Annotated in this window: 43 protein-coding genes (1 of these 43 running past the window's edge); 17 read left to right on the forward strand and 26 right to left on the reverse strand. The window is 64.2% G+C overall.

From position 1 onward, the window contains the following. Nucleotides 1-270: 270 nt before the first annotated feature. Together I6F35_RS25805 and I6F35_RS25810 are read right to left on the reverse strand one after the other, a co-directional pair. A complete protein-coding gene (locus tag I6F35_RS25805; protein WP_225120474.1) occupies nucleotides 271-2,658 on the reverse strand; it encodes an MMPL family transporter in 2,388 nt (795 codons plus the stop codon). Nucleotides 2,659-3,135: 477 nt separating this feature from the next. Next, nucleotides 3,136-4,722 (reverse strand): B12-binding domain-containing radical SAM protein, encoded by a 1,587-nt coding sequence (locus I6F35_RS25810; protein ID WP_225120475.1) that lies wholly within the window; start codon nucleotides 4,720-4,722, stop codon nucleotides 3,136-3,138. 444 nt (nucleotides 4,723-5,166) lie between these two features. On the opposite strand from I6F35_RS25810, the gene I6F35_RS25815 reads away from it, so the two are divergent. Beyond that, a complete protein-coding gene (locus I6F35_RS25815; protein ID WP_225120476.1) occupies nucleotides 5,167-6,915 on the forward strand; it encodes a HAMP domain-containing methyl-accepting chemotaxis protein in 1,749 nt (582 codons plus the stop codon). 75 nt (nucleotides 6,916-6,990) lie between these two features. Here I6F35_RS25815 and I6F35_RS25820 read toward each other — a convergent pair whose 3' ends face one another. Then, nucleotides 6,991-7,974, reverse strand: coding sequence for a formylglycine-generating enzyme family protein (locus I6F35_RS25820; RefSeq protein ID WP_225120477.1), 984 nt, complete (start codon nucleotides 7,972-7,974; stop codon nucleotides 6,991-6,993). A gap of 430 nt (nucleotides 7,975-8,404) precedes the next feature. Here I6F35_RS25820 and I6F35_RS25825 point away from each other — a divergent pair, with 430 nt between their 5' ends. Next, nucleotides 8,405-9,394, forward strand: a complete 990-nt coding sequence (locus I6F35_RS25825) for a helix-turn-helix domain-containing protein (protein WP_225120478.1) — start codon at nucleotides 8,405-8,407, stop codon at nucleotides 9,392-9,394. Nucleotides 9,395-9,407: 13 nt separating this feature from the next. On the opposite strand, the gene I6F35_RS25830 is transcribed toward I6F35_RS25825, so the two are convergent. From I6F35_RS25830 to hpaR, 11 genes are all read right to left on the reverse strand, one after another. After that, nucleotides 9,408-10,286 (reverse strand): transglutaminase family protein, encoded by an 879-nt coding sequence (locus tag I6F35_RS25830; protein WP_225120479.1) that lies wholly within the window; start codon nucleotides 10,284-10,286, stop codon nucleotides 9,408-9,410. After that, the gene (locus tag I6F35_RS25835) at nucleotides 10,283-12,805 is read right to left on the reverse strand and encodes a circularly permuted type 2 ATP-grasp protein (protein WP_225120480.1); all 2,523 of its coding nucleotides are present in this window, start codon (nucleotides 12,803-12,805) and stop codon (nucleotides 10,283-10,285) included. The genes I6F35_RS25830 and I6F35_RS25835 overlap by 4 nt, the downstream gene beginning before the upstream one ends. A gap of 25 nt (nucleotides 12,806-12,830) precedes the next feature. Further along, on the reverse strand, nucleotides 12,831-16,094 hold the full coding sequence (locus I6F35_RS25840; RefSeq protein ID WP_225120481.1) for a transglutaminase family protein: 3,264 nt from the start codon (nucleotides 16,092-16,094) through the stop codon (nucleotides 12,831-12,833). 190 nt (nucleotides 16,095-16,284) lie between these two features. Continuing rightward, nucleotides 16,285-17,808: an altronate dehydratase family protein gene (locus I6F35_RS25845; protein ID WP_225120482.1), complete on the reverse strand. Its 1,524-nt coding sequence runs from the start codon at nucleotides 17,806-17,808 to the stop codon at nucleotides 16,285-16,287. 66 nt (nucleotides 17,809-17,874) lie between these two features. Next, nucleotides 17,875-18,654, reverse strand: coding sequence for an aldolase/citrate lyase family protein (locus tag I6F35_RS25850; RefSeq protein ID WP_225120483.1), 780 nt, complete (start codon nucleotides 18,652-18,654; stop codon nucleotides 17,875-17,877). A 130-nt stretch (nucleotides 18,655-18,784) separates the two neighbouring features. Further along, nucleotides 18,785-19,870, reverse strand: coding sequence for a malate/lactate/ureidoglycolate dehydrogenase (locus tag I6F35_RS25855; protein WP_225120484.1), 1,086 nt, complete (start codon nucleotides 19,868-19,870; stop codon nucleotides 18,785-18,787). A 55-nt stretch (nucleotides 19,871-19,925) separates the two neighbouring features. Further along, nucleotides 19,926-20,654, reverse strand: a complete 729-nt coding sequence (locus I6F35_RS25860) for an ABC transporter ATP-binding protein (RefSeq protein WP_225120485.1) — start codon at nucleotides 20,652-20,654, stop codon at nucleotides 19,926-19,928. Continuing rightward, entirely contained in the window at nucleotides 20,654-22,432 is a 1,779-nt protein-coding gene (locus tag I6F35_RS25865; RefSeq protein WP_225120486.1) for a branched-chain amino acid ABC transporter ATP-binding protein/permease, read from the reverse strand. Before I6F35_RS25865 ends, I6F35_RS25860 begins: the two co-directional genes overlap by 1 nt. Then, nucleotides 22,429-23,304 (reverse strand): branched-chain amino acid ABC transporter permease, encoded by an 876-nt coding sequence (locus I6F35_RS25870; protein ID WP_130224354.1) that lies wholly within the window; start codon nucleotides 23,302-23,304, stop codon nucleotides 22,429-22,431. Before I6F35_RS25870 ends, I6F35_RS25865 begins: the two co-directional genes overlap by 4 nt. An 84-nt stretch (nucleotides 23,305-23,388) precedes the next feature. Then, nucleotides 23,389-24,534, reverse strand: a complete 1,146-nt coding sequence (locus tag I6F35_RS25875; protein ID WP_225120487.1) for an ABC transporter substrate-binding protein — start codon at nucleotides 24,532-24,534, stop codon at nucleotides 23,389-23,391. Nucleotides 24,535-24,832: 298 nt separating this feature from the next. Further along, a complete protein-coding gene (hpaR, locus tag I6F35_RS25880) occupies nucleotides 24,833-25,315 on the reverse strand; it encodes a homoprotocatechuate degradation operon regulator HpaR (RefSeq protein ID WP_225120573.1) in 483 nt (160 codons plus the stop codon). A 163-nt stretch (nucleotides 25,316-25,478) separates the two neighbouring features. Between hpaR and I6F35_RS25885 the strand changes: the two genes are divergently transcribed. The 5 genes from I6F35_RS25885 (at nucleotide 25,479) to I6F35_RS25905 (ending at nucleotide 31,028) form a co-directional block, all read left to right on the forward strand. Continuing rightward, nucleotides 25,479-25,877 (forward strand): 5-carboxymethyl-2-hydroxymuconate Delta-isomerase, encoded by a 399-nt coding sequence (locus tag I6F35_RS25885; RefSeq protein ID WP_225120488.1) that lies wholly within the window; start codon nucleotides 25,479-25,481, stop codon nucleotides 25,875-25,877. Further along, nucleotides 25,870-27,408, forward strand: coding sequence for a 5-carboxymethyl-2-hydroxymuconate semialdehyde dehydrogenase (gene hpaE, locus I6F35_RS25890; protein WP_225120489.1), 1,539 nt, complete (start codon nucleotides 25,870-25,872; stop codon nucleotides 27,406-27,408). Before I6F35_RS25885 ends, hpaE begins: the two co-directional genes overlap by 8 nt. A 108-nt stretch (nucleotides 27,409-27,516) precedes the next feature. After that, nucleotides 27,517-28,500, forward strand: coding sequence for a 3,4-dihydroxyphenylacetate 2,3-dioxygenase (gene hpaD / locus I6F35_RS25895; protein WP_225120490.1), 984 nt, complete (start codon nucleotides 27,517-27,519; stop codon nucleotides 28,498-28,500). Between the two features lie 12 nt (nucleotides 28,501-28,512). Further along, the gene (locus I6F35_RS25900; protein WP_225120491.1) at nucleotides 28,513-29,382 is read left to right on the forward strand and encodes a fumarylacetoacetate hydrolase family protein; all 870 of its coding nucleotides are present in this window, start codon (nucleotides 28,513-28,515) and stop codon (nucleotides 29,380-29,382) included. A 17-nt stretch (nucleotides 29,383-29,399) separates the two neighbouring features. Beyond that, the gene (locus tag I6F35_RS25905; RefSeq protein ID WP_225120492.1) at nucleotides 29,400-31,028 is read left to right on the forward strand and encodes a thiamine pyrophosphate-dependent enzyme; all 1,629 of its coding nucleotides are present in this window, start codon (nucleotides 29,400-29,402) and stop codon (nucleotides 31,026-31,028) included. Between the two features lie 91 nt (nucleotides 31,029-31,119). Here the strand turns inward: I6F35_RS25905 and alkB are convergent, their stop codons facing one another. From alkB to I6F35_RS25920, 3 genes are all read right to left on the reverse strand, one after another. Beyond that, nucleotides 31,120-31,770, reverse strand: coding sequence for a DNA oxidative demethylase AlkB (alkB, locus tag I6F35_RS25910; RefSeq protein ID WP_225120493.1), 651 nt, complete (start codon nucleotides 31,768-31,770; stop codon nucleotides 31,120-31,122). Between the two features lie 164 nt (nucleotides 31,771-31,934). Beyond that, nucleotides 31,935-32,621 carry a DUF2848 domain-containing protein gene (locus tag I6F35_RS25915; RefSeq protein WP_225120494.1) on the reverse strand — a complete coding sequence of 229 codons (687 nt, stop codon included), beginning with the start codon at nucleotides 32,619-32,621 and terminating at the stop codon, nucleotides 31,935-31,937. Continuing rightward, nucleotides 32,614-33,963 carry an amidase gene (locus I6F35_RS25920; RefSeq protein WP_225120495.1) on the reverse strand — a complete coding sequence of 450 codons (1,350 nt, stop codon included), beginning with the start codon at nucleotides 33,961-33,963 and terminating at the stop codon, nucleotides 32,614-32,616. Before I6F35_RS25920 ends, I6F35_RS25915 begins: the two co-directional genes overlap by 8 nt. Nucleotides 33,964-34,191: 228 nt before the next feature. Here I6F35_RS25920 and I6F35_RS25925 point away from each other — a divergent pair, with 228 nt between their 5' ends. From I6F35_RS25925 to I6F35_RS25940, 4 genes are all read left to right on the forward strand, one after another. Beyond that, nucleotides 34,192-34,605, forward strand: a complete 414-nt coding sequence (locus I6F35_RS25925) for a Zn-ribbon domain-containing OB-fold protein (RefSeq protein ID WP_225120496.1) — start codon at nucleotides 34,192-34,194, stop codon at nucleotides 34,603-34,605. Between the two features lie 4 nt (nucleotides 34,606-34,609). Beyond that, nucleotides 34,610-35,749, forward strand: a complete 1,140-nt coding sequence (locus tag I6F35_RS25930) for a thiolase (RefSeq protein WP_225120497.1) — start codon at nucleotides 34,610-34,612, stop codon at nucleotides 35,747-35,749. 107 nt (nucleotides 35,750-35,856) lie between these two features. Next, nucleotides 35,857-36,771 carry an SDR family NAD(P)-dependent oxidoreductase gene (locus I6F35_RS25935; RefSeq protein ID WP_225120498.1) on the forward strand — a complete coding sequence of 305 codons (915 nt, stop codon included), beginning with the start codon at nucleotides 35,857-35,859 and terminating at the stop codon, nucleotides 36,769-36,771. A gap of 137 nt (nucleotides 36,772-36,908) precedes the next feature. Then, nucleotides 36,909-38,021: an SMP-30/gluconolactonase/LRE family protein gene (locus I6F35_RS25940; RefSeq protein ID WP_225120499.1), complete on the forward strand. Its 1,113-nt coding sequence runs from the start codon at nucleotides 36,909-36,911 to the stop codon at nucleotides 38,019-38,021. Between the two features lie 49 nt (nucleotides 38,022-38,070). On the opposite strand, the gene ppc is transcribed toward I6F35_RS25940, so the two are convergent. The 3 genes from ppc to I6F35_RS25955 all read right to left on the reverse strand — a co-directional run bounded on the left by ppc (nucleotide 38,071) and on the right by I6F35_RS25955 (nucleotide 43,597). Beyond that, nucleotides 38,071-40,860: a phosphoenolpyruvate carboxylase gene (gene ppc / locus I6F35_RS25945; RefSeq protein WP_225120500.1), complete on the reverse strand. Its 2,790-nt coding sequence runs from the start codon at nucleotides 40,858-40,860 to the stop codon at nucleotides 38,071-38,073. Nucleotides 40,861-41,110: 250 nt separating this feature from the next. Then, nucleotides 41,111-42,658: an acyl-CoA synthetase gene (locus tag I6F35_RS25950; RefSeq protein ID WP_225120574.1), complete on the reverse strand. Its 1,548-nt coding sequence runs from the start codon at nucleotides 42,656-42,658 to the stop codon at nucleotides 41,111-41,113. A gap of 123 nt (nucleotides 42,659-42,781) precedes the next feature. Next, nucleotides 42,782-43,597, reverse strand: a complete 816-nt coding sequence (locus tag I6F35_RS25955) for a crotonase/enoyl-CoA hydratase family protein (RefSeq protein WP_225120501.1) — start codon at nucleotides 43,595-43,597, stop codon at nucleotides 42,782-42,784. A gap of 100 nt (nucleotides 43,598-43,697) precedes the next feature. On the opposite strand from I6F35_RS25955, the gene I6F35_RS25960 reads away from it, so the two are divergent. Next, the gene (locus I6F35_RS25960; protein WP_225120502.1) at nucleotides 43,698-44,573 is read left to right on the forward strand and encodes an SDR family oxidoreductase; all 876 of its coding nucleotides are present in this window, start codon (nucleotides 43,698-43,700) and stop codon (nucleotides 44,571-44,573) included. A gap of 1,028 nt (nucleotides 44,574-45,601) precedes the next feature. Here I6F35_RS25960 and I6F35_RS25965 read toward each other — a convergent pair. Further along, nucleotides 45,602-46,876 (reverse strand): acyl-CoA dehydrogenase family protein, encoded by a 1,275-nt coding sequence (locus I6F35_RS25965; protein WP_225120503.1) that lies wholly within the window; start codon nucleotides 46,874-46,876, stop codon nucleotides 45,602-45,604. A gap of 218 nt (nucleotides 46,877-47,094) precedes the next feature. Here I6F35_RS25965 and I6F35_RS25970 point away from each other — a divergent pair, with 218 nt between their 5' ends. Then, nucleotides 47,095-47,874: an enoyl-CoA hydratase-related protein gene (locus I6F35_RS25970; RefSeq protein WP_225120504.1), complete on the forward strand. Its 780-nt coding sequence runs from the start codon at nucleotides 47,095-47,097 to the stop codon at nucleotides 47,872-47,874. Between the two features lie 111 nt (nucleotides 47,875-47,985). Here the strand turns inward: I6F35_RS25970 and I6F35_RS25975 are convergent, their stop codons facing one another. The 3 genes from I6F35_RS25975 to I6F35_RS25985 all read right to left on the reverse strand — a co-directional run bounded on the left by I6F35_RS25975 (nucleotide 47,986) and on the right by I6F35_RS25985 (nucleotide 50,202). Then, complete coding sequence (locus tag I6F35_RS25975; RefSeq protein WP_225120505.1) at nucleotides 47,986-48,369, reverse strand: DUF6285 domain-containing protein; 384 nt, start codon at nucleotides 48,367-48,369, stop codon at nucleotides 47,986-47,988. 61 nt (nucleotides 48,370-48,430) lie between these two features. Further along, the gene (locus I6F35_RS25980) at nucleotides 48,431-49,414 is read right to left on the reverse strand and encodes a phosphotransferase family protein (RefSeq protein WP_225120506.1); all 984 of its coding nucleotides are present in this window, start codon (nucleotides 49,412-49,414) and stop codon (nucleotides 48,431-48,433) included. Next, nucleotides 49,411-50,202, reverse strand: coding sequence for an enoyl-CoA hydratase/isomerase (locus I6F35_RS25985; protein ID WP_225120507.1), 792 nt, complete (start codon nucleotides 50,200-50,202; stop codon nucleotides 49,411-49,413). Before I6F35_RS25985 ends, I6F35_RS25980 begins: the two co-directional genes overlap by 4 nt. Before the next feature lie 183 nt (nucleotides 50,203-50,385). Between I6F35_RS25985 and I6F35_RS25990 the strand changes: the two genes are divergently transcribed. The 3 genes from I6F35_RS25990 to I6F35_RS26000 all read left to right on the forward strand — a co-directional run bounded on the left by I6F35_RS25990 (nucleotide 50,386) and on the right by I6F35_RS26000 (nucleotide 53,292). After that, the gene (locus tag I6F35_RS25990) at nucleotides 50,386-51,165 is read left to right on the forward strand and encodes an SDR family oxidoreductase (protein WP_225120508.1); all 780 of its coding nucleotides are present in this window, start codon (nucleotides 50,386-50,388) and stop codon (nucleotides 51,163-51,165) included. Nucleotides 51,166-51,302: 137 nt separating this feature from the next. After that, the gene (locus tag I6F35_RS25995; protein ID WP_225120509.1) at nucleotides 51,303-52,577 is read left to right on the forward strand and encodes an acyl-CoA dehydrogenase family protein; all 1,275 of its coding nucleotides are present in this window, start codon (nucleotides 51,303-51,305) and stop codon (nucleotides 52,575-52,577) included. Nucleotides 52,578-52,677: 100 nt separating this feature from the next. Then, on the forward strand, nucleotides 52,678-53,292 hold the full coding sequence (locus tag I6F35_RS26000) for a flavin reductase family protein (RefSeq protein ID WP_225120510.1): 615 nt from the start codon (nucleotides 52,678-52,680) through the stop codon (nucleotides 53,290-53,292). Between the two features lie 11 nt (nucleotides 53,293-53,303). Here I6F35_RS26000 and yghU read toward each other — a convergent pair whose 3' ends face one another. Together yghU and I6F35_RS26010 are read right to left on the reverse strand one after the other, a co-directional pair. Next, complete coding sequence (gene yghU / locus I6F35_RS26005) at nucleotides 53,304-54,179, reverse strand: glutathione-dependent disulfide-bond oxidoreductase (RefSeq protein WP_225120511.1); 876 nt, start codon at nucleotides 54,177-54,179, stop codon at nucleotides 53,304-53,306. 140 nt (nucleotides 54,180-54,319) lie between these two features. Next, the gene (locus tag I6F35_RS26010; RefSeq protein ID WP_225120512.1) at nucleotides 54,320-55,978 is read right to left on the reverse strand and encodes an NAD(P)/FAD-dependent oxidoreductase; all 1,659 of its coding nucleotides are present in this window, start codon (nucleotides 55,976-55,978) and stop codon (nucleotides 54,320-54,322) included. A gap of 557 nt (nucleotides 55,979-56,535) precedes the next feature. Between I6F35_RS26010 and I6F35_RS26015 the strand changes: the two genes are divergently transcribed. After that, nucleotides 56,536-57,671, forward strand: the 5' portion of a protein-coding gene (locus tag I6F35_RS26015) for an acetyl-CoA acetyltransferase (protein ID WP_225120513.1). Its footprint extends 385 nt past the window's final position; the window shows 1,136 of its 1,521 coding nt (coding positions 1-1,136); its start codon is at nucleotides 56,536-56,538; its stop codon lies off the right edge, out of view.

A 57,671-nucleotide genomic window follows, 5' to 3' on the forward strand; every position in this document is an offset into this window, starting at 1 on the left:
ACTTCGAAGGCTCTGCTGCCACTGAGCTCGCATGGCTGCTCATCGCCCATCTGAGGCTCCTAATTCGCCGCCTGGCCAGACCTTGAAGACGTCTTACGCTTTTTTGAGTCAGGCTCTCAGGATGAGGTCTGATTTCGCGGCGGAATTAGACCCTCAAGGTGAGGAGCGCCGCTTGCGGCGCGTCTCGAACCATGAGGCCCGCCTTCGTCCACAGCCACTAACGAGCTATATACGGTAGCCCTGCCTGCAAGCGGCAAAGGGAGTGCAAGCTCACTCCGCCGCTTTCGCCTGCGGCGGCGGCGTGGCCGTGCCGCGCAGTTTTTCCGACAGGTTGATCAGGAACATCGCGGTCGGCCGGAGGATGAAGAGGTCGGCGACGAGGGCTGCGATCATCGAGAAGGCGGAGAGCCAGCCGAACAGGCGCAGCGAGGGCAGGTCGGAGAACACGGTCACGACCAGGCCGCAGGCCAGAACCACCGTGGTCAGGATCAGCGCGGGTCCGACCAGCACGGTCGCGCGCTCCACCGCGAGCGCCGCACTGATGCCGGGCTTGCGCTCGAGCCGCAAGCGGTTGAGGAAGTGGATGGTCGCGGAGAGACCGAGGCCGAACGATACCGTCAGCGCCACGACACTCGCAAATTGCAGGCCTTCGCCGAGCAGCCACAACACCGTTCCCGACAGCACAACGGGGAAGATGCCCGGCAGGATGCAGGAGAACATCACGACGACGGAGCGGAAGGCGAGCCCGATGAAGATCGCGACCAGGGCGAACTCGATCGTCAGCCCGTGGTTGAGTTTCTCGATCATGCTGGCGCTGTTGCGCGCCGCGATCGCGGACAGGCCGGTGACGGCGATTTCGTAGCCGGGATGCTCGGCGCGCACCTTGTCAAGCGCATGGTCGAGCTTGTCGACCACCGGCAGGATCTCGCTTGAATCGAGATCGGGCACGCGGCCGGACACCACCACGGCATCCTGATTCGCCGAGATGAAGCGGCGCACCAGATGTTCGGGGATGACGCTGACATATTGTTTGAGCGTCGCGACGTCGGTTGAACCCGCCTTCTCGGCAAGCCAGCGGCGCAGCGTTTCCAGCGACCAGACATTGCCGACGCCGGCCGCGCCTTCGACCGTGGAGTGAACTTCCGCGATCACCTTCAAGGTCTCGGGCGAGTAGAGCGATGCGCCCTTCGGGAATTCGACCAGCACGTCGATCGGATTGGCGCCAGTCAGCTTGGCATCAAGCCGATTGCTGGCCTCGACCGCCTGCCGCTTGTCCGGCACCTGATCGGCAAGCCGATAGCGCGGCTCGAGACTGGCATAGACGATGCCAAGGCCGCCGACGAAGATCAGCGCGACCAAGCTGAACAGCCCCGGCCGGCTGACCATGCGCACCGCGATCCAGTAGCAGAAATTGCGCAGCGCCTGCACGCCGGCATCCGCGCTCTGGAACTTGACCGCGAAGATACGCTCGTTGCGCACGAACAGCACCCCGAATACCGGCACCAGCGACAACACCGCGAGCAGCGCGATGATGGTGGCGGCAAGGCCCGCCTCGCCGAATTTGCGGATCAGGTCGGAATCGGAGAACTGCAGCGCGATGAAGGAAATGCCGGCGGTCGCGTGCGTCAGCACGCAAGCCGGCCCCACCACCAGGACCGCATTGGTGAACGCGCTGAGCTTGTCCTGCCCCGCGATCAGCCGGTCGCGCGCCGCGAAAGTGAGCTGCATCGAGTCGGAGAAGCTGATCACCATGATGAGCGGCGTCATTACGTTGAGGAACATGTTGAGATTGAAATTGGCCCAGCCGAGACCGCCGAGCGCAAGCAGGATCGCGATCATCGGCGGGAACGCCGCCACCACCATGAAGGAGATCTTGCGGAAGAAGATGATCGCGATGATGCAGCCGGCGAGGATGCCGAGGACATTGTAGGTCAGCCCGTCGCGCTCGACCGCGTTGCGGATCTCGAGCTGCATGACCGGCACGCCAGAGAGCTGGGCGTCGAGGCCGCTGCCGGAGAGATCGTCGGCCATCACCTTGCGGATCTCGCCGATCACGGTGCTCAGCTTGTTGCTCGAGACCACTTCGGGATCGACCGACAGCACGATCAGCGCCAGCGTGCCGTCCTCCGACAACAATTTGCCGCGGATGATCTCGTTGGATTTTACCGTCTCGACGAACTTGTCGTAGGCCTCGCCTTCCGGCAGGTCGTTGGGGAATAGCGCCGCCGGCAGTTTGCCGGGCTCCGGCGCCTGCCGTGCCGAGAACAGCGAGACCAGGCCGCGCACGCCCTCGACGAGCTGCAGGTCGGTGACCATGTCGCGCAATTTCTCGAGGTTGTCGCGCGCCAGCAGCGTCTTGCCCTCGACCACGACCAGCACGTCGAACTCGGTCGCGGGGAAGCGCTTCGTCACCTCCTCGTACTGCTTGTAGTCCTTGGTGTCGGAGCGGAACAACTGCGACAGCGAATCATCGATCTTGATCCGCTGCACGCCGAACACGGCCGCGATCATCAGCGCGATCAGCACGATCAGCGAGACCACCGGCGCCTTGACCGCGATCAGCCCGATGCGCTCCAGCCCGAAAGCAATGCTGGGTCCTTGCGGCGGCTCCTCGACCTTTCCAACGTGGACCTGACTTTCGAAGTTCTTTTCGGGCATGCCCTGTCCAGTTCTGAAATCGGCGCGAATTGTCTAGCTTGGTTGCGGGCGCGAGGAACGCTCGACGGCCACTTCCATCGGCACTAGTCCTTGAAAACATGGAAGTATTGACCGGCGCCGGTTTTACAGGCCCCTCCCCCGCGCCGCAAGCTTGAGGGAGAGGTCAAATCCGCGTGTGCGGTACAAAAATCGCCATTAAGTATCGGATTTGTCACAGGGCGTGAGCGGATCTGGCCGAAGTAGATCCTGCTCTCATCTCCTTGTTCGAACGTGATCTTTTCGGAAGGCAAGTCCCGCCGTCCCGGATCATGAGTTCAGGGCGCGCCGAGCTGCGGCGGAATGCCTCCGCTCCGTCCTTCAACGCAACGTCGGTGAGCCCGCGGGTCAGCCCCTCGCGCGCCAGCCACGCGATTCGGTATGCCACCGACTTGTAGCCAGGGCCTGCGCGGGCAGTGAAAGGGACAGCGTCATTTCCGGCTACTCGGCGGGCACGGAGGCCTCGCGCAGCCGGATCGAATAGTTCGACGCGTTCTGCTGGCCGCTCGAGGCCGCGCGCGCGAACGTGATCAGGTGATGCGCGATCATCGAAGATGCGATCAATCCCTCGATGTCGCCGCGCCGGAGCCGCCCGAGCGCGAACTTCCAGAATGTCCGCTTGTAGTCGCCGAGCACGCCGACCTGCCAGAAGATGTTGCGCAGCATGATCAGCCCGCGCCGGATATTGGCCCAGCTCTTCCTTTCCGGGCTGACCGGAGCCTTCACGCGGTTGGCATAGGTGTAGTTGCACTGGTGCTCGTAGCGAGCGAACAGCTTTTCGGGCTCGTAGGCCACCTCCATGCACCGCTTCCAGGAATCGATGACCTGGTCGTAGGGCAAGAGGAACTCGACGTTGGAATCGCGGCTGTCGTCGTCGACCAGGCGTCCCTCGCGTTCGAGCCGGTCCCAGAGCGGCGTCTTCGGCAGCGCCTGCAGCAGGTTGATCGTCAATAGCGGAATCTGGGATTGATCGACGAAAGTGAGCAGCGCATCCGGGGTCTCCGGCTTGTCGGTGTCCAGCCCCATGATGATGCCGGAGACCACCTCCATGCCGTAGGAATTGATGGTCTGGATGCCTTCCAGGATCGGGACCATCATGTTGTGGTCCTTATGCATCGCCTTCAGCGCATCGGGATCGGGCGTCTCGATGCCGCAGAAGATGGTGACGAAGAAGGCTTCGCGCATCTTCTCGAGGATCTCGGGCCGCTTGGCGATGTTCAGCGTCGCCTCGCAGGCGAGCCGCACGACATAACCGGTCCTCTTCTGCCACTCGATCAGATGCGGCAACAGGTCCAGCGTCGCCTTGCGGTTGCCGATGAAATTGTCGTCGACGAAATAGATCGTGTCGGTCATGCCGCATTCGCGCAGCCGGTCGAGCTCGGCGACGATCTGCTGCGGCGTCTTCAGGCGAGGGTTGCGGCCGTAGAGGCCGGGTATATCGCAGAACTCGCACTGATAGGGGCATCCGCTGGAGAACTGGATGCTGCCGAGGAAATAGCGTTTTGTCTCGGCGAGTTCGTAGGCCGGGATCGGAAACTCCGTCATCGGCACACGATCTGCGGTCCTCAGAACCACCTGCTCGGCGGGACGCGACGGATCGCGCGCGAGCCGCGCTATCAGCTCATCGGTGGCGTCGCCGAGCTCGCCGACATGGAGATAATCGAAGGACGGATAATAGTCCGGGCAGGCGCTGACCGAAGGGCCGCCGAGGGCGACGGCGAGATCGAAGGCATGCGCACGGCGGCAGATGTCATTCATGTGATGGCGCTGGATGTGCATGCCGCTGACGAATACCGCCTCCGCCCATTCGAAATCTTCCTTGCGGGCCGGGCGGATGTTCTCGTCGACGAAGCGGACCTGCCAGTTTTCGGGCAGGTAGGCCGCAATCAGCAAAAGCCCCTGCGGCGGCATGAAGGCCTTGACGCCGTCGGTCAACGGATAGGCGTATTCGAACGTACCGAATGCCGATGTGTAGCGCGGGAAGACGCAAAGGATGCGTCGTGCCGTCTCGATGCCCTCAGCTCTCATCAAAACTTCCTTAAGACGAGCCCAAAACAAATATAAGCACGGCACCAGACGCTGGGCCAGAAATTGCTCAAGATTGTGGCGTGATGCCAACGCCGCAAGGGCATGACCGGTTGTCGACGGCAGCGACAGGACGGGAAGCGGATTCGGGCGATCAGGCGCGGGGCAGATTCGGGTAGCAGCCCTGCACGATCGGCAAGCGGGGCCGGCGCGGATGAACTAAGCCGGGCCGATGAAGCCGACCATGCTGTTGACCGGCAAAGGCTGGAAGCACGCATGGGCGCGGGCCTCGCAGGCCTGCTTCGACGCCGTGACGGGCATTGGCCGACAGCGCCGGGGTCACTTGGTTGCAATGCGGAAAACTTCGCGAATTAAGAATTTCTCCACTAAAATTCTACATCATTTTACCGGCCGTCGGTGCTCACCGGCCGATCTGGAGTGCCGCGAATGGCTGAAATCACGACATCCCCCCACCCGTCCCCTGTCCGCGCCATGGCGTCCCGGCTTTCGCTTGCCGCCAGGCTGTACGCGATCTTTGCGCTGTTTGCGGTGCTGACTGCGGCCATCACCTTCCTGTCCGACTACAACAGCCGCCGGAATGCCGAACTCACGGAAGCCGTGGAAACGGCGAGCCGCGCGGCGCTGAATGTCGAGCGGGTCAATTCGCTCGTCTATGCGGTGGTGATGGAATCCCGCGGCATCTACATGTCGACGGATCCGGCCGCGGTGAAGAAATACGGCGATGGGCTGCTCAAGTTCAACGAGCGTATCCTCGCCCTAGTCAAGAGCTGGGAGCAGATCGTCCAGGCCGACGATGCCGAGCAGTTCGCCGCCTTCAAGAAGCGCATCGAGCAGTTCGTCGAGTTCCGCAAGGAGCTGGTGCGCCGCGGCGTCGAGATCGGCGCCGCCGCCGGCCGCGAATGGGGCGACAATGACGCCAACCGCGAGGTGCGCACGGCTCTGAACAAGGACCTGGAGGCGCTGTCGAAGGTCTATGCCGAGCGCGGCAAGAAGCTGGCGCAGGAGACCGACACCAACCGCACCATGGCCCTCCTCCTGACCGGCCTTGGCGGCCTGGCGCTGGTTCTGGTGGTGCTCGGCGTGCTGATCATCGCGCGCTCGGTCGCCCGGCCGCTGTCGGCGATCACCACAACGATCAGACAGGTTGCGGAAGGCGAGGAGAATGTCGCGGTTCCCCACACGCGGCGCGGCGACGAGATCGGAGCGCTGGCGCGCGCGATCGAGATCTTCCGCGAGGCGATGCAGCGCAACCGCAACCTCAATTCGCAGGTGCTGCAGGAATCGAAGGCCCGCGACGAGCGCACCAGGCACATCGAAGCCTCGGTGGAAGCGTTCCGCGAGGCGATCGGCGCTGTGCTGCGCGCGGTCAACGACAATGCGGCCTCGATGCGCGACACGGCGCAGACCATTGCCAGCGTCGCATCTGACGCCAGCGATCGCGCGGTGACGGCTGCCGGCGCCACCACGCAGGCCCCAAACAATGTCTCCGCCGTCGCCAGCGCCGCCGAAGAACTCTCGGCGTCGGTGCAGGAGATCGGCCGCCAGGTGCGCCAGTCCGCCGGCGCGGTCGAGCAGGCCGGCCAGCGCACTGACAGGTCGGTCGCCGAGATCGAAGGGCTTGCCGCCGCGACCCAGCGCATCGACGGCGTGCTCACGCTGATCCAGGCGATCGCCGAGCAGACCAACCTGCTCGCGCTCAACGCCACCATCGAGGCTGCGCGCGCCGGCGATGCCGGCCGCGGCTTTGCCGTCGTCGCCCATGAGGTCAAGGCGCTGGCCGAACAGACGGCCAAGGCCACCGCCGATATCGGCGAGAATGTCGGCATGATCCAGGCCTCGACGCGCAATTCGGTCGAGGCGGTGCGCGAGATCGGCAACGCCGTGCGCGAAATCAACGCGGTGACATCGAATATCGCGAGCGCCGTCGGTGAGCAGGATGCCGCGACGCGCGAGATCTCGATCAATGCGCAGGCGGCCGCGCAGGGCAATGAGACGCTGGTGGTCAATATCGGCTCACTCAGCGAAGCCATGGGCAAGACATCGGTCGCAGCCGAATCCGTGCTGACCGCGTCCAGCAAGCTGACTGCGACGGCGGAGACGCTGTCGCGCGAGGTCGAGAGCTTCTTCCGCAACCTGCGCGCAGATCCGATCGAAGACACGCGGAAGAGCGCGTGATCAAGCGATCCAATTAGCTATTTGTTCGAGCATGATCTTTTCGGAAAACCTGTCTCCATTTTTCCGGATCATGCTCTAGCGAGACGCGGAAACGGGTGACCGCAGCACGCACCGGAAGCCGACATGGCTCGTGGAGGCGTCAACCGCCTCGGCATGTCGCGCGGCGGGACGATAGCGGCGGCTGTAGTTTGGCGCTGAGAGATGCGAGCCGCCCTTGAGCACCTTGCGCGGAATGCGCGCCCGCGGGCGCGCCGGATCGTAGCTCGCCTCCTTGCGGCCGCCGATAGGATTGTGCGGAACGCCGTGCTGCGCGTCAACTTCGTGGTGTGCCGACCACCAGTCGGTCGTCCACTCCCAGACATTGCCGATCATGTCATGGACGCCATAGCCGTTTGGCGGAAATGCCGTCACCGGCGAGGTGCGGTCATAGCCGTCCTCGCACAAATTCTGCACGGGGAAATTGCCCTGCCAGGTATTGGCCATGTGGATGCCGCCGGGCATCAGCGCATTGCCCCAGGCATATTCCTCATCCTCGAGCCCGCCACGCGCGGCGAATTCCCACTCCGCTTCCGTCGGCAATTCCTTTCCGACCCATTTCGCGTAAGCCAATGCGTCGGCGTAAGTGATGTGCACGACCGGATGACTGCCGAGCACGTTGATGTTGGTCTTGGGACCATAGGGATGCCGCCAGTTGGCACCGGGCACGAAGGTCCACCACTGGCTGATATCGCGCAAATCGCGCACGCGCCGCGGCGCGGTGAAGACGAGCGAGCCGGCCTGACGTATGTCCGGCGGCGCATCCGGATCGTTCGCCGGACCGGGCGGTATCTCCGCCGCGGTGATGTAGCCGGTCGCGAGCACGAACTCGCGGAATTGCCAATTGGTGACCGGCGTCCGGTCGATCCAGAATCCGTCCACCGACACGCGATGCGATGGCGCCTCCTCGGGGTAATGATGGTCCGATCCCATCCGGTACATGCCGCCGGGAATCCAGACCATGTCCTCGGTCCGGAGATCATCCGGCTGATGGTGACTGCACTCGGTCTCTGCCCGAAACATGGCGCCAACTCTGCGCGGTGCCGCGCCCCTTCCGGTTCAAGCGCCGCCAGCCCAGCGGCAGCAACAGGTGAGCCCCTTTTCTTGTCGTATGAGGCTGCCGTGAGCGCAGCCGTCCCCGTCGCGCGTGATGCGATCCACGCCGACCGGATCACGTGCCTGCTCTGGTTGAGGGTTGGACGATAAACCAACTCGGCAAGCCTGTGACGTGCAGATTGTGCCAATTTTCGGCAAGCAGGCTTACAGCCGCAACGCGATCCCCCTGCGGTTGCGAACGCTTTGGCTAAAATTCAGTGAAAATTGCTGCCGCACCCGCGCCATCACGAAACCCGAATCGCCGCGGCAAATCGGTGCCAGGGTGTGGCAGGAACTTCCCCGTTTCCGACTTGTTGTCGGGACCGGCACTGCCCCACCGCGCGTGGGGGGAAGCAACATGGCGCAACGTCTTTCGGTCAACATCTCCAATCTTGATGGCTTCGAGGGCATGCACCACGGCGTCAAGGGCAGCCATGTCGACGTCATGCAGATCGGACGTGGCAGGTTGCGCGGGACCCTGTCTCATGTCGGCATCGGAGATTTCTCGCTGAGCATCGGCTCGTTCAATCTCGGCCTGCGCACGCAGCGTATCTCGACCGATGACAGGCTGATTGTTGGAATGCTGCTTGATGCCGAAGACCGTGTCACGCACTGGTCGTTCGACATGCGTCCGTCCGACGTCCTGGTGATCCCGCCGCTGGTCGAGCATGATGGAATCTTCCACGGCGCATCCACCTATGCGGCGGTCCGCCTCGACCTTGCCAATCTCGGCGCCGTCTTCGGCGGCGACGCGCGGCTCAGCGATCCCGCCCATTGGCTGCAGAAGAGCCACTATCGCGCAAACGATGGGGTCGGCATGGCCGGAGCGCGCCGGCTGCCCCAGATCATCTCAAGTCTCACCCAACACCAGTCGGCGCTTTCGGACGATGCGGCCGAATTCTGGAAGCGCGCCATCGTCGACTGCATGACGGGCACCATCATCAATTCGCTGCCGCCGGACGATCGCGGATATTTGCCGTCAGCGATGAAGCTCGTTCGCCGCGTCGAAGACTATCTCGATACGGTGGGTCCGAGGCCGGTGCACATTTCCGAGATCTGCGCCGAATTCAGCCTGTCGCGGCGCGGACTTCACCGTGCCTTTCACGAGGTGTTCGGCATCGGCCCCGTGACATTCCTGCGCCACAAGCGCCTGTGCGCCATCCATTCCATGCTGAGGGAAAGCACGCCGGGAGAGGTCACGGTCGGCGAAGTCGCGATGCAGCAGGGCTTTGTCGAGCTCGGACGGTTCGCGCAATATTACAGAAACCTGTTCGGCGAGTACCCGTCCGAGACGCTGCGCGGCAAGCGCGCGGGCGGACTGCCATCGTCCGCCGCCGTATTTCGCTGAGCATGTGACGGCGTCACTCCACCAGCAGCACGTCGACGGCGACGTTCAGCTTCTGCTTGCGCGAGCCGGCGATGATGCCGTCGACCGGTGAGACGTCGGAGAAATCGCGCCCGACCGCGAGGATGATGTGATCGTTCTCGACCAGGAGGTCGTTGGTCGGATCAAAGCCGATCCATCCGAGTTCGTCGCCGCACCACACCGAGACCCAGGCATGGGTCGCGTCCGCTCCCTGCAGGCGCGGCTGTCCGGGTGGCGGGATGGTGCGCAAATAGCCGCTGACATAGGCCGCGGGCAGGCCGAGGCCGCGCAGGCCGGCGATCATCACATGGGCAAAGTCCTGGCAGACGCCGTGGCGCTTCTCGAACACTTCCGTCAACGGCGTCGAGATCACGGTGGCCTTGGAATCGTACCTGAAGTCACTGCGGATGCGGCGCATCAGGTCGGCGGCGCCGGCGAGGATGCCGCCTTCTGGCGGAAAGCTCGCGGACGCATAGGCGGTAAGCGGCCCGAGCACCGGCACCAGCGTGCTCGCAAAGACATATCCGACCGGCGAGGACGGCCCAAGGCTCGTCGCCTCGAACGCGATGTCGCGCACGCTCTCCCAGGATGGACTCGCCGCGGCGCGGCCGGGCACTTGGCGCGAGACCGAGACACGCGAGCGCGAGTCGATGCGCAAATTGCGGTGCGCGGTCTCGATCAAAATGCTTTCGGTATGCGTGCCGAAGAAGTCGCGCCGCGTCGCGCGCTCCGCTGGCCGCGGCCTGATCTCGACGCTGTGGGAAATCAACTTCTGCCCATTGCCGCTTTGCGGCTCGAGCCGCAGCGAGCATCGCGCAAAACTCACCGGGCTTTCGTAAGAATAGGTGGTGACGTGCCTGATGTCGTAGATCACGCGAGGCCCGTCAGCTTCTCCGGGCGGCTCGCATTCGGCCCGTGCGGGAAATAATGCAGCCCGATGGCGTCGGCGAGGTTGAGCAGATCCTGCTCCAGCGAGAACAGCGTCTTGACATCAAGCGTCTCCGCCTCGGCCGTCGCCAGCATCGCCTGCAGCGCGACCGCGAGCCGCTGCGGGCGCTCGATCATCCCGTATTCCTTCAGGCTCGGCAGCGCCGCAATATGTTCGTTGAGGCCGACGACCTGGAACGCGACAGAGCGCGGGTTGTAGGGATCGAGCACCGCGAGATCGCGCACCGGCGCCAGGATCGGCGTCACCAGATAGCGCGAGCGATAGGTGATCTGGCAATCGACCAGCGTCAGCAGAATGTCGAGGTCGTCGTCATCAGCCTCGTCATAGGCGAATTGCCGCGCGAAGCGCGTGGTGTTGATGGCTCGCTCGGCGCGGCGGCCCATGTCGAGGAAGCGCCAGCCCGCGGCACGGTTCATGTTCTCCTGCGCGAGTCCTGCAAAGCTCGCCAGTTCCTGCAGCGTCAGCTCCGCCGCGCTGATGACGCCATCGTCATCCTCGACCTCCTCGCCGAGCCGGTCCACCATCTCGGTGATGACCTGCCAGGCGTCCGGCGACAGCCGCTCGCGCAGCGAGGTGGCGGTACGCTGGGCGGCGCGCACCAGTGAGAGCGCCGAGCCGAAACGTTCCTCACTCTGCAGAGCTTCGGCGACGACTCTTGCCGGGTTGGCCCGCGCCGTCTGCGAGGTCGCGCCCCAGGCCACCAGCATGCGCTGGATACGCTCGACCGAATGCAGGTTCGACGTGCCGCTCGCATTCGATCTCGCGGGATCGCGCATCGGCGAGCCGAGCGCGCGGATCAACCGCAGCGTCGCTTCGGCGCGTTCGAGATAGCGGCCGAGCCAGAACAGATTGTCGGCGGCGCGGCTCGGCAACACGCCGGCGATGCGGCGGATGCGCACGGTATCACCGGCAGGCAACAGGCTCGCGGTCGAGACCGCCTTTTCCGACACCACCCAGACATCCGCGGCGCGTGCGCCGTCGCCCATCGACACCGCGCGGGCATCCGCCTGCTCTGCGATCCGGCAGAAGCCACCGGGCAGGATAGTCCAGCCATGCGGCGTCGCCGCAGCAAAGACGCGCAGCACGAACGGGCGCGGCGTGAGCTGACCGTTCTCCCACACCGGCGTGGTCGACAGACGCACGAGTTCCTGGCCGACGAAGTCGATGCCACGCTCGGCAATCGCATTCTTCAGCCGTTCGCGTTCGCTCGGCGACAACTCGCCCGCGAGCACGGGACCATGGCTGGCAAAACCCGGGACCCCCCTGCCATAGGCGCTTTCGATCGCGAAATCATCGAGCCGCGACAGCACCTGTTCGCGCGCCGCCTTCTGGCCGCACCACCAGGTCGCGATATGCGGCATCTCCAGCTCTTCGCCGAGCAGGCGACGGCAGAGGCTCGGCAGGAAGCCGAGCAGCGCCCGCGACTCGAGCACACCAGAACCGGGCATGTTGGCAACGACAACCCCACCCTTGCGCAACACCTCGATCAGCCCCGGCACGCCGAGATGCGAAGAGGCGTTGAGCTCGAGCGGATCGAGCCAGTTGGAATCGACCCGCCGCAGCAGCACGTCGAGCCGCTTCAGCCCCGCAACGGTGCGGATGTGGACACGGTCGCCGCTGACGGCGAGATCGTCGCCCTCGACCAGCAGGAAGCCGAGATAACGCGCCAGCGTCGCATGCTCGAAATAGGTCTCGTTGAACGAGCCGGGCGTCAACAGACCGATGCGCGGCTCGTCGCGATCGGCACTGGCGCGCAGCGCGTCGCGAAACGCTTCGAAGAACGGCGCGACGCGCTCGACATTCATCGACTTGTAAAGGCCGGAGAAAGCGCGCGACAGCACCAGGCGATTTTCCAGCGCATAACCCGCGCCCGACGGCGCCTGCGTGCGGTCGCCGAGCACCCACCAGCGCCCGTCAGGCCCGCGGCCGACATCGGCGGCATAGAGGTGGAGGTAGCGCGCGCCCGGCGGCTTGATGCCGCTCACGGCGCGCAGATATTCGCTGCTGCCGGCAATCGCGGCGGCCGGGATCGCGCCATCGGCGACCAGCCGCCCCTCGCCATAGATGTCGCGCAGGATCATTTCGAGCAGTTGCGCGCGCTGCATGATGCCGGAAGCCAATTGCTGCCAGTCGGCCTCATCGATGATCAGCGGCAGGTGGCTCAGCGGCCACAGCCGGTCAGAGGTTTCGCCTGGCGCGCGATAGGTGACACCGGCGTCGCGCAGATGGCGATCGGCGGCAGCGAAGCGGCGTTCGATCTCGGCCGGCGACAGCGCGGCGAAGGCATCGAAGAAGCGGCTCCAGACCGGGCGCGGCGTACCGTCCGGACCGATGTATTCGTCGGGAATGCCGGGCAGCCGCGCATAGTCGCGCGACCATTGCGCCATGCGGCGCTGGCCCGGACGGGGCTTGCTCTCCTGACTGTGTTCCTGGCCGGTCGCCATTCCGCTTCTCGACGCGCTATGCGTATCAATGCAGGAGCGGCGTCCGCAAGTCGAGGGTCAACGGGAATTCAATTGTGCGTTCTTCCGGCGGCGGCTCGATCCGGCCTGGGGTGTGGCCGTGGTCCTGGAAACGGGCCAGCCGCCGCGCCTCGGCCTCATAGGAATTGACCGGCTTGGTTTCGTAATTGCGGCCGCCGGGATGGGCGACATGATAGACGCAGCCGCCGAGCGAGCGGCCGTTCCAGGTGTCGATCAGGTCAAAGGTCAGCGGCGCGTGCACCGGGATGGTCGGATGCAGGCCGGACGCCGGCTGCCAGGCCTTGAAGCGGACGCCCGCGACCGCCTCTCCCGAGCGTCCGGTCCCCGTCATCGGCATGCGCCGGCCGTTGCAGGTGATGACGTGACGGCCCTCGACAAAGCCTGACGCCTTGACCTGCAGCCGCTCGACCGAGGAATCGACATAGCGGACGGTGCCTCCGGCCGACCCCTCCTCGCCCAGCACGTGCCACGGCTCGAGCGCCTGCCGCAATTCCAGCGCGACGCCGCCATGATGGACATGGCCGAACATGGGAAAGCGGAATTCGAGCTGCGCCGTGTACCATTCCGGGGAGAAATCGTAGCCCGATCGCCTGAGGTCGGCGAGGACGTCCAAAAAGTCTTCCCAGAGGAAATGCGGCAGCATGAAGCGATCATGCAGCGTCGTACCCCAGCGCACGAATTTGCCGTGCTGCGGCTCGCGCCACAGCTTTGCGATCAGCGCGCGGATCAGGAGCTGCTGCGCCAGCGACATCCTGGGATCGGGCGGCATTTCGAGCGCGCGGAATTCGACCAGGCCGAGCCGGCCGGTCGGACCATCGGGCGAATAGAGCTTGTCGATGCAGATCTCGGCGCGATGGGTGTTGCCGGTGATGTCGACCAGGATGTGCCGGAACAGCCGGTCCGCCAGCCACAGCGGCGCCTCGACGCCCGCCGGCGGCACATGGGCGAGTGCGATCTCGAGTTCATAGAGTCCGTCATGGCGCGCCTCGTCGATGCGTGGCGCCTGGCTGGTCGGACCGATGAACATGCCGGAGAACAGATAGGACAGCGACGGATGCCGCTGCCAATAGAGCACGAGGCTCTTCAGCAGGTCGGGGCGGCGCAGGAACGGCGAATCCTCCGGGTTGCTGCCGCCGACCACAACGTGGTTGCCGCCGCCGGTGCCGGTGTGACGACCATCGATCAGGAAACGGTTGGCGCCGAGCCGCACCTTTGCGGCGTCCTCGTAGAGGCCGAAGGTGATGTCGACTGCCTCGCGCCAGCTCTGCGCCGGCTGGATGTTGATCTCGATCACGCCGGGATCGGGCGTGACCTTGATGACCTCGATGCGGGGATCGAACGGCGGGGCATAGCCCTCGACATGCACTGGCAGTTGCAGCTCTTCGGCGGTCGCCTCGATCGCCGTCACCAGTTCGAGATAGTCTTCCGCCTTCTCGACAGGCGGCATAAAGGCGCAGAGCGTGCCGTCGCGGATTTCGATCGACATCGCCGTGCGCACCGGCGGCGGCTCCGGGAGGTCCTTCAGCAGGCGCTTCAATTCCTCATCGAAATCCGGCAAGGCGTCGCGCGGCGCCATCGGATCGGTCTCGATGATGTAGGGATAATCCTCGGGCGGGATGTATTCGAGCGAGGAGATCGGGAGCCGCAGGCCGAGCGGAGAATCGCCCGGCGACAGGAACAGATGGCTGCGACGAAGCTTCCAGTGCTCGCTGCGCCAGCGTCCGCGCACCCCGGCGAGCGGACTGAAGCGCTGGATCGGCAGCACATATCCTTTTGCTGTCGTTAGTCCCTGGTCGAACACCCGCGCCAGGCGCGAGCGTTCTTCGGGATCGGACAGTTTTGAGTTCTCGGGGCTGACATTGGCGGGAAGCGCGCCTTCGCGCTGCAGCCAGTACGCCGGATCCTCGAAGGCCGGAATGACGTGGTCGGCCGCAAGCCCGAGTTTCTGCGCCATGGTTTCGGCGAAGTGCTTGGCGTCCTTGATCTCGGCCTTGTGCGGGTTCTCGATCTTCGCGATCAGATCGGCGTTCTTCCAGATCGGCACGCCGTCCTTGCGCCAGTAGAGGCCGAAGGCCCAGCGCGGCAGGCTTTCGCCCGGATACCATTTGCCCTGGCCATAATGCAGCAAGCCACCGGGCGCAAAGCGATCACGCAGGCGGCGGATCAGATCATCGGCGAGCGCACGCTTGGTCGGACCGACGGCGGCGATATTCCATTCCGGCGCCTCGAGATCATCGACCGAGACGAAGGTGGGTTCGCCGCCCATGGTGAGCCGCACGTCTTCCGTCTTCAGATCGGCATCGACCTGCTCACCGAGCGCGTCGAGCCGCGCCCAGGATTCATCGGAGAACGGCCGCGTGATCCGCGGCGCCTCGCGGATGCGCTTGACGCTCATCTCGAAGGCGAAATCGACATTGGCGAAGCCGGCGGTGCCGGAGATCGGCGCGGCCGAGCGGTAGTGCGGCGTGGCCGCGACGGGAATGTGCCCCTCGCCCGTCAGCATGCCCGAGGTGACATCGAAGCCGATCCACCCCGCACCGGGCAGATAGACTTCGGCCCAGGCATGCAGATCGGTGAAATCGTTCTCGACTTCGCGCGGCCCCTCCACCGGATCGATATCGGGACGAAGCTGGATCAGGTAGCCGGAGACGAAGCGTGCGGCGAAACCGAGATGGCGCAGGATCTGGATCAGCAGCCATGCCGAGTCACGACAGGAGCCGGCGCCGGCGGCTAGCGTCTCCTCCGGCGTCTGCACGCCCGGCTCCATGCGGATGAGGTAGCGTATTTTCGTCTGCAGCCTCGCGTTGAGGTCGACCAAAAAATTGACGGTGCTGTCGGCCTCGCGCGGAATCTCCTTCAGGTAAGCTGCCAGCAGCGGTCCGGGCTCGACGGTTGCGAGATAAGGCGCGAGTTCGTTCCTGAGATCGTTGGTGTACTGGAATGGATAGGAGGTGGCGTAGGACTCGACGAAGAAATCGAACGGATTGATCACGGTCATCTGCGCCGTGAAATCGACTTCGATCTTGAGCTCGGTCGCCTTCTCCGGGAACACCAGCCGCGCCAGCCAATTGCCCTGCGGATCCTGCTGCCAGTTCACGAAGTGATTGGCCGGCGTGACCTTGAGCGAGTAGCTCAGGATCGGCGTGCGCGTATGCGGCGCCGGACGCAGGCGAATGGTCTGGGGCCCGAGGTCGATCGGTCGGTCGTACTTGTAATGCGTGACATGATGCAGTGCGACGAAGATCGACACGGACGGCGGACTCCAGCAGCTTTTTTAAGCAGAACACTGGTTCCCGCCGACAGCAAGCACTAACAACGGGCACGGGTGCCTATCGGAGATGCGGCTTCGCTGTCATTCCGGGATGGTCCGCAGGACCAGACCCGGAATCTCGAGATTCCGGGTTCGATGCTTCGCATCGCCCCGGAATGACGTTTGCCTCTCACATCGTCGCCCCTAACACCCACGGCGCGAACTCGGCGCCGCCGAAATCGAAGCTTTCGCTCTTGGTGGGCTGGCCGGATGCGGTCTTCAGCATCAATTCGAAGATGCGCTGGCCGCATTCCTGCACGCTCTCTTCGCCGTCGAGAATGGTGCCGCAGTTGACGTCCATGTCGTCTTCCATGCGCTTGTACATGGGCGTGTTGGTGGCGAGCTTGATCGAGGGCGCGGGCTTGCAGCCGAACACGCTGCCGCGGCCGGTGGTGAAGCAGACCAGATTGGCGCCGCCCGCCACCTGCCCGGTCGCCGCGACCGGGTCGTAACCGGGCGTATCCATGAACACGAAGCCGCGCTTCGTCACCGGCTCGGCGTAGTGCAAAACGTCAACGAGATTGGTGCTGCCGGCCTTCGCCATCGCGCCGAGCGACTTTTCGAGAATGGTGGTGAGGCCGCCGGCCTTGTTGCCGGGACTCGGATTGGCGTTCATCTCGGCGCCTTCGCGCTGGGTATATTCTTCCCACCAGCGCATCAGGCCGACCAGCTTCTCGCCGACCTCGCGGCTGACGGCGCGGCGCGTCAACAGATGTTCGGCCCCGTAGGTCTCCGGCGTTTCAGAGAGGATCACGGTGCCACCGTGCCGCACCAGCAGATCGCTGGCGGCGCCAAGCGCGGGATTGGCGGAGACACCGGAATAGCCGTCGGAGCCGCCGCACTGAAGAGCGACCGTGAGTTCGCTCGCTGCGACCTTCTCGCGCTTGACCTTGTTGGCGTCCGCGAGTGCTTCGCGCACGAAGGCGACGCCGGCCTCCACGGTCTTGCGGGTGCCGCCGACTTCCTGGATGTCCATCGCGCGCAGGCGGCCGGCGAGTTTCTGCTCCTGCATCAGGCCGCCGATCTGGTTCACTTCGCAGCCGAGGCCGAGCACGATCACGGCGGAGAAATTCGCGTGCCGCGCATAGCCGCCGAGCGTGCGGCGAAGCAGCGCCAGCGGCTCGTCCTGCGTCATGCCGCAGCCGGTCTTGTGGGTGAGCGCGACCACGCCGTCGACATTCGGAAAATCGGCCAGCGGATTGTCGCCGGTGAACGGATTTTTCTTGAAGACGTCGGCGACGAGGCTCGCGACATGAGCGCTGCAATTCACCGAAGTGAGGATGCCGATATAGTTGCGGGTCGCGACGCGACCATCGGGACGGCGGATGCCCTCGAACGTCGCCGGCAGATCGAAATTTGGCACCGGCTTGACGTCGACGCCATAGGCATAGTCCTTGGCGAAATCGCCCATGCCGCAATTCTGGGTGTGGACGTGCTGGCCCGGCGCGATCGGCGCGGTGGCGAAGCCGATGATCTGGCCGTAGCGCTTGATCGGCTCACCTTCCGCGATCGGCTTGATCGCGACCTTGTGGCCCGCCGGAATGCGATCGACGGTGACGACACCGCTGGCGACCTCGAGCCCCGGCGGCAAGCTCGCGCGCGCGATCAGCACGCTGTCATCGGGATGCAGACGGATCACGGGTGCCGGGGCCATGGAGGGTCTCCTTGTTGGACGTTCATCTCTCCCCGCGAAGCGCGGGGAGAGGGAGAAGAGAGAGCGTCACGCTTTTCCGCCAGACTCCTTGCGGGTCTGGTTCACCTGCATCTTGGCGTAGGTCATCATCAAGCCGCTCTCGTTCGACAGCGTGACGAGCTTGAAACCCATGTTGATCGCGCGCACCGCGCCTTCGGCGCCACTGCAGTGGATGCCGGGATTGAGGCCGCGCTTGCCGCATTCCTTGACGATCTTCTCGTAGATCTTGAGGATCTCCGGCTCGTCGCGGTCAAGCTTCGGCACCAGACCGTAGGAGAAGCCGAGATCGGACGGACCGATATAGACGCCGTCGATGCCTTCGACGTCGAGGATCGCTTCCATGTTCTCGACCGCGGTCCTGGTTTCCATCATCGGCAGCAGCACGATCTCGTCGTTGGCGGTCTGCTGATAGGTACCTGCGGAGCCATACATGCCGGAGCGGATCGGACCGTTGGAGCGGGTACCCTTCGGCGGATACTTGGCATAGGAGACGAGGTTCTTGGCTTCCTGGGGTGTATTGACCATCGGGCAGATCACGCCGTAGGCGCCGCCGTCGAGCACCTTGCCGATGATCCCGGGCTCGTTCCAGGGCACGCGCACCATTGGCGTGACCGGGTGGCCGTTCATCGCCTGGAAGCATTGCACCATGGAAAGATAGTCCTGCACGCCATGCTGCAGGTCGACAGTGACGCTGTCGAAACCGCATTGCGCGATCACTTCGGCCGAAAAGCCGGACGGGATCGCCAGCCACGCGTTGACCACCGCCTTGCCCGACGCCCAGACTTGCTTGACCTTGTTATTTGCCACTTTGCTTTCCTTCCCTTGCTCTCACCGTCATGGCCGTCCGTCATTGCGAGGAGCGATAGCGACGAAGCAATCCATACTTCCACTTCTGGCGATGTGGATTGCTTCGCTCCGCTCGCAATAACGGGGCTCGTTAGCTGGTTGCCCGCTGGATGCTGACTTCGCTCACGCCGACTTCGCGCGCGGTGTTCACTATCGCCGCCCAGGTGTCATCAGGCAAGGGGATGCCATTTTTGGTGCGCTCGGCGCGGGTCTTTCTTTCGGGGTCGCCCGGGATCAGGACTTTATCGGTACCCGCAATCGGCTTGGTCTCGCGGATGAAATCCACATAGCGGGAGATTTCGCCGTCGAAGAAATTGGCGGGATCGATCACCTTCGGATCGATGTAGAAGGCCAGCATGCCGTTGGCGAAGCGCCGGTCCGGCGCAGTCGCGCCGGTTCCGGACAGGGCGCCGCCGAGCAGCTCGCAGATGAACGCGAGCCCCGAGCCCTTGTGCTCGCCGAAGGCGCGGATCGCGCCGGTGCCCTTGGTGTGATCGCGCTGACCGTCCGGAGTATAGGGGCCGTAGAGCACGTGCGGATCTTCGCTCAAGGTACCGTCGGAATCGACCAGCGCACCAACGGGCAATTTCTTGCCACCGCGGCTTGCGACCAGGACCTTGCCCTCGGCAACGATCGAGGTGGCGAAATCGAGCACGATCGGGTCCTGGCCCTGGCGCGGAATGCCGACGCAATAAGGCGCGGTCGACAGCCGCTTCTCGACGCCGCCGAACGGCGCGACCAGCAGCGAGCCCGCAGCGTTGACGAAATGCACAGACACCAGACCTTCGGCGGCGGCCATTTCCGCCCAGTCACCGATGCGCCCGATATGGCCGGCGTTGCGCAGCGCAACCGCAGCGAGCCCTGCCTTCTTGCACTTTTCGATGCCGAGCTTGACCGCAACCGGCGCGACCGTCTGTCCGTAGCCGAACTTGCCGTCGACGACGGCAAGCGAGGGCGTATCGATCAGGATTTCGGGGGTCTGGTTCGGGACCACCGAGCCCATCTTCTTCCACCTGATATAGACGGGCACGCGGATGACGCCGTGGCTGTCGTGGCCGGTGAGATTGGCGGTCGTCAAATATGTCGCAATGCGACGGGCTTCCTCGGACGAGGAGTCGGCATGCGAAAAAACCTCACCGACGAAATCAATGAGATTATCGACCTTGATCGTAACCATGGATATGTCGCTCGCTTCGTTGGTTTGAGCGCGATCTTCTCCGGATCACGCTGCTTTAAGCGCTGGCCTTGGCGTGACCGCCGAGATAGGCCGCGGCGATGGCCTCGTTGCCCCACAATTCGTCGGGCTTGCCGCCAAGCACGATCCGCCCCGTTTCCAGGACGAAACCGTGATCAGCGACTGAAAGTCCCATGCGCGCATTTTGCTCAACAAGCAAGACCGTGGTGTCTTTCCTGATCTGCGAAATGATGCGGAACACCGCCTGCACGATGACCGGCGCAAGGCCCAGCGACGGCTCGTCCAGCAGCAGCAGCCGCGGCTTCGCCATTAAGCCGCGGGCCACCGCAACCATCTGCAACTGGCCGCCGGATAGCGTCCAGCCCAGCGCATCGGCGAAGGCGCGGATATCAGGGAACAGGTCGAACATCGCGTCTGCCTCGCGCGAGATCTGCGCTGCCGAAGCCTTCCGGTTCGACGCGCCGAGCATGATGTTTTCCTTGACCGTCAGGCCCGGGAATACGCGCCTGCCCTCCGGCACATGCGAGATGCCGAGCCGGACGATCGCTTCCGGCCCGAGGCCGGCGATCGACTCGCCATCGAACAGGATCTCGCCGGATGCAGGCTTGGCGAGGCCCGAGATTGCACGGAGCGTGGTGGATTTGCCGGCGCCGTTCGCGCCGAGCAAGGTCACCACCTGCCCCGCCTCGACGGCGATGGTGACGCCGCGCAGCGCTTCGATCTCGCCGTAGCGGACCACGAGATTGCGGATTTCCAGCAGCGGCATCATTCGCTCCCGAGATAGGCGGAGACGACATCGGGATGGCGCAGCACGGCCATGGATTCGCCGTCCGCGATGCGGCGACCGAAATTGAGCACGGTGATGTGCTGGGCAGCCTCAGAGACCAGCGTCATGTCATGATCGATGATCAGGATGGTCAGGCCCTGCGCCGCGATGCGCTTGAGCAGCTCATGCAGTTCGAGCTTCTCGGTCGAGTTCAAGCCCGCGGCTGGCTCGTCCAGCAACAGCAGCGTCGGATTGGCGGCGAGCGCGCGCGCAATCTCGATCAGGCGCTGGTGGCCGTAGGAGAAGCTCGAGATCAGCTCGTTGGCGCGGTTGCCGAGGCCGACGAAATTCAGTGCCTCCATCGCGCGTTCGGTCAGCGCGTCCTCGCCCTTCCCGATCATGGTGTTGCCGGGCCGCTCGGCGCCGATCTCGACATTCTCAAGCGCCGTCATCGAACGGAACAGGCGGATGTTCTGGAACGTGCGCCCGAGACCCGCAGCCGTGCGCCGATGCGGCGGCATGTGGGTGATGTCGGTGCCGTCGAGCACGATCCTGCCCGAGGTTGCCTCGTAGAGGCCGGACAGCACGTTGAGCGTCGTGGTCTTGCCGGAGCCGTTCGGCCCGATCAGCGCGTGGACTCCGCCGCGTTTTACCGCGATGTCGACGCCATCGACGGCTTTCAGGCCGCCGAAATGTTTCGACAGGCCGGTGACCTCCAGCACGTATTCGCCGCCGACGGTCGCGGGCTTCAGCTCCAATGGAGCCGCCGCAGGCGGCGCCTTGGTGTGCGCGCGCCAGCGGTTGAAGGCATCGGCGACGAAGCCCCAGATGCCGTCGGGCATGAAGCGGATGATCAGGATCACGAACAGGCCGTAGATGGCCAGATAAAGCCCGGGCACGCTCTTGAGGAAGCGCAGCCATTCCGGGATCAGGATCAAGAGCCCGGTGCCGATCGCCGAGCCGATCGGCGATGCGACGCCGCCGAGCAGCGACATCGTCAGGAACACGATCGATTCCGCAAACGAGAATTGATCGGGGCTGACATAGGCGAAGCCGCCGGCAAATAGGCCGCCTGCGAGACCGCCGAGCAGCGCACAGAGCGCGAAGGCGTAGATCTTGGTACGGAACACGTCGATGCCGTTGACGCCGGCCGCGAGCTCGTTGTCGCGCACGGCCCGCATCGCGCGGCCGAGCTTGGTGTCGGAGAGATGCCAGACCAAATAGCCGACGATCGCGAGCATGGCGACGCAGAAGGCGAGATAGCTCTGCGAGGTCTGAAACAGCTCGGGACGACGGATATTGGGGACACCGTCAGGCCCGCGCGTCAGCCAGATCGCGTTGATCATGACCAGCGTGACGATCTGTTGAAAGGAGATCGTCACCATCGCGAGGTAATGCCCGCCGAGCCGCAGCGTCGACATGCCCAGGAACGCGCCGGCAAGCAGCGCGATCACGCAGCCGCCGACGAGGCAGAGCCAGAAGCTGAGATGCAGGTCAGTGGTGCCGAGGCCGACCGCATAGGCGCCGAGCCCGAAGAAGGCCGCCTGCGCCAGGTTGATCTGGCCGCACAGGCCGAGCACGACCGACAGGCCGAACACCGCGATCGAGAACGTCGTCGCCTGCAGCAGGATGTTGAGGACGTAGCCGTCGAACCGCAATCCCGCGGCCAGCGCCACCAGGATCGCCGCGCCGATGAAGTATGGCAGATGGCGGATCAGAAGCGGTTTCGAGCGGACGGCGGGTGCCGGGATCGGCATGTTGTCGCTGGGGGCGCTCATGCTTTCTCCGCCACGCGTTCGCCGAAGATGCCCTGCGGCCGGAAGATCAGGAAGGCGACCAGGACCAGGAAGGCGAAGCCGTCCTTGTAGGGAACCGAGATGTACGCGGCGCCGAAGGTCTCGATCACGCCGAGCGCGAGCCCGCCGATGATGGCGCCGGCGACATCGCCGAAGCCGCCGATGATGGTGGCCGCGAACGCCTTCAGCGCAATCGTCGAGCCCATCTGGATCGAGACGAACAGCACCGGCGCGACCAGGATGCCGGCCAGGCCGCCGAGCACGGCGGAATAGATGAAGGTGATCATGATCATGGTGGAGACGGAAATGCCGAGCAGCGAGGCCATTTCCTTGTCCTGTGAGGTCGCCTGCAGCTTCTTGCCGAGCAGCGTCTTTTCGAAGAACCAGTAGTTGAAGAACACCAGCGCGATCGTGACCGCGATGATCAGCAGGTATTGGCTATCGAGATAGACAGGGCCAAGCTGGATGCCGGGCGTATCGAACCATCCCTGCAGCACCTGCGGCTGCGGACCGTAGATCGCCAGCACCGAATTCGAGAGCAGGATCGAGGCGCCGATGGTCGCGATGATGACAGGCAGGAAGGTGCGGTGGCGCAGCGGATAATAGACACCGAGATTGAAGATGACGCCGAGCAGCGCCATCCCGCCGAGCGCGATCAGGAACGACAGCCAGTAGGGCCAGCCGAGATCGACTGAGAACACCACCATCAGATAGGCGGCGACCATGGAGAATTCGCCTTGGGCGAAATTCACCACATTGGTGGCGCGGAAGATCAGCACGAAACCAAGCGCGACCAGCGCATACACGGCGCCGATGCCGATGCCGGTAAACAGCAGTTGAAGGACGAGATCCATGACAAGCTTCGGTTAGGAGGAACCAGAGAATTCGCCGAAAGGTTTTCGGCCTCTTCGTGGAGAACGAAGAGGCCGAAAACGTGATCAATCGTTGAATTCAATGTGCTTGTCGAAAACGATCTTGCCCTTGTCGTTCTTCACGATGTTGTAGCCGTGCAAACCGTCGCCGTTCTGGTCGAAATTATACTCGCCTTCGGCGCCGGGGAATTTCTTGATCGACAGGATCGCCTCGCGGATTTTCGCAGGGTCGGTCGAGCCGGCCTTGTTGATCGCCGCCGACAGCACGGTGACCGCGTCATATGGCCAGGAGCTCTGGTTATCCGGCGCGACCTTGACCGCATCACGATAGAGCTTGCCGAACGCCTTGGAAGCCTCGCTGGAATCTTCCGCGTAGTCCGCGACGCCATAGGTGTTGTACAGCGCAGGCCCGGCGAGTTTTAGCGCGGTGATATTGACGATCGACGGCGAGCCGACCCAGGGAATGTTGACGCCGAGCTGGCGCAACTGCCGCGCAAAGATGCCGAGGTCGTTTTCGAAGGTGAAGTAGGAACCGAGGATGTCGGCGCCGGACTGCTTGATGGCGAGCACGACCGGGGTGAAATCCTGGCTCTGGTTGGCATAGCCCTGGTCGAGCACGGGCGGGGAACCGAGCTTTTCCAGCGCGGCGGTCAGAGCCTTGCCGCCTGCGGTGCCAAACGCGTCGGTCGAATGCAGCACGGCCCACTTCTTCTTGCCGAGCGTGTTGACGCCATACTCGGCGATGACGCGCCCGGAATAGCTGTCGTTCGGACGGAAACGAAACAGCCACGGATTGCCCATGTGAGTGAGGTTCGGATCAGTTCCCCCGATCATCACGGGCTTGCCAAGCTTGAGCACGTCGGGCGCCATGGCGTGCACTTGAGTGGACCGGATCGAGCCGAGGAAGCCGACGATGTCGGATTGCGCGGCCAGCTTGGAGAAGGCCAGCACGATGCCGGGATTGGTGGTCTGATCGTCCTCGATGATCAGTTCGGCCTGCTTTCCGAGGATGCCGCCGGCCTTGTTGACGGCTTCGAGTGCAAGCTTGGCGCCCTGAATGGCGTAACGACCGGATTCGGCGGCGGGACCGGTCACCGGCGCGCACATGCCGATCTTGATCGTGGCGCCCTGCGCTCTCGCGCTCGTAACAATGTGGGGCGCAGCAAGGCCGGCGACGATACCGGCCGCGAAATCGCGTCTCGTCAGTTTCATCAGTTTCTCCCTGAGGCCGGGCGTCTTCGTCGGCCCTTCTTGCTGTTGGCGATCCCTAACGGGGCGCGAACCGGCTGCGTACTTACGGACTCTCCGTGTCAGAGTAAATTGATATTGCGGTGTTTTCGACTAACGATGGAGATGCATTGTCATTCGTGCGCATCAAGAAAGATCAATGCCGACGAGATCGTGACTATTCCGGCAGATTCCGCGAACTTGCCAATATTCCTTTGTGCTCAAACGATGTGCAGGATAGCGAGCTATGCGTCCTGACGCATATCATCATGCAAATTTGCATTTACTCGTCTGCCTCGACGGCTTCCGCGCCCGCGCCTGACAGGCCGGCAAGGCTTTCTTCGAGCGCTCCCAGCATCGCCTGCAGTTCAGCAAGCTTGCGTGAGCCGTAACGTTTTGTAATGGCGGCGTAGATCGCTTCCGACGTCGGCGCGACCGCTTCGATCAGCTTCAATCCTTTCGACGAGATCGACACCACGGCGCGGCGCAGGTCCACCTCCGCCGAACGGCGCTCGATCAGGCCGCGCGCCTCGAGGCCGCGCAGGATGCGCGACAGGCTCGGCCCGAGCAGGAAGGCAAGCCGCGCGAGTTCGGTGACCTCGATCGACTCCACCGAGCTGAGCGCGCGCAGGATGCGCCATTGCTGCTCGGTCAACCCATGATGGCGCAAAGATGGACGGAACTGCCGCATCACGGCCTCGCGCGCGCGGAGCAGCGACATCGGCAGCGAACGGGAGAATTCGCGCATCGGCGCGCGCCGCCCCATCCCTGTCGCCGCGCGCGACCGTGAACCGTTCAATGATGATTTCTTACGAGCCATCGCCAATCTCTTGGCCAATCTTTTGCGGCGCAACAACGCCGCAAATCAATTTACGCCGATCCATTTAACATGTTAATCATTCCAGTGCACCAGAAGCGAGCGATCCGCGATGCCGCATTTCACCATCGAATATTCGGCCAATCTGGATTCCCGCCTCGATATCGGCGAGGTCGTCGAACTTGTGCGCAAGGCAGCGATCGAGACCGGCATCTTCCCGCTCGGCGGCATCCGCGTTCGCGCCATCAGGTGCGAGCACTACGCGATCGCCGACGGCCGGAAGGATTACGGCTTCCTCGACATGGTGCTGCGGCTCGGCGAAGGCCGCGATCTGGCGACCCGCAAGAGAGCGGGCGAAGACATCTTCAAGGCGCTATCGACTTATCTCGATCCGGTATTCGCCAGCAGCAAATTCGCGCTGTCGTTCGACATGCAGATCAACGACAAGGAGACGAGCTGGAAACGCAACAACATCCACGATGCGCTGAAGGTGGAGGCTGTCCATGGATAAAGCGGCGCCAAAATCAGATGTGTTCCAGGCCAATCGCGACCGCGCCGCGCCATTGCTGGCAAGGCTGAGGGCCGACGGCATCGGCCATATGATCGAGGGCAAGATCGTGGCGTCGATCTCGGGCGAAAGGTTCGAGACGAAGTCGCCGATCGACGGTGCCGTGCTGGCAACCGTCGCGCGCGGCAATGCCGAGGACATCGATCGCGCCGCGACCGCGGCCGCCCTCGCCTTCAAATCCTGGCGCGAGATGTCGGCCTCGATGCGGCGCAAGCTGTTGCACCGCGTGGCCGACGCGATCGAGGATCACGCCGACGATATCGCCGTGCTCGAATGCATCGACACCGGTCAGACGCATCGCTTCATGGCGAAAGCCGCGATCCGCGCCGCCGAGAATTTCCGCTTCTTCGCCGACAAATGCGCCGAGGCTCGCGACGGCCTCAACACGCCGAGCGACGAGCACTGGAACGTTTCCACGCGCGTGCCGATCGGCCCGGTCGGCGTGATCACGCCGTGGAACACGCCGTTCATGCTGTCGACCTGGAAGATCGCGCCCGCGCTCGCCGCCGGCTGCACGGTGGTGCACAAGCCCGCGGAGTGGTCGCCGGTCACCGCCGATCTCCTGGCGAAGCTGGTGAAGCAAGCCGGCGTCCCTGACGGCGTGCTCAATACCGTGCACGGTTTCGGTGAGGAGGCCGGGAAGGCGCTGACCGAGCATCCCGCGATCAAGGCGATCGGCTTTGTCGGCGAGAGCGCGACGGGCTCGGCAATCATGGCGCAGGGCGCGCCGACGCTGAAACGCGTGCATTTCGAGCTCGGCGGCAAGAACCCGGTGATCGTATTCGAGGACGCCGATCTCGAGCGTGCGCTCGATGCCGTCGTCTTCATGATCTACTCGCTGAACGGCGAGCGCTGCACCTCCTCGAGCCGGCTGCTGGTGCAGGAGAGCATTGCGGAGCAGTTCGTCGAGAAGCTCTCCGCGCGGGTGAAGGCGCTGAAGGTGGGCCATCCGCTCGATCCCGCAACCGAGATCGGGCCGCTGATCCATGAGCGGCATCTGGCGAAGGTCTGCTCCTATTTCGACGTGGCGCGACAGGAAGGCGCGACGATCGCGGTCGGCGGCAGGCCGCATGACGGTCCCGGCGGCGGGCACTACGTGCAGCCGACGCTCGTCACCGGCGCGCATTCCAAGATGCGGGTGGCGCAGGAGGAGGTGTTCGGGCCGTTCCTCACCGTCATCCCGTTCCGCGACGAAACCGCTGCGGTCGAGATCGCCAACGGCGTGCAGTATGGCCTCACCGGCTACGTCTGGACCGGCGACATGGGCCGCGCGCTGCGGGTGGCGGATGCGCTCGAAGCCGGCATGATCTGGCTCAATTCGGAAAACGTCCGGCATTTGCCGACGCCGTTCGGCGGCATGAAATCATCCGGCATCGGCCGCGACGGCGGCGATTATTCGTTCGACTTCTACATGGAAACCAAGCACGTCTCGCTGGCGCGCGGGACGCACAAGATACAGAGACTGGGAGTGTAACGACCACCGTCATTCCGGGGCGGCCCGCAGGGCTGAACCCGGAATCTCGAGATTCCGGGTTCGATGCTTCGCACCGCCCCGGAATGACGCCCAAGCAGGGAAACATCGATGCCTGTTCCGCAGCACGTCTTTGACCCGCCGTTCAACATCATCCGCTGCAGCCATGTCGTGCTCGACGTGACGGACCTCGACGCCAGCCGCGCATTCTATGAGACCACCGTCGGGCTGCATGTCGAGGACGCCGACGACAAGGCGGTGTATCTGCGCGGCTCCGAGGAGCATCAGCATCATTCGCTGGTGCTGCGCAAGGCGCAGGCAGCAGCCTGCAGCCGGCTCGGCTTCAAGGTCGGCAATGATGCCGATCTCGACAAAGCGGCCGCGTTCTTCTCCGAGCACGGCGTCGATTATCGCTTCGTCGACCAGCCGTTCCATGGCCGCACCTTGCAGTTCTCCGATCCGTTCGGCTTCCAGCTCGAGCTCTATGCGACGATGGAGAAGCGCCCGCACCTCTTGCGCCGTTACGACCTCTACAAAGGCTGCCATCCGCAACGGCTGGATCACTTCAACGTCTTCGCCGCCGAGCTGCAGGACACTATTGATTTCTACGCACGGCTCGGTTTTCGTCTCACTGAATACGGCGAAGAGGACGGACCGAACGGGCGCATCGCCGCGGCCTGGATGCATCGCAAGGGCAATGTGCACGACCTCGCCTTCACCAACGGCAAGGGCCCTCGCCTGCATCACTTTGCCTATTGGGTGCCGACCGCGATGAACGTCCTGCATCTCTGCGACCTGATGGCCTCCAGCGGCTTCCTGAAGAACATGGAGCGTGGCCCCGGCCGCCACGGCATCTCGAATGCTTTCTTCCTCTATGTCAGGGATCCCGATGGCCACCGGCTCGAGCTGTACACCAGCGATTACTTCACTGGCGATCACGACCATGAACCGCTGCGCTGGTCGCTGAAGGACCCGCGGCGGCAGACCTTGTGGGGCGCGCCCGCCCCGCGCTCCTGGTTCGAGCAGGGCTCGCCGTTTGCTGACCAGGCGGTGCGCGAGCCGCTGTTCGTCGCCGACGTCACGATTGCCGACTGAGCGGAACAGCCGATGTCTCCGCCTCGTCTCGCAACCTATTCGATCGACGGCGCCACACGGTATGGCGCCGTGACAGACAACGGCATCGTCGATCTCTCAGCGCGCTTTGCCAAGGAATTTCCAACGTTGCGCGAGGCGATCGCCGCCGGCGCGCTGATGCGTCTCGTGGACGACGCCGCGCGTCGCGCGCCGGACCATGCGCTCGACGCCGTCACCTGGCTGCCGCCGACCCCGGCTCCGGAAAAGATCATCTGCATCGGCGTCAACTATCCGGATCGCAACGCCGAATACAAGGACGGCAGCGACGCGCCGAAATATCCGAGCATGTTCATGCGCACGCCGCGATCTTTCGTCGGGCACGACACGCCGCTGGTCCGCCCGCGCGCGTCCACGCAGCTCGATTATGAGGGCGAACTGGCGCTCGTCATCGGCAAGGCCGGGCGGCATATCCCGGAAAGCGCGGCGCTCGATCACATCGCCGCAATCGCGCTGTGCAATGAAGGCACGATCCGCGACTGGGTGCGACACGCCAAGTTCAACGTCACGCAGGGCAAGAATTTCGACTGCACCGGCAGTCTCGGGCCCTGGATCGTTCCCTACACGGACGAGGCGCAGATCGCCGACATCCGCCTGACCACACGCGTCAATGGCGAGACGCGGCAAGATGATCGCACCGGACGGTTGATCTTCGGCTTCCGCTATCTCATCAACTACATCTCGACCTTCACCACGCTTGTTCCCGGCGACGTGATCGTCACGGGCACGCCGACGGGCGCCGGCGCACGGTTCGATCCGCCGCGCTACCTCAAGCCGGGCGACGTCGTCGAGATCGAGGCGGAGGGCGTCGGCGTCTTGCGCAACGGCGTGGTCGACGAAACGTAAAAACAATGGACAGCAAGATGAGCTCAATTACCGGCGGCGAAGCGATCGTCAACGGTCTCGTCGCCCACGGCGTCGACACCGTGTTCGGCCTGCCCGGCGCGCAGATCTATGGCTTGTTCGACGCCTTCCATCAGGCACAGCTCAAGGTGATTGGCGCCCGCCACGAGCAGGCCTGCGGCTACATGGCCTTCGGCTACGCGCGGTCGAGCGGCCGTCCCGGCGTATTCAGCGTGGTGCCCGGCCCCGGCGTGCTCAACGCCAGCGCGGCGCTGCTCACCGCCTTCGGCTGCAACGAGCCGGTGCTCTGCCTCACAGGGCAGGTGCCGACCGCCTTCCTCGGCAAGGGCCGCGGCCATCTGCACGAGATGCCGGACCAACTCGCGACGCTGCGCAGCTTCGTGAAATGGGCCGATCGCATCGAGTATCCCGACGCGGCACCGGCGATGGTGTCGCGCGCGTTCCAGGAAATGCTGTCGGGCCGCTGCGGCCCGGCGTCGCTCGAGATGCCCTGGGACGTTTTCACCCAGCGTGCAGCGGTCGGTCCATCGAAGCCGTTCGAGCCGTTTGCCCCGCCACTGCCGGATCCTGACAGGATCAAGGCCGCCGCCGCGCTGATCGCGGCGAGCAGGACGCCGATGGTCTTCGTCGGCAGCGGCGCGATCGATGCGGGCGAAGAAATCCTCGAGCTTGCCGACATGATCGATGCGCCCGTCGTCGCCTTCCGCAGCGGCCGCGGCATCGTCTCCAATGCGCACGAGCTCGGTTTGACCATGGCGGCCGCTTACAAATTGTGGCCGACCACCGACCTGATGATCGGGATCGGCACCCGCATGGAATTGCCGGCCTCGGGTTTCCGCTGGCCGTATCAGCCCGACGGCATCAAATCGATTCGCGTCGATATCGATCCCGTCGAGATGCGCCGGCTTACGCCCGATGCGGCCATTGTGAGCGATGCCAAGGCCGGCACCGCCGAGTTGCGCGCAGCCGTGCGCAAGGCTGGCTATAGCAAGAACAGCGGCCGTCGCGCGGCGATCCGCGAAGCGACCGCGGCAGCCGCGCGCGAGATCCAGCACATCCAGCCGCAGATGGCTTATTTGAAGATTCTGCGCGAGGTGCTGCCTTCGAATGCGATCGTGACCGATGAGCTCTCGCAGGTCGGCTTCGCCTCCTGGTACGGCTTTCCGGTCTACGAGCCGCGCACCTTCATCACCTCGGGCTATCAGGGCACGCTCGGCTCCGGTTTTCCGACCGCGCTCGGCGCCAAGGTCGCCAATCCCGACAGGCCGGTGGTGGCGATCACGGGCGACGGCGGCTTCATGTTCGGCGTGCAGGAGCTGTCCACCGCCGTGCAGTTCCGCATCGGCGTGGTGACGCTGGTGTTCAACAACAACTCTTACGGCAATGTGCGTCGCGACCAGCGCGAGCGCTTTGACGGCCACGTGGTGGCGTCGGACCTGGTCAATCCCGATTTCGTGAGACTTGCGGAATCCTTTGGTGCCGGAGCTGCGCGCGTCACCTCGCCGGATCATTTCCGTCCTGCGCTGGAAAAAGCGCTGGCCGATGGCGGGCCGTATGTGATCGCGATCGAGGTGCAGACGGATTCGGAAGTGAGCCCGTGGGCGTTCATCCATCCGCCGAAACCTTGACGCCGTCATTCCGGGGCGATGCGCAGCATCGAACCCGGAATCTCGAGGTTCCGGGTTCGCGCTACGCGCGCCCCGGAACGACTAAAACGAGCTACCGCGTCTTTCTAAAGGTCAGATTGATCCGCTGGCGGCCGAACAACGCGTGCTCGCCGTCGGCGAGCGGCGCGACGCCATGGAAGAACAATCGCGACGGTCCGCCCCACACCGCGACATCGCCATGCGTCAGCCGATGCCGCACCGGCTTGTCGCTACGCTTTGGGCCGCCGAACAGGAAGATCGCGGGCAGGCCGAGCGACACCGATACGATCGGCGCCGCAAAATCCGTCTCGTCCTTGTCCTGGTGCAGCGACAGCCTTGCGCCCGGCTCGTAACGATTGACCAGGCAGGCATCCGGCGCAAAATCATCAAAGCCGCCCTCTGCCGCCGCCTCACGCGCCAGGCGCACGAGCACCGGCGGCATCGCCGGCCATGGCTTGCCGGATTCCGGATCGATGCCGTCATAGCGATAGCCGCTGCGATCGGTGACCCAGCCGACCGTGCCGCAATTGGTCATCGCCACGGACATCTGGTAACCGCCGGGCGTGAACATGCGCCGAAACGGTGCCTGCGCGACGATCTCGCGCAAGGCCGGGATCAGCTCAGGCTCCAGCGGGCGCGCAAATCCGCGCAGGATCACCGCGCCCTCCGCGATCGCTTCGCGGGCGGGGAGGTCGGCAACGGTATCGAATAAGTCTGCCGTCAAACCACGATACTCGCGTTGGTCCCGAGGTGGTGGCAGATGCGCGGACTATCAACCACCCGATTTCCGATATTGAACGTCATTGCGAGTGTAGCCAAGCAATTCCTCTCTCCGCCCCTGCGGCATGGATCGCTTCGCCGCGCTCGCAATGACGATTGGGGGGCTATCTAGCCCCGCACCGGCAGCGTCACCACGTCATAGGCATGGCGGATCGTGCGCTTCAGCACCGGGTCCTCCAGCTCGAACTCGAACCGGCTGGCCGGGCGGATGCCGCCCTTGGCAGCGAAGGTGCCGCCGAACATGGCGCAGCCGTCGGGCAGGCCCTTGTCGCCGAAGCCGCGCGCGATCAGGTCCTTCACCGGCAGCATGCCGTCGAGCGTGCCCTCCTGGTACAGGACGCGCTTGCCATCGATCCAGGCGTACGAACGCAGGATCATCTGGTCCCAGTGGTCGATCACATCTTCCAGTTCCCACAATTCGGAAGCGATCGGCTTGTCGCACATCTGCTTGGAAACCGTGACGCTGTAGCTTTCCACCTTGCGGTCGGTGTGGTCGGAGCCGCAGCCGACGAAGGTGCGGCCCTGCCAGCCGATCAACACGAACTCGACCTCGCCGCTGGAGTCCTCGCCGCAGACTTCGATCGTGTCCTCGGTAGTCAGCCGCCGCGCCGAGCAGCGGTAATAGATCGGCGTCGTCGCCGGCCGCGCGATGCCGAGCGCCTCAAGCTCGGCGATATGCTTGTCGCGCGCCACCGGATCGCGGCCGGTCCAGCCGGCGATCACGGCCTGATCGATGGCGAGCGTCAGCGGCGTCGCCATGCCCTTGTCGTCGATGTTGAAGGTGAGGTCATACACGGATGATGTTCTCCATTGCGGCCGCGATCTCGAAGATACGGCGATCCGATCCGCCTGCAGCAGCGACCATCAGGCCAACCGGCACATCATCTGCACGATGGGCCGGCAGCGAGATGGCGCAGCCGTCGAGCACGTTGATCAGCGTGCAGTTGCGCAACGCGCGCAGGTTTTCCGCGGTGAAGGCCTTGTCGTCCGCGAGGTCGGCGATCTTCGGCGGCGTGTTGGCCGTGGTCGGCAGCAGCAGCGCATCATAGGGCGCGATGCGCTTCTCGGTGCGCGCGATGAAAGACTTTCGCGCATTGAGCAGATCGATGTAGTCGGCGGCCAGATATCCCTCGCCGCGCGCGATGCGCGTGGCGACGCGGGGATCGTAGATGTCGCCCTTGCTGGCAAGCAGATAGCGGTGCCAGGCATAGCTTTCGGACGCCGCAAAGCCGCCCTTGGCGTTCATGATGCCGACGTCGAGGAACTCCGGCACCTCGATCTTCTCGATCAGCGCGCCCGCCTTCGACAGCGCCGCGAGCGCACGGTCGAACGTTTTTGCCACGGCATCATCAAGATCATCGAGCGCAACCGTGGTCGGCACCGCGAACCGCAGGCCCTTCACCGGTCGCGCCGCGAGTGCCGGCAGCGGCTCGCTCGCGAGCACGGCATCGAGCGCTGCGCAGCAGGCCACCGAATTGGCGAGCGGACCATAGCTGTCGAGCGAGAACGACAGCGGCACGCCGCCGTCGAGCGGAATGCGCCGCTGCGTCGGCTTGTAGCCAACGATGCCGTTGAAGGCCGCAGGGATCCGGCAGGAGCCACCGGTGTCGGTGCCGAGCGCGCCAAAGGCCATGCCATCGACGATCGAGACCGCCGCCCCCGACGACGAACCGCCGGGCACATGACCGACGCTGCGGTTGTAGGCGCTCTTCGGCGTGCCGTAATGCGGATTGATGCCGATGCCGGAATAGGCAAATTCGGTCATGTTGGTGCGGCCGATCACGATGAAGCCGGCCGCGCGAAGCCGCGCCACCACAGGCGCGTCGGCTTCCGCCGGCGCGGAATCCTCGAGTGCGCGGGAGCCAGCGCGGGTCACCTGTCCCTTGATGTCGAAGAGATCCTTGATCGAAACCGGAATGCCGGCAAAGGGCGACGGCGCCGCATTCGCCTTCCGCAGGCGGTCCATCGCATCGGCAGCCTGGAGCGCGGCTTCCTTGTCGACGTGAATGAAGACGCGCTGCCCCTCGCCCGCGGGATCGGCGATCTTGGCGAGGCATTGCTCGACCAGTTGGCGGGCCGTGAGGCGGCCGCTCTCGAGGTCTGCGGCGAGTGAGGCAAGGGTCGGATTGTCAGGCATGGCTTTCGATTTCGGGTCTCTATCTTGCGTCAAACGTTGTTTGAGGCGCGGTGCGGCGGATTTGCCGCGTGGCGGACTATTGCCTGAGACAGGCTGGCATACAAGCGTGCTCTCGTCTTCGGAATACCGCCATGCGATTGCAAACGCTGGACCGTTGACGGCGGATAGTCAATTGTCGCATCACGTTTTTGAACGAGGCCTGACGGCCTGATCCAGGGAGGATGCCGAATGGCCGAAGCTGCGCGCGCAAAACCGAAACCGACGCCGGAAACCCAGCATTTCTGGGATGGCACGCAGGTCGGCGAATTGCGCCTGCAGCGCTGCGACGGCTGCGCGCATGTCTACTTCCCGCCGCGCCCGTTCTGCCCGTCCTGCGCCTCGCGCAAGGTCAGCGTGTTCAAGGCCAGCGGCAAGGGCAAGCTCTACAGCTACGTCATCAATCACCGTCCCGCCGCCCCCGGCTTCACGCCGCCTTACGCCATCGCGGTGGTCGAACTCGATGAGGGCCCGCGCATGATGAGCAACATCATCGACTGCCCGCAGACGCCGGAAGCGCTCGAGCTCGACATGAAGCTGGAAGTCGCGTTCGAGAAACTCGACGACAAGATCACGCTTCCTTTGTTCCGTCCGGCGAAGGGTTAAAGAGATGCGCAGGAATCAGGTTGCCGTCGTCGGCGCGGCCGAGACCACCGAGCTCGGCGTCATCCCCAACATGTCGCAGCTCCAGTTGCACGCGGATGCGGCGCTCAATGCCATCGCCGATGCGGGGCTGAAGCTCTCCGACATCGACGGCTTCGCCACCGCCGTCGAGACGCCGCAGCAGGTCTGCCATTATCTCGGCATCAAGCCGACCTGGGTCGACGGCACGTCCGTTGGCGGCTGCTCGTTCATGCTGCATGTCCGCCACGCCGCGGCGGCGATCGAGGCCGGCCTGTGCAAGACCGTGCTGATCACGCATGCCGAAAGCGGCAAGTCGATGATCGGCAAGCAGCCGCGCTTCACCCCACCAGACAGCCTCAACGGCCAGTTCGAGGCGCCGTTCGGTGTCTACGGTCCGCCGAGCATGTTCCCGATTCCGGTGCTGCGCTTCATGAAGACCTACGGCATCACCCATGAGCAGATCGCCATGGTCGCCGTGGCGCAGCGCGAATGGGCGGCGAAGAATCCGCGCGCGACGATGAAGGAGCCGATCACGGTTGCCGACGTCCTGAACTCGCGGATGATCGCTTATCCGTTCCGCCTGCTGCAGTGCTGCCTCGTCACCGATGGCGGCGGCGCACTGATCCTGACATCAGCGGATCGCGCCAAGGACTTTCCGCAGAAGCCGGTCTACATCCTCGGCACCGGCGAGAGCGTGGAGACGCCGATGGTCAGCCAGATGGAGACATTCAACTCCTCGCGCGCCTTCAAGGTCGCAGGCCCCCTGGCGTTCAAGGAGGCCGGCATCACGCACGGGGATGTCGATCACCTCATGATCTACGACGCCTTTGCCCATCTGCCGCTGTTCGGCCTCGGCGATCTCGGCTTCATGCCCTATGAGGAGACCGGCAAGTTCATCGCCGACGGCAACACACGTCCCGGCGGCAAGCTGCCGCTCAACACCAATGGCGGCGGCTTGAGCTACATGCATTCGGGCATGTACGGCATGTATGCGCTGCAGGAGAGCGTGCGCCAGATGCGCGGCATCGCGCCGGCGCAGGTCAAGGGCGCGAAGATCTCGGTCTGCCACGGCGTCGGCGGCATGTTCGCGGCGTCAGGCACGATCATCTTCACGAACGAGAAGTAATCCCTTCGTCATTCCGGGATGCGCCGACAGGCGCAGATCCGGAATCTCGAGATTCCGGGTTCACGTTCCGCGTGCCCCGGAATGACGGAGACAACAGGAGAAATCCCATGACAAAATCACTGCAGGACAAAGTCATCATCGTCACCGGCGCTGGCCGCGGCATCGGGCGCGAGATCGCGCTGCTCTGCGCCGCCGAGGGCGCCAAGGTCGTGGTCAACGATCCCGGCGTCGCCGCCGACGGTTCGGGCACCAGCGCCGCGCCCGCGGAAGAGGTGGTCGAGGAGATCAAGAAGCGCGGCGGCACCGCGGTCGCCAATTTCGAGACCGTGGCGGAAGCGATCCCGGCCAGCAAGATCGTGAAGACCGCGACCGACCATTTCGGCAAGCTCGACGGCGTCGTCAACAATGCCGGCATCCTGCGCGACATGATCTTCCATCGCATGAGCGTGGAAGCCTTCGAGGCCGTCATCAAGGTGCACCTGATGGGCTCTTTCTATGTCAGTCACGCCGCGGCACGGCTGTTCCGCGAGCAGGAGAGCGGCTCCTTCGTGCACTTCACCTCGACCTCCGGCCTGGTCGGCAATTATGGCCAGGCCAACTATGCGGCCGCGAAGCTCGGCATCGTCGGTCTGTCGAAGTCGATCGCGCTCGACATGAGCCGCTTCAACGTGCGCTCGAACTGCATCTCGCCATTCGCCTGGAGCCGGCTGATCGGCACCATCCCGACCGAGACCGAGGCCGAGAAGGAGCGCGTCAAGCGCATCCAGCAGATGGGGCCGGAGAAGATCGCGCCACTCTGCGCCTATCTGCTCAGCGACGCAGGCAAGGACGTCACCGGGCAGATCTTCGCGGTCCGGATGAACGAGATCTTCCTGATGGGCCAGTCGCGCCCGATCCGCTCTGTGCACCGCGGCGAAGGCTGGACGACACAAACCATCGCCGAACACGCGATCCCGGCGCTGAAGCCGTCGTTTTACAAGCTCGACCGCTCCGCCGACGTCTTCAGCTGGGACGCTATCTGATGATTTTATGACACTGTCGTCCCGGCTCGTATCCGGGACGACGCCATCTTCGGTTGTTTCATCACGCCTGCCCGCTTTATGCCGGATTGCGGGCGCATGGGTTCCTTCCCAACAACAAAAAAGCCTGGGAGGACGTCATGAACAATCCAAACAATTCACCCAACCAGCAGGACGGAGGCTCGATCGGGCTCGACCGCCGGACGCTTTTGCGCGGTGCAACCGCGATTGCTGCGACTGCGGCGGTTGCGCCGGCAGCCTTCGCCCGCGACTTTGGTTCCAATGCCGAGCCACAGCGCTATCCCGACCCCGATATCGTCGTGATCGATCCCAAGCGCTTCAAGGCCAAGGTCGGCAACACCGCCATCAAGCGTCTCTACACCGGCTGCCTGTGGGCCGAGGGGCCGGCCTGGAATTCGCAGGGGCAATATCTGGTCTGGAGCGATATCCCCGCCAACCGGCAGCTTCGCTATCTCGACGACGACGGCCACATCTCCGAGCAGTTCCGCAAGCCCTCCAATGAGAGCAACGGCAATTCCTTCGATCTCGAAGGTCGGCAGCTTTCGGCCGAGCGCACGCGGCTGGTGCGTTTCGAGCACAACGGCACGGTCACCACGCTGGCCCAGGAAGCCAATGGCAAGCCGCTGAACGGGCCGAACGACATGGTGGTCCACCCCAACGACAAGTCGATCTGGTTCACCGATCCCGGCTATGGCGCGATCTCGATCTATGAGGGGCAGCGCGCCAACACCAATTCGGTGCAGCCCTACCAGAAGGAGGCGGTGTACCGGATCGACGGCCAGTCCGGCCAGATCACCAAGGTCGCCGATGATCCGTTCAAGCCGAACGGCATCGCCTTCAGCCATGACTACAAGAAGCTCTATGTCTGCGACACCGGGATCACGCATTATCCGAACGCCAACAACGTGGTCTGGGCCTACGACATCAACGGCGACAAGCTCTCGAACCCGAAGCAGTTGATCGACATGAAGCTCGACGGCAAGTCGGGCTTCCCCGACGGGCTGCGGGTGGACATCGACGGCAATATCTGGGTCGGCGCCGGCTGGGTCGGACCAGGCTATGACGGCGTCCAGGTGTTCGCGCCCGACGGCACGCGGATCGGCCAGATCGTGCTGCCGGAGACCTGCGCCAACGTCTGCTTCGGCGGCAAGAAGCGCAATCGCCTGTTCATGACCGCGAGCCAGTCACTCTATGCGGTCTATGTGGAGACGCAGGGCGCGCATCACTGCTGACGCAGTCGGCGAATAGCGAATGGAAGCCCGTCCGCTATTCGCCTCTTCTCTACCCGCTATTCCTCAGCCCCGCGGAGATCCCGTTGATGGTGAGCTGGATGCCGCGCAGCACCTGCTCGTCCGGGTTCTGCGCGCGGTGTTCCTTCAACAGCTCCACCTGCACATGGTTGAGCGGGTCGAGATAAGGAAAACGGTTGCGGATCGAGCGTTCGAGCAGCGGGTTGCCCTGCAGCAGCCGCTCATGGCCCATGATGTCGAGCAGCGTCTCGATCGACAGATGCCATTCGCGGCGGATGCGGCCGAAAATCTTCTCGCGCAATTCGGCATCCGGCACCAGCTCCGCATAGCGCGAGGCAATCGCGATCGAGCTCTTGGCCAGCACCATGTCCATGTTGGAGAGCAGCGTGCGGAAGAACGGCCATTCCCGGTACAGCTCCTGCAGGAACGCCATGCCCTGCTCCGGATGCTCCGCGATCCAGGTCTCGACCGCGCTGCCGAAGCCGTACCAGCCCGGCAGCATCAGCCGGCATTGGGCCCAGGAGAACACCCAGGGGATGGCGCGGAGGTCCTCGATCTCGCGGGTCTTCTTGCGCGACGCCGGGCGACTGCCGATGTTGAGCGTCGCAATCTCGTTGATGACGGTCGAGCCCCAGAAATAATCGGCAAAGCCGTCGGTCTCGTAGACAAGTCCGCGATAGGCCTTGAAGGCGAGCGCCGAGAGCTGCTCCATCGCCTTCAGATATTCGGCGCGCGGCGCGCTTTGCCTCGGCTGCAGCAGGCTGGTCTCGAGCGTCGCCGCGGCAAGGATTTCTAGATTGTTGCGGCCGACCTCGGCGTTGGAATATTTGCTCGAAATGATCTCGCCCTGCTCGGTGATCCGGATCTGGCCATTCACGGCGCCGCCGGGCTGGGCGATGATCGCGTCATAGCTCGGGCCGCCGCCGCGGCCGACCGAGCCGCCGCGGCCATGGAACAGGCGCAGGCGGACGTGATGGCGCTCGAACACCTCGACGAGGCCGATCTCCGCCTTGTAGAGCTCCCAGCCCGACGTGACGAAGCCGCCGTCCTTGTTGCTGTCGGAATAGCCGAGCATCACCTCCTGCACACCGCCGCGGCTGTCCACCAGGCGGCGGTAGTCGTGCAGCGCCAGCATACGGTCCATGATGCCGCTGGAGGCTTGCAGGTCCTCGATGGTCTCGAACAGCGGCACGATGTTGATGGCGCTGCGGCCGGAGGGATTGATCAGCCCGACTTCCTTGAGGAGCACCGCGACTTCGAGCATGTCGGACATGCCCTTGCACATCGAGATGATGCATTGGGAAATCACCTCCGGGCCGAAGGTCGCATGTGCCTCCGCGGCCGCCCGGAACACGGCGAGCTCGCCCTGGGTCTCCTCGCTGTACTTCACGAAGGGCGAGGACAGCGGCCGCGCGCTGCGAAGCTCGCCGAGCAGCAGGTTGATGCGGGCGTCCTCGCCGAGCGCCATATAGGACATGCCTGATATCGCCGCGTCGAGCAGTTCGGCGACGGTGCGCTCGTGCACCGCGGAGTTTTGCCTGATGTCGAGGCGGGCGAGATGGAAGCCGAAGCAATCGACCGCGCGCCGCAGCAAGCGAAGACGTCCGCGGGCGATGACCGCCGAGTTGTTTGCGATCAGCGAGCGGTCGAGCACGTCGAGATCGGCCTTGAACTCGTTGACATTGGTGTAGGGCTCGGCCTTGCCGACCGGTCGGCGCGTGATCTCGACCTGCAGCTTCTCGGCGGTCGCGGTCAGCCGGGCGTAGATGCCGGATACCGCGAGCCGGTATGGTTCGCCGCTCCGGTGCGGCGACGGATCGGGCGAGCGCTCGGCGAGCACGCGCAGTTCGTCGGAAACATCGGCGAGGTTCCTGGCCAGCGACAGTTCGGCGCCGAGGACGTGCAGCTCTTCCAGATAGAAGCTCAATATCCGGCTCGACTGCAGCCGCAGCGTGCCGCGCATGACGTCGGCGGTGACGAACGGGTTGCCGTCGCGGTCGCCGCCGATCCAGCTTCCCATCTTCAGGAACGACGCGAGCTCGCCCGGCTCGCCGCCCTCCTTGTTGAGCCGGTCCTCCAGCGCGCAATGCAGGCGCGGCACCTCGTGGAGGAAGGTGTAATCGTAGAACGACAGCCCGTTGGTGACTTCGTCCAGCACCGTGAGCTTGGTCCGGCGCAACAGATTGGTCTGCCACAGCGTCACCACGGCGCGGCGAAGCTGCTCGTCGCTGGCCTCGCCCTCCTCCGGCGTCATCTGCAGCCGCTCGCGCCGGTCGAGCAGGCCCGCGATCTCCATCTCGCGGTCCATGGTGCTCTTGCGCCGGACCTCGGTCGGATGCGCTGTCAGCACCGGGCTGACCAGGGCGCCCTTGAAGAAGCGGCGCAGATCGTTCGGGCCGAAGCCGGCCTGCTGCGCATGGTTCACGGCCTGCGTCAGCAGGCTCGGCCGCGGCGTGCCGGCGCCACGCCCCCGCATCTGGCGGATGTTGTTCTGGTCCTCGGCGATGTTGGCGAGGTGGGAGAAATAGCTGAAGGCGCGGACGATCCGCACCGTCTCTGAGATCGACATGCTGTCGAGGATGGTTTCCAGTTCCCGCCGCGCCAGCCGGTCTTCATCCCGGTGGAACCGGATCGAGGTCTGCCGGATGCGCTCGACCAGATCGAAGACATCGGCGCCCTCCTGGTCGCGCACGGTGTCGCCGAGGATGCGTCCGAGCAGGCGGATGTCATTGCGCAGCCGCGCATCTTCCTCGAGGGCCTGGCTGTCCTCGGCGCGATTGGCACGGACCTCGGTCTCGGAAGGCATGGTCTGGGGAGACATGGCTGATCGCTCCAGCGGCTGCCCGGCACCTCCGGAGTGTGCAACTTTTTTGCCGCAGCGCAAGATGAAGTTGGAGGCGGCGCACACACGATGCCGCGCCGCCCGCCCGAACCTCCAACCTCATCCCGAGGAGCCGCGCCAGCGTCGTCTCGAGGGATGGCCACGGGCACGATCCGGGCCTCATGGTTCGAGACGGCGCTGCGCGCCTCCTCACCATGAGGGTCTGCCATTGAGCGCCAGACGACAGAGTTCAAATCCTCCTTCCCGCCTGCTCCCAATAGGGATCGCGGAGGCGGCGCTTGAAGATCTTTCCGGAATCCTCGCGCGGCAGGTTGGTGGCGATTTCGATGTGCTTGGGCACCTTGTAGTCGGCGAGCGACGTCTTGAGCTGGGTACGGATCGAGGCGACATCCAGCCTGGCCCCTGCTTGCGGCTCGACCACCGCCATCAGCGCCTCGCCGAATTCGGGATCTGGGATGCCGAACACGGCGCAATCATGCACGCCGGGAATGGCATGCAACACCGCCTCGATCTCCGCCGGATAGATGTTGACGCCGCCCGAAATCACCATGTCGCGCTTGCGGTCGCAGATGAAGACGTAACCGTCTTCATCGATATAGCCGACATCGCCCGACGTGATGAACCCGTCGCGGTCGATCTCGGCACGTTTTTCCGGCTTGTTGTGATAGGTGAAATCGGGATTGCCCGATATCCGCGAATAGATTTCGCCGATCTCGCCTGATGGCAGTACCTTTCCGTGATCGCCGATGAAGCGCAGCTCGGCGCCGGGCGAGATCCTGCCGACGGTGCCGGGCTTCCTCAGCGCATCCTCGGAATTCGCGAACGTCACCGCGCCGGACTCGGTCGAGCCGTAGAACTCGTAGATCACCGGTCCCCACCACTCGATCATCGCCCGCTTGATGTCGGCCGGACAGGGCGCGGCGGCATGGATGATATGGCGCAGCGAGGACACGTCATATTTCCTGCGCACTTTCTCCGGCAGCTTCATCAGGCGGATGAACATGGTCGGCACCATGAAGACGGTGTCGATCCGCTGCTCCTCGACCAGGGCCAGGAAATCCTCCGCATCGAAGCGCGGCATCAGCAGCAGCGCGCCGCCGAGCCGGCCGGAGCGGAGGCCGAAGGAGTTCGGCGCGGAATGGTAGAGCGGGCCGGGCAACAGCGCGCGGACGCCGGGCTTGAGGCCGTAGATCATGGCGCGCATCGCCTCCGCGTTGGCCGCCTGCTCCGGCGTCGGTGCGAAGCGGCGCACGCCCTTGGGGTGGCCTGTCGTGCCGGAGGTGTAGATCATGTTCTGCGGCTGCGGCACCGCCGGGCCGTCATAGCGCCGCTGTTTCGCGAGCCAGGGCTCGAAATCAACTGCGAAATCCGGCACGCCGAGATGATCGGGATCGATCTTGTAGTGGGCGAGGATTTCCGGGGGCGTCGGCACGCTCAGCACCGTGACGCCGGCGGGGATCGCATCCCGTAGCCGATGCAGCATGTCGGCATGGGCGATCAGGACGCGGGTGCCGGAATCGGTCAGCACATAGTTGATCTCTTCCGGCTTGAAGTGCCAGTTGATCGGCACGCCATAGGCCCCAAGTCGCATCGCCGCGTACGCCGCCTCGATGAAGGCGATGTCGTTGCGCATCAGCATGCAGACGCTGTCGCCCTCGCGGACGCCGAGCTTGCGCAGGCCGCTGGCGATGCGCTCGGAGCGCTCGGTGACTTCCTGATGCGTCCGCCTGCGATCGCCGCTGATGACCCCGAGGAAGAGTTGAGAGGTTTCCATTATCGCTTTCCGATCTTTCGTCGGGTTGATGAACCACGCCGTCATTCCGGGGCGATGCGCAGCATCGAACCCGGAATCTCGAGATTCCGGGTTCACGCTTTGCGTGCCCCGGAATGACGGTGGAAACTATCCCGCGTCCGCAAAGCGCGGTGGCCGCTTGTCCATGTTCGCGCGTACGGCCTCGGTCTGGTTGGGGCTGCCGAGCAGCTTCTGCTGCTCGACGGACTCGGCAAGCAGCGCCGGGCCTGGATCGACCGACAGCTTGTTCAGCAGGCGCTTGGCGGCTCGGATCGCATCCGGGCTCTTGCCGGCGATTTCGCGTGCGACCTCGAAGGCAGCCGCGCGAGGATCGTCGCAGACGCGGGTGGCAAGGCCGTAACTCAGCGCCTCCTGCGCCGAGAAGATGCGCCCGGTGTAGGTGAGCTCGCGCAGGATGTCGTCGCGCACCAGCGTGGCGAGGATCGGCGTGCCCGCCATATCGGGCACCAGGCCCCATTTGATCTCCATGATCGACATCCGCGCGTCCGCGCTGAGGAAGCGCATGTCGGCGCCGACCGCGAGCTGGAAGCCGCCGCCGAAGGCAACGCCATGGACCGCGGCGATGACCGGCACCGGAAGCTGCCGCCAACCCCAGACCGCCTGCTGCGGAAAATTCGCCTGGCCGTGGGTGCGGATGGTGAGATCGCGCTTTTCGCCGCCGGCGATCCCGTTGCCGCCCTTCTCCTTCATCGCGGCGAAACGTCCCATGTCGAGGCCGGCGCAGAACGCTCGCCCCTCCCCGGACAATACTACCACCCGGACGCCCTTTTCAGTCGAAAGCCGCTCGGTCGCGGCCACCAACGCCTCGAACATCGCGGCATCCAGCGCATTCATCTTGTCCGCGCGCACCAGGCGGACATCGGCGATCCCTTCGGAAACCGAGATCGTGACGCGTTGCTCCATGGAATTGTCCTCCGCTGTTCTTGATGCCGCTTTACAGAAGGGCCATTGCCGGTTTTAGTCAATCGACCAATTAACTGACAATCCCCTTTGGGTGGAAACCATGTTCACAGATCAGCTTCTCGCCGGACGTCGCATTCTCGTGACCGGGGGCGGTACCGGCCTCGGCAAGTCCATGGCCGCGAAGTTCCTGCAATTGGGGGCCGAGGTGCACATCTGCGGCCGTCGCAAGATCGTCTGCGACGAGACCGCGACCGAGCTGATGGACCAGTATGGCGGGCGCGTGGTTAGCCACGGTGTCGACATCCGTAACGCCCAGGCCGTCGACGAGATGATCGAGTCGATCTGGACCGCCAGCGGTCCCCTCACCGACCTCATCAACAACGCCGCCGGCAATTTCATCTCGCGCTCCGAAGAACTCTCGCCGCGCGGCTTCGATGCGGTCGCGAACATCGTCATGCACGGCACGTTCTACGTCACGCACGCGGTGGGGCGGCGCTGGATCGCCGGCAAGCAGCGTGGCAACGTGGTGTCGATCACCGTCACCTGGGTGCGCAACGGCTCGCCCTATGTGGTGCCATCGGCGATGAGCAAGTCGGCGATCCACGCGATGACGATGTCGCTCGCGATCGAATGGGGTAAGCACGGCATCCGCCTCAACACCATCGCGCCCGGCGAGATCCCGACCGAGGGCATGAGCAAGCGCATCAAGCCGGGCGACGAGGCCGGCGCGCGGACCAAGGCGATGAACCCGATGGGGCGCGTCGGCACCATGGAGGAATTGCAGAACCTCGCCGTATTCTTGATCTCCGGCGGCTGCGACTGGATCAACGGCGAAACCATCGCGATGGACGGCGCGCAGGCGCTGGCGATGGGCGGCAATTTCTATCAGCTCCGCGACTGGAGCGACGACGACTGGACCAAGGCGCGCGAACAGATCAAGGCGCAAAACGAAAAGGATCGCGCCGCGCGGGGGTGAGATAGCTGATAGCGTCATAGCGAGCCACTGCTCTCTCCTTCGTCATTGCGAGTGTAGCGAAGCAATCCATGCATCCACAAATGGCGAGATGGATTGCTTCGCTACGCTCGCAATCACGGGTGAGAGCTCGATTCAATTGTCAAACAGCGTCTCCGCTGTCATCGTCCGTCAAGGCCGACGATCCAGTATTCCAGAGGCGGTCGTGCTTATGCCGAGAGGCCGCCGGGTACTGGATGCCCGCCTTCGCGGGCATGACGGGGGAGTGTGTGGAGAGGATGTGAGTCCGCGCTCTCGCGGCGCTTTGCGTCCGAGGTTTGCGTCTCGTTTCACCCTCGCATCGAAGTGAGGGCGCAGGGAAAGCCGGGTGCCGGTTGCACCCGTGGGCCCCGTGCAACAAAAAGCACGGGGGTAGGGCCACAGGTCAACCGGAGCAACACCGGCTTTCCCTGCGCGATGGTTTACAGGCTTACTTCGTGCTCTTCTCGGTGACCGGGCTTTCTTGCCACCGTCGCCCTGTTCAACGAACAGAACTTAGCGCCAGCGTCGGGGCGCCAGAACCACACGACTTCGCCGTCCGCGACGCGCGTGCTCGTCAGTCACACCCATCGCGTCCACCGCATCTCACCGCAACGTTCGTGACGATCGCGACCCGCCCCTCTCTCGGGTGAGACGCGCGGAGTCATAATGCTGATTTGCCCGACGGGTTAAGCGTTTTATTTTTCGCACGAGGGCTGGACAGACTTTCGTCCTGATTTGCCCGTCGGGTTGTTATGTCGCACCTAAAGCATCAACATCGTCATTGCGAGCGAAGCGAAGCAATCCATAGCGCCGCGCGTGGAGGCATGGATTGCTTCGTCGCTACGCTCCTCGCAATGACGGGGGGGCAACCGTCATTCCGGGGCATCGCGACGCGATGAGCCCGGAATCCATTTCGGCGTTTGTGCAAGTGGATGAATGGATTCCGGGCTCGCGGTGCGCGCGCCCCGGAATGACGGTGGTGGTGGCCCTATGGAATGAACTGCGCGCACTCAGCGCTTTCCTGCACCCATATAGCCGAACAGGAAGCCCGCGACCTTGCGCTTCTGGATCTCCTCGCTGCCTTCGGTGATGCGGTAGCGGCGGTGGTGGCGGTAGATGTGTTCGAACGGCTTGTGGCGCGAATAGCCCATGCCGCCGTAGACCTGCATCGCGCGGTCGGCGGCCTCGCAGCACAGACGGTTTGCCCAGTAGTTGCACATCGAGACCTTGTCGGAGAGCGTGTGCTCGACCTGCGCCTGCGTGAGCTGGTCCATCTCCCAGGCCGTCTTGCGGATCAACAGCCGCAGCATCTCGGCTTGCGTGGCGAGTTCGACCAGCGGCCACTGGATCGCCTGGTTTTCGGCCAGCGCCTTGCCGAACGGCTTTCGCTCGCGCGCATAGTTGACGCTCTCGTTGATGCAATAGACGGCTGCGCCGAGCGAGCTCGCGGCCTGACGGATGCGGTTCTCGTGCACGAAGCATTGCGCCAGCGACAGCCCGCGACCGACCTCGCCGAACAGCGCGTCCTCAGGCACGAACACGTCCGTGAAGCTGACGCGCGGATGATCGGTCGGCATGTTGAAGGTCCACATATATTGCTCGACCTTCACGCCATCGGATTTCGCCGGCACCAGGAAACAGGTGATGCCGCGCGCATCGCCGTCATTGCCCGACGTGCGCGCAAACAGCGCGCAGTGGGTCGCGACATGCATGCCGGTGGTCCACATCTTCTCGCCGTTGATCAGCCAGCCCTTGACGTTGTCACGGGTCGCAGGCTCCGCCTTGGTCTCCATATGCGTCGCATCGGAGCCGTGGTCGGGCTCGGTGAGACCGAAGGTGATGCGGTATTTGCCCGTGATCGAGCCGTCGATCATCGCCTTCTGCGCATCGCTGCCGTAGCGATCCAGCATGGTGACGACCGGGAAATTGCCGACAATCGAATGCTCGTTCTGCAAATCGTTGTGCAGGCCGAGCCCCTTCGAGGCAAAATGCTCGCGGATCACCGCCATCCAGAGATTTGAGCCGTCCTTGCCGCCATAGCGTTTCGGGATCGCGAAGCGCAGATGGCCCGCGGCATCGGCACGATCCTTGGCCTTGCGCAGCAGCGCCTCCCATTCGTGCCGCGGCAGGCCGCCATTGTCGAAATCGGTGCGCGCCCACTCGCGGCGGTGGTCGAAGAAGCGGATATTGTCGTCGGCTTGCTCGAGCGGTTTGATCTCGCGCGCGATGAAGGAATCGAGTTCGGCGAGATAGGCGACGAGGTCGGCCGGCAGGTTGAAATCCAAGGCGGTCTCTCCCGGAAATGTCGTTGATTGTCGTTTTGCGTTTAGGCGCTGCGCGCTCCTGCTCGGCTCGATTAAGGTGAGAAGACGGCGCCCAAGTCAAGCAAGCGCATCACGCCTGATGCGCGCAAAGGTGTTGCGTAATTGGATGGCGTCAAGGCGCCGGCGCGCGCTAGTATAATACGAATATTCTTCGCCACAGAAAATCAGCGGGAGCGAACATGGATCTGAAATTCTCGAAGGTGGAACGCAAGGGCCCGATCACCATCGTGACGCTGTCGCGCCCCGAGGTATACAACGCGCTGCATATCGACGCGCATTTCGAGCTCAACAAGGTGTTCGACGACTTTTCCGCCGATCCCGAGCAGTGGGTCGCGATCGTCACCGGCGCCGGCGACAAGGCATTCTGCGCCGGCAACGACCTGAAATGGCAGGCGGCCGGCGGCAAGCGCGGCTGGGACAAGGGCGGCTTCGGCGGATTGACCTCGCGTTTCGACTGCGACAAGCCGATCATCGCCGCGGTCAACGGCGTGGCGATGGGCGGCGGCTTCGAGATCGCGCTGGCCTGCGACCTCATCATCGCCGCCGAGAATGCGACCTTTGCGCTGCCGGAACCGCGCGTCGGCCTTGCGGCCCTGGCCGGTGGCCTGCATCGCCTGCCGCGTCAGATCGGGCTGAAGCGCGCGATGGGCATGATCCTCACCGCCCGCCACGTCAGCGCCAAGGAAGGGCACGAACTCGGCTTCGTCAACGAGGTGGTGCCGCAGGGCGAGGCGCTTGCCGCGGCCGTGCGCTGGGCCGAGACCATCTGCAAGAACTCGCCGATGTCGATCCGCGCCTCCAAGCAGACCATCGAGCGCGGGCTTGCCGTGTCGCTGGAGCAGGCGATCAACGAGCAGCGCGATTATCCCGCGGTGAAGGCGATGGCGGCGTCGCAGGATTACGTCGAGGGGCCGAAGGCGTTCGCGGAGAAGCGCCCGCCGAAGTGGGTGGGGAAGTAGGCTGCCTTCGCTCTCCGTCATGGCCGGGCTTGTCCCGGCCATCCACGATCTTGGCACCTCGATGAAGGACGCACGTGGATGCCCGGGACAAGCCCGGGCATGACGACACAACTACGATCTCGATGTGTCGCCCAGCTCCCGCTTGTACGACGCGTAGTTCGGCTGGTCGACGGCGAGCTTGTCCATCGTGGTCTGCCAGAGGTGATCGGCCAGCCCCGGCGTCTGCAGATCGACTTCGCCTGTCGCGATCTTCTCCGAAAGCGCACGGTTGAGCTCGATGAGCGAACCGTCGGTGCCGAGGAGTTGCTTCAGCCGCGCGGCCTCCGTTGCATCGGCTGCTTGCGCGAGTGTGAGCTGGCGCGTCACCAGATCGAGCGCATTGATGCCGACGCGCAGCTTGAACGCGTTGTGGCCCTTGATCGCGGGCGCGATCTCGTTGCGCAAGAAATCGGCGACAGCCTTGATCAGCTCGTCAGGTGTCGGTTCGTCCTGCATCTCAACGCCCTCATCTTTTTGGGCATGATCTCTTCCGAAAGCCGGTTTCCAGTTTTCGGGATCATGCCCGCGGTGCCAATAGCCTGAGCAGATCGATCTCGGTCTCCGACGCACGGCGGCCGATCATCGCGCGCTCCATGGAATGGTCGGGGCCTGCGCGAAAGCGCTGCATCATGCCGCAGCACATCACGCCCCAGCGCAGCGTGCCCATCACTTCCCAGAACATCGCCCTGACAGGATCGACCTTGCGGCCGACCTCCTCATAGCCTGCGAACAGTTCCTCGCGCGAGCCGAAGCCGCCGACGGGCTTGTCGATCTCGCCGAAGCGCCAGGAGTTGACGCAGATCCAACCGAGATCCTCCATGGGATCGCCGAAATGCGCCAGCTCCCAGTCCAGCACCGCGCGCACGCCGTCGGGACCGATGATGAGATTGCCGTGGCGGAAATCGCCATGCACCAGCGTCACTTCGGCCGACGGGCCGGGATCGTGGTCGCGCAGCCAGCGCAGCGCCAGCTCGAACACCGGACGCGGCCAGTCGAAGCTGCGATATTCCCGCTCGAGATCACCGATCTCCCTGGTCGCCGTCATCTGCCGCAGCTTCGGCAGCTTGGCCGCCGGCAAGCCGTGAATGCCGGCTGCGACCCTGCCGAGCTGGCGTGCCAGCAACGGCCGCGCCTTGGCAAACTGCTCGTCGCGCAGAATCTTGCGCGCGATGCTCTCGCCTTCGACGCGCGCCATGATGAAGCCGGTGCCGAGCCCCTCCTCCGGCTTCAGAACATGCAGCACCCGCGGCGACGGCAGGCCGGCGTCATGCGCAAGCTGCATCAACGTCGCTTCGGCATCGAGCCCGGCCGCGCGCGAAGGCGCAGCGCCATAGCCCGGCGGCGCGCGGCGCAGGATCGCGCCGACATTGCCGCTCGGATGCACGATGTCGAAGGTCCAGGTCTCCTGGCTGGCGCCGCCGGAAAGTTTTGCGGTGCCGCTGACGCCGGTCGCGCCCGGATGGAACGACGCGACGCAGCGTGTGAGTTCGGCCTCGATCATTTGCCCTTGAACTTCGCCGGGCGCTTCTCGAGGAATGCGGTGACGCCTTCCTTGAAATCCTCGGTGGTGCCGGCAAGGCGCTGTGACTGATATTCGAGATCGAGCTGATCCTCGAAGGAATTCTCCGGGCTGTCCCAATAGAGCTTGCGGATCAGCGACAGCGCGACCGTCGGGCCGTTGGCGAGTTCATGCGCAAGCTTCAGCGCCTCCTCCATCAGCGCACCGTCGTCATAGAGCCGGTTGACGAGGCCCCATTCCAGCGCCTTCTCGGCCGGCAACCGCTCGCCCATCAGCGACAATTCGATCGCGCGCGCCTTGCCGACCAGCCGCGGCAACAACCAGGTCGAGCCGCAATCCGGCACCAGGCCGATGCGGCGGAACGCCTGCAGGAAATAGGCCGAACGCGCACACAGGATCATGTCGCCCATCAGCGCGAAGCTCATGCCTGCGCCCGCCGCCGGGCCATTGACGGCAGTGACGATCGGGCAATGCAGATTGCGCAGCCGCCGCAGGAACGGATGGAACGCGGTCTCCAGCGCCGCGCCTGCGTTGCGTTTGCCCGGCGTCTGGTTGTTGCGTCCCTGCAGGTTGGCGCCGGTGCAGAAGGCGCGGCCGGCGCCAGTGATCACGAGGCAGCGCACCTCGTCGCGCTTATCCTCGATCGCATCGAGCGCCTCGGCGAGGCCGCCGAGCATGTCGATCGACACCGCGTTCATGACCTCCTGATGATCGAGCTTGAGGACCGCGACCGGTCCATCGAAATCGAGCGTGACGTGCTTGAATTGCATTGTTTCCTCGTGGGTTGCGCCCGCGTTACAGGTAAGGCGGTAGGCCAAATCTTCGGCCCATATTTGATTTTTGAGGCGGCCTTGTCCATGGTGGCGCAAGAACACCTCGCTTTCGGATGCACGATTAACGTGCGTCAGGCGAAATGGAAACACCTCCAGGGAAATCCGCCAAGGAAAAATACCATGAGCATCTTCGACCTCTCGGGCCGCGTCGCGATCATCACCGGTGGCAATGGCGGGATCGGGCTCGGCATCGCGCAGGCGCTCAACGCCGCCGGGTGCCATGTCTCGATCTGGGGCCGCAACGCCGAGAAGAACAAGGCGGCTGCGGCAACGATGGCGGCGGGTGCCGGCAAGGTCGACAGCCGCATCTGCGACGTCAGCAGCGCCGCCTCGGTGCAGGATGCGATGAAGGCGACACTCGACGCCTTCGGCCGCGTCGACGGCTGCTTTGCCAATGCCGGGATCGGCGGCGGCGGGCGGCGCGCCTTCATCGACCGCACCGAGGAGGAATGGCGAACCATGTTCGCAACCAATCTCGACGGCGTTTTCCACGTGTTCCAGGCCGCCGCCCGCCACATGACCGAGCGCGCCGAGGCCGGCGATCCCTTCGGCCGCCTCGTCGCCACATCGAGCCTGGCCTCACTGTTCGGCACCGCGCGCAACGAGCACTATGCCGGCACCAAGGCCGCCATCAACGCGCTGGTGCGCGCGCTCGGCGTCGAGCTCGCCCGCCACGGCGTCACCGCGAATGCGATCCTGCCCGGCTGGATCAAGAGCGACATGACGGCGGGCATCATGGCGAACGACAAATTCGTGGCCAATGTGATGCCGCGCATTCCCGTGCGGCGGTTCGGCGAACCCTCCGACTTCGGCGGCATCGCGGTCTATCTGATGAGCAATGCGTCATCGTACCACACGACGGATTGCTTCGTGATCGATGGCGGCTATACGGCGTTTTAAACGTTGTTCGAATTCCGTGATGCGGCAATGGCACCCTGCGCCGCGCGGTGCGGGCCCCATGAAAAATGTGCGCTCGCACTTTGAAACCACCGCGTCTATGGTTGCCGGCAAACGATCTCGGCGATGGGAGGACAAAAATGAAACACGCCTACATACCCCGGACCACCAACTACACGCTCAATCCGAGCGACGAGCTCAACGACCTCCGCATGTCGGATCAGGTCCGCCCGCTCTATGAGCACGTGAAGAAATTCATCCGGGAAACCGTCGAGCCGATGTCGGTTGAATTCCAGCGGCACGGCGAGACCAAGAAGGACCGCTGGAGTTTTACGGACGGCCAGATCGAGGTTCTGGAGAAAGCCAAGAAGAAGGCCAAGGAAGAAGGCCTGTGGAATTTCTTCCTGCCCGATGCCGAGACCGGCGAAGGCCTGAACAATCTCGACTATGCCTATATCGCCGCCGAGCTCGGCAAGAGCCCGCTGGCGTCCGAGACCATGAACTGCTCGGCGCCTGATACCGGCAACATGGAAGTGCTGGAGCGTGTCGGCACCAAGGAGCAGAAGGAGAAGTGGCTGAAGCCGCTTCTGAACGGCGAGATCCGTTCGGCCTACGCCATGACCGAACCCAACGTCGCCTCGTCGGACGCCAAGAACATCTCGACCACCGCAAAGCTCGTCGGCGACGAATGGGTGATCAACGGCGAGAAGTATTACATCTCCGGCCTGGGCGATCCGCGCTGCAAGATCATGATCGTGATGGTCAAGACCAATCCGGATGCGCCGCCGAGCAAGCAGCAGTCGCAGATCCTGGTGCCGAAGGACACGCCCGGCGTCGAGATCCTCGGTCCCATGCATGTGTTCGGGCAGGATCATGCACCGCGCGGGCACATGCATCTGCGCTTCAACAATGTCAGGGTGCCGAAGGACAACATCCTGCTCGGCGAGGGCCGCGGCTTTGAGATCTCGCAGGTTCGGCTGGGGCCGGGCCGCATCCACCATTGCATGCGCACCATCGGCAAGGCCGAGAAGGCGCTCGACATGATGGTACAGCGCGGCCTCACCCGCGAAGCGTTCGGCAAGAAGATCGCCCATCTCGGCGGCAACCTGCAGATCATCGCGCAGGCGCGCTGCGAGATCGAGGCGATGCGGCTGATGGTGCTGAAGGCGGCGAAGGCGATGGACGTGCTCGGCAACAAGGAAGCCCGCGTCTGGGTCTCCATGGTCAAGGCCATGATCCCCGAGCGCGCCTGCAAGATCATCGACCAGGCGATCCAGATGCACGGCGCTACCGGCATCTCGCAATGGACGCCGCTCGCCGAAATGTATCAGGACGTCCGCCACCTGCGCTTCGCCGACGGTCCGGATGAAGTGCACTGGATGGTGGTCGGCCGGCACGAGCTGAGCATGCCGTAAATTTGTAGCGGGTTAGCATCAGCGTAACCCGCCTCTTCTCTCGCAGCGGCGGATTGCGCCTTCGGCTAATCCGCCCTACGGACCTCTCAGGAACGCCACCATGGAATATGCCGCCAGCGATCTGAAGCCCCGCGAACGCTACAAGGTACTGGCATCCTTCGTGCTGCCGCGGCCGATCGCCTGGGTGACGAGCATAGGTCCAACCGGGGTGGTCAATGCCGCCCCGTTCAGCTTCTTCAACGTATTCTGTGAAGACCCGCCGCTCTGCATGTTCGCTGTCAATCTGCGGCCGGATGGCGGGGTGAAGGATACGCTTGTGAACATCGAGCGCACCGGCGAGTTCGTGGTCAACATGACCGACGAACCGCTGGCGCACGCGATGCACGAGACCAGCGGCGACTTCCCGCCCGAGATCGGCGAGCCCGACTATCTTGGCCTCAAGCTTGCGCCATCGACCAGCGTAGCGGTGCCGCGCCTTGCCGACGCGCCATGGGCGATGGAATGCAAGACCTGGAGGATCATCGACGTCAACGGCGACCGCCGACTGATCATGGGTGAAGGCATCCACTTCTACATCCGCGACGAGCTGTGGGACGGCGAGGCCATGCGCGTGCACATGGAGCGCTACCACCCGGTCGGCCGCATGTTCGCCGACCGCTATTGCCGCACCGATGACCGGGTGGTGTTTCCGGCAGCCGAAGGCGCGAAGGGCTAGATTAGATCAGGTTAGGTTTGGGCCACCTGCCCGATCTTGTCCTGCGTCCTGGTCTCGAAATCGCTGGCGTCGTGGCGCTCGTGCAATTGGCTCGCCGGATCGCCCGAGATGCGGTTGACGATGCGGCCGCGCTTCACGGCCGGACGCTTTGCGATCTGGTCGGTCCAGCGCTGCACGTTCTTGTAGTCCTGCACCGACAGGAATTCGCCGCCGCCATAGAGCAGGCCCTTGACGAACCCGCCGTACCACGGCCAGACCGCGATGTCCGCGATCGTGTATTCGGTACCGGACAGGTATTCGTTGTCGGCAAGCCGACGATCCAGCACGTCGAGTTGACGCTTCACCTCCATCGCATAGCGATTGATCGCATATTCGATCTTGGTGGGCGCATAGGCGTAGAAATGTCCGAAGCCTCCGCCAAGGAAAGGCGCGCTGCCCATCTGCCAGAACAGCCATGACAGGCACTCAGCGCGCGCCTGGCCGCCGGCCGGCAGGAATGCACCGAACTTTTCGGCAAGGTGCACCAGGATCGCTCCGGACTCGAACACCCGGATCGGTTCCGGCCCGCTGCGGTCCAGCAGCGCCGGAATCTTGGAATTCGGATTGACGGCGACGAAGCCGCTGCCGAACTGCTCGCCGTCGATCTTGATCAGCCAGGCGTCATATTCGGCGCCGGAATGGCCGAGCGCGAGCAGCTCTTCCAGCATGATCGTCACTTTCTGGCCGTTCGGCGTCGCCAGAGAATAAAGTTGCAGCGGATGCTTTCCTACGGGAAGTTCTTTCTCATGCGTGGGACCTGCGATCGGGCGGTTGATGTTGGCGAAGCGGCCGCCGTTCTCCTTGTTCCAAGTCCAGACTTTCGGCGGCTCATAGGGTGCATCGGTCATTGATCGGCTCCAGCGCGGAAGGCGCGACTATTAGCTCAAGGCGCAGGGTCGGCAAAGGCGCGCATGCGCCGTGCCCACCCTCCACAACTGCATTGGATATGGTGGGCGCGCCTGGCCTTGCACACCCTCCGAAAGTGCACTCAGGACGCGGCCGCCCGCTGCCGCTGCTCCGCCGCCGTCATCGCAAAACCGTCGTAGCCCTTTGCTGCGACCTCGTTGCAGATCTGCCTGTAAGGTCCGACGCCGCCGATATAGGGCATGAAGATCCGCGGCTTGCCGGGAATGTTGGCTCCCATGTACCAGGAATTGGCCTGCGGATAGAGCGTGGTGTGGGCGACCTCATTGACATGCGCCACCCATCTGTCCTCGGCCTCGCTGGTCGCCTCCATCGTGTCGAGCTCGTGGCTCCGCATGTAATCGAGGCAATCGCTGATCCAGTCGACATGCTGCTCGATCGAGACGATCATGTTCGACAGCACGGACGGACTGCCGGGGCCGGTGATGATGAAGAGATTCGGAAAGCCCGAACTCATCAGGCCGAGATAGGTGCGCGGTCCCTCCGCCCATTTCCGGTTCAGCGTCAATCCGTTGCGGCCGCGAATGTCGATCTTTGCCACTGACCCCGTCATCGCATCGAAGCCGGTCGCCAGCACCAGCGCATCGAGTTCATAGTCGCCTGCCGCGGTGCGCACGGAATTTTTCGTGATCTCCTCGATCGGGTTGGACTTGATGTCGACCAGCGTCACATTGGGGCGGTTGAAGGTCGCGAAATAATCGGTGTCGATGCAGATGCGCTTGGAGCCGATCGGGTGGCTGTTCGGCTGCAATAGTCTTGCCGACTCGGGATCCTTGACGATCTCAGCGATTTTTTCCCGCACGAAGTTCGCTGCCGTATCGTTGGCCGCCTTGTCGAGCGCGAGATTGTTGTAGGCCGACATGAACGTAAGGCCGCCGCGCTGCCAGCGCGCCTCGTATTTGGCGCGACGTTCGTTATCGCCGTCATCGAGCGCGCCGCGATCGGGCAGGTCGGTATAGATGCCGTTGCGCGCCACCTCCCGCTCGATGCGCCGGATTTCCGGATAGTTGGCGCGAAACCATGCGCGTTCCTCCTCCGTCAGCTTGGCGTTGCGCGCGGGGATCGAGAAATTCGCGGTCCGCTGGAACACGGTGAGATGGCTCGCCTGCTCGGCGAGCACAGGAACGGATTGAATCCCGGATGAACCGGTGCCGATCACGCCGACGCGGAGCCCAGTGAAATCCACCTGATCATGCGGCCAATGGCCGGTGTGATAGACTGGGCCCTTGAAGCTATCGAGGCCCTTGATGTCCGGCTTGCGCGCATTCGACAGGCAGCCGGTGGCGAGCACGACAAACTTGGCGGTGACGGTCTTGCCGTCGGACGTGGTCACCGACCAGAGATTGCTGGTCTCGTCGAACACGGCGGCATCGACGCGGGTGTCGAACTGGATGTCGGGGCGCAAGTTGAAGCGATCGGCGACGTGGTTGGCATAGCGCAGAATCTCCGGCTGCGGCGCGTAGCGTTCGCTCCAGTCCCATTCCTGCTGCAGCTCCTCGCTGAATGAATAGGAATACTGCATGCTCTCGACGTCGCAGCGCGCGCCGGGATAGCGGTTCCAGTACCAGGTACCGCCGACGCCGCTGCCCTGCTCATAGACCCGCGCCGTAAAGCCGAGGCCGCGCAGCCGGTGCAGCATGTACATGCCGGCGAAACCGGCACCGACCACGACAACGTCGAAATGCGCGGCAGGATTGCCGGACGCGGATGGCGAGAGGGACATGGGGTAGGCTCCCTGAAGATTCTTTTCGTTGTCGGCCAGCATTCTCCGCGACGCGCCAAAGCGCAAGAGACAAAGCGTGCGGTGATATTCTGTCCCGTGGAAAGCCGCTTGCCCCTCATGGTGAGGAGGCGCGCAGCGCCGTCTCGAACCAGGTAGGCCGAGATCTCGCCCGCGGCTCATCCTTCGAGACGGCCGCTACGCGGCGCTCTCAGGATGAGGGTTGTACTTGTTGCTGCGCTTGGCATGCGCACCCGTTCTGCGCTAGCGTCACAAGCCTTCGCATTCAAAAAGAACAGCAGCGTGAAACTGCCATAGGGAGAGAGAACGCATCCATGAAATCGCCGATTCGCGACATGCGAGAAGAACATCACCTGGAAAAGCCTGGAGCAGCAGATCTCGCCCGCGCATCGCGACTTCACCCGCAGCCTCCTGCGGCCGGCGCCGTCTCGAACCATGTAGGCCGGGATCCCACCCGGGGCCCATCCTTCGAGACGCCGCTACGCGGCTCCTCAGGATGAGGTCTGTGGGTTAGCTCCAGAAAGTGAAATCCAGCATCAATGACCACTATACCTGTTAGCATCCCCGAAGACCGCATTCCCGTCATCGTCGGCGTCGGCGAAATCGTCGACCGTCCCAAGGAGATCGCCGCCGGCCTCGAGCCGCTGGCGCTGCTGGAAGAAGCGCTCAAGCGCGCCGAGGCGGACAGCGGCGCAAAACTGCTTGCCGACATCCAGTCACTTGACCTCGTCAATTTCCTGAGCTGGCGCTATCGCGATCCGGAGAAACTGCTGGCCGCACGACTCGGCATCAAGCCGGCGCATCTCTATTACGGCCCGGTCGGCGGCGAGAGCCCGATCCGCTATCTGCATGAAGCGGCGCAGCGGATCGCGCGCGGGGAATGCAGCGTTGCGGCGGTCTGCGGCGCCGAAGCGCAGTCGACCGCGACCAAGGCCGAGCGCGGCGGCGTCGCCCTGCCCTGGACGCCGTTTGCGCATGATGTCGAGGAGCCGAAGCGCGGCGCCGCATTCCAGAAGCCGCTGGCGGTGAAGCTCGGCGTGTTCAGGCCGATCACGGTCTATCCGCTCTATGAGTCCGCCACCTCGGCGCATTGGGGCCAGACGCCGCGCGAGGCGCTAGCGGAGTCGGGGCAACTATGGTCGACCTATGCAAGCGTTGCGGCTTCGAACCCGAATTCGTGGCTGAAGAAACGCTTCGCACCGGAAGAGATCACCACGCCCACGCCGGAGAATCGGCTGATCGCCTGGCCCTACACCAAGCTGATGGTCGCCAATCCCACCGTGAACATGGGCGGCGCGCTGCTGCTCACCAGCCTCGCCAAGGCCCGCGCGGCGGGTATCCCCGAGGATCGGCTGGTCTATCCGCTCGGCGGTGCGTCGGCGGAAGAGCCGCGCGACTATCTCGTGCGCGACCAGTTCTTCGAGAGCCATCCGCAGACCGCGGTGCTCAAGGCGGTGATGGACCTGGTCGAAGGCGACGGCAGTAAGTTCGACGCGATCGAGCTCTATAGCTGCTTCCCGTGCGTGCCCAAGATGGCACGCCGCACGCTCGGCCTGGGCGCTGACGTGCAGCCGACGGTCACCGGCGGGCTCACTTTCTTCGGCGCACCGCTCAACACCTACATGACGCACGCCGCCTGCGCGATGGTGCGCAAGCTCCGTGATGGTGCCAGGCT

Source organism: Bradyrhizobium sp. BRP22 (genome assembly GCF_020194175.1).
Taxonomy (GTDB): Bacteria; Pseudomonadota; Alphaproteobacteria; order Rhizobiales; family Xanthobacteraceae; genus Bradyrhizobium.

Bases quoted from the DNA above. Each gene is read 5' to 3' on its own strand.
- I6F35_RS25805 (WP_225120474.1), bottom strand. From the start codon at position 2,658: ATGCCCGAAAAGAACTTCGAAAGTCAGGTCCACGTTGGAAAGGTCGAG.
- I6F35_RS25810 (WP_225120475.1), bottom strand. From the start codon at position 4,722: ATGAGAGCTGAGGGCATCGAGACGGCACGACGCATCCTTTGCGTCTTC.
- I6F35_RS25815 (WP_225120476.1), top strand. From the start codon at position 5,167: ATGGCTGAAATCACGACATCCCCCCACCCGTCCCCTGTCCGCGCCATG.
- I6F35_RS25820 (WP_225120477.1), bottom strand. From the start codon at position 7,974: ATGTTTCGGGCAGAGACCGAGTGCAGTCACCATCAGCCGGATGATCTC.
- I6F35_RS25825 (WP_225120478.1), top strand. From the start codon at position 8,405: ATGGCGCAACGTCTTTCGGTCAACATCTCCAATCTTGATGGCTTCGAG.
- I6F35_RS25835 (WP_225120480.1), bottom strand. From the start codon at position 12,805: ATGGCGACCGGCCAGGAACACAGTCAGGAGAGCAAGCCCCGTCCGGGC.
- I6F35_RS25845 (WP_225120482.1), bottom strand. From the start codon at position 17,808: ATGGCCCCGGCACCCGTGATCCGTCTGCATCCCGATGACAGCGTGCTG.
- I6F35_RS25855 (WP_225120484.1), bottom strand. From the start codon at position 19,870: ATGGTTACGATCAAGGTCGATAATCTCATTGATTTCGTCGGTGAGGTT.
- I6F35_RS25860 (WP_225120485.1), bottom strand. From the start codon at position 20,654: ATGCCGCTGCTGGAAATCCGCAATCTCGTGGTCCGCTACGGCGAGATC.
- I6F35_RS25865 (WP_225120486.1), bottom strand. From the start codon at position 22,432: ATGAGCGCCCCCAGCGACAACATGCCGATCCCGGCACCCGCCGTCCGC.
- I6F35_RS25870 (WP_130224354.1), bottom strand. From the start codon at position 23,304: ATGGATCTCGTCCTTCAACTGCTGTTTACCGGCATCGGCATCGGCGCC.
- I6F35_RS25875 (WP_225120487.1), bottom strand. From the start codon at position 24,534: ATGAAACTGACGAGACGCGATTTCGCGGCCGGTATCGTCGCCGGCCTT.
- hpaR (WP_225120573.1), bottom strand. From the start codon at position 25,315: ATGGGGCGGCGCGCGCCGATGCGCGAATTCTCCCGTTCGCTGCCGATG.
- I6F35_RS25885 (WP_225120488.1), top strand. From the start codon at position 25,479: ATGCCGCATTTCACCATCGAATATTCGGCCAATCTGGATTCCCGCCTC.
- hpaE (WP_225120489.1), top strand. From the start codon at position 25,870: ATGGATAAAGCGGCGCCAAAATCAGATGTGTTCCAGGCCAATCGCGAC.
- hpaD (WP_225120490.1), top strand. From the start codon at position 27,517: ATGCCTGTTCCGCAGCACGTCTTTGACCCGCCGTTCAACATCATCCGC.
- I6F35_RS25900 (WP_225120491.1), top strand. From the start codon at position 28,513: ATGTCTCCGCCTCGTCTCGCAACCTATTCGATCGACGGCGCCACACGG.
- I6F35_RS25905 (WP_225120492.1), top strand. From the start codon at position 29,400: ATGAGCTCAATTACCGGCGGCGAAGCGATCGTCAACGGTCTCGTCGCC.
- I6F35_RS25920 (WP_225120495.1), bottom strand. From the start codon at position 33,963: ATGCCTGACAATCCGACCCTTGCCTCACTCGCCGCAGACCTCGAGAGC.
- I6F35_RS25925 (WP_225120496.1), top strand. From the start codon at position 34,192: ATGGCCGAAGCTGCGCGCGCAAAACCGAAACCGACGCCGGAAACCCAG.
- I6F35_RS25930 (WP_225120497.1), top strand. From the start codon at position 34,610: ATGCGCAGGAATCAGGTTGCCGTCGTCGGCGCGGCCGAGACCACCGAG.
- I6F35_RS25935 (WP_225120498.1), top strand. From the start codon at position 35,857: ATGACAAAATCACTGCAGGACAAAGTCATCATCGTCACCGGCGCTGGC.
- I6F35_RS25940 (WP_225120499.1), top strand. From the start codon at position 36,909: ATGAACAATCCAAACAATTCACCCAACCAGCAGGACGGAGGCTCGATC.
- ppc (WP_225120500.1), bottom strand. From the start codon at position 40,860: ATGTCTCCCCAGACCATGCCTTCCGAGACCGAGGTCCGTGCCAATCGC.
- I6F35_RS25955 (WP_225120501.1), bottom strand. From the start codon at position 43,597: ATGGAGCAACGCGTCACGATCTCGGTTTCCGAAGGGATCGCCGATGTC.
- I6F35_RS25960 (WP_225120502.1), top strand. From the start codon at position 43,698: ATGTTCACAGATCAGCTTCTCGCCGGACGTCGCATTCTCGTGACCGGG.
- I6F35_RS25970 (WP_225120504.1), top strand. From the start codon at position 47,095: ATGGATCTGAAATTCTCGAAGGTGGAACGCAAGGGCCCGATCACCATC.
- I6F35_RS25975 (WP_225120505.1), bottom strand. From the start codon at position 48,369: ATGCAGGACGAACCGACACCTGACGAGCTGATCAAGGCTGTCGCCGAT.
- I6F35_RS25980 (WP_225120506.1), bottom strand. From the start codon at position 49,414: ATGATCGAGGCCGAACTCACACGCTGCGTCGCGTCGTTCCATCCGGGC.
- I6F35_RS25985 (WP_225120507.1), bottom strand. From the start codon at position 50,202: ATGCAATTCAAGCACGTCACGCTCGATTTCGATGGACCGGTCGCGGTC.
- I6F35_RS25990 (WP_225120508.1), top strand. From the start codon at position 50,386: ATGAGCATCTTCGACCTCTCGGGCCGCGTCGCGATCATCACCGGTGGC.
- I6F35_RS25995 (WP_225120509.1), top strand. From the start codon at position 51,303: ATGAAACACGCCTACATACCCCGGACCACCAACTACACGCTCAATCCG.
- I6F35_RS26000 (WP_225120510.1), top strand. From the start codon at position 52,678: ATGGAATATGCCGCCAGCGATCTGAAGCCCCGCGAACGCTACAAGGTA.
- yghU (WP_225120511.1), bottom strand. From the start codon at position 54,179: ATGACCGATGCACCCTATGAGCCGCCGAAAGTCTGGACTTGGAACAAG.
- I6F35_RS26010 (WP_225120512.1), bottom strand. From the start codon at position 55,978: ATGTCCCTCTCGCCATCCGCGTCCGGCAATCCTGCCGCGCATTTCGAC.